The following is a 50,852-nucleotide window of genomic DNA, read 5'->3' on the forward strand; positions in this document are numbered from 1 at the left end:
CGGCTCGTCAGACGGGCATCGCCCAGATTTGCCGCGCCGAATTCGATGTCGGCCCAGTCGTCCTGGTCATCCTGATTGTCGGTCGAAGGCAATTACGTGTAGTTCCTGTGGCGGTGCCTCAAGTTAACACCGCCTCAAGCTGTTTACAAGCGCTATCCCCGCGCAGATGTGGGTAATCCTGAGCTCCAAGCCAGGGGACCCCTTATGAGCTGGCGGTGTGAGCCGCTTTCTTTGCTTATCTTTCTTTGCGGCCGCAAAGAAAGTAAGTGCCGCCCCGCAAAGGGCAACCCAATAGACCACCGCGAATTCAAGAAAAGGCCAAGAAGAATAGCCACCACAGAACAAAAAAACCCAGAAGCAAAAGACAGTAAAAGCACCGCCGCACCGCCCTGCAAGGGCACCACCAAAAACCAGAGATAGCCGGCATTAACCCTTCTGTTCGACCCATCGCGCCGAAGGCAAATCAACAACAATCACCATCACCAGCACTAACGGCAAGCAAGCAAACCTCATGGCTACCACTCCTGCAAATCAGCAAGCCGCGCCCGCTTCCCCGGGTCCCTTGAAGCGCATCATCCTGATCGCCCTTATCGCTATCGTCGCCGCCGGCGCTGCCGGCGCAGGGGTGTGGTTCTTCATGTCCAAGCGCGCCCCGGCCGCCGCTACCGCAGCCGCGCCGGCCCCGGCTCCCGCGCCGACATTCTTCCCGCTCGAATCGATGACGGTCAATCTGCAATCGGACGACGGTCAGCAGCACTTCCTGCGCATCGGCCTCACGCTCAAGCTCACCGACCCGAAGACGCCGCAGGAACTCACCGATCACATGCCGGAAATCCGCAGCCGCATCCTGCTCGCGCTGTCGAACCACCATCCGGATGAACTCGCGCCGCTCGAAGGCAAGCACGCGCTCGCCACCGAACTGCGCACGCTCATCGAGCAACCGACCGACAAGGGCGCGGCGCCGATCCATGTCCAGGACGTGTTGTTCACCGAATTCGTCGTGCAGTGACGTCGCCGTGACGCTGTCCAGCACTGCCATCATCAACCGCTACGGTATGCACGAGGAATAAGGAATGGGCCACGAAGAGTTCATGTCCCAGGAGGAGGTCGATGCCCTCCTCAAGGGCGTAACCGGCGAGTCCGACTCTGAAGCCGAGCAAAGCGAGCGTGTAGGCGTACGTCCCTACAACATCGCGACGCAGGAACGCATCGTCCGGGGCCGGATGCCCGGCCTCGAAATCATCAACGACCGCTTCGCGCGCCTGTTGCGCGTCGGCATCTTCAACTTCATGCGGCGCTCGGCGGAAATCTCCGTCGGTCCCGTGAAGGTGCAAAAGTACAGCGAGTTCACACGCAACCTGCCGATTCCGACCAACCTGAACCTGGTCCACGTGAAGCCGTTGCGCGGCACGTCGCTGTTCGTGTTCGACCCGAACCTGGTGTTCTTCGTGGTCGACAACCTGTTCGGCGGCGACGGACGTTTTCATACGCGTGTCGAAGGACGCGACTTCACGCAGACCGAGCAGCGCATCATCATGAAACTGCTCAATCTGACGTTCGAACATTACGCGGCGTCGTGGAAAAGCGTGCGGCCGCTCCAGTTCGAATACATGCGCTCGGAGATGCACACGCAGTTCGCCAACGTGGCGACGCCGAACGAAATCGTCATCGTCACGCAGTTCTCGATCGAGTTCGGCACCACGGGCGGCACGCTGCACATCTGCATGCCGTATTCGATGATCGAGCCGATCCGCGACATCCTGTCGTCGCCGATCCAGGGCGAGGCGCTGGAAGTCGACCGCCGCTGGGTTCGCGTGCTGTCGCAGCAGGTGCAGGCGGCGGAAGTCGAACTAACCGCCGATCTCGCGCAGGTGCCGATCACGTTCGAGCAGATCCTGAATATGCGCAAAGGCGATGTTCTGCCGATCAACATTCCCGAGCACATCACCGCGAAAGTCGACGGCGTGCCGGTGATGGAATGCGGCTACGGAATTTTCAACGGTCAATACGCGTTGCGCGTCCAGAAGATGATCAGCGCAGCCGACACAATGAAGGAAGGTGGATATGAGTGATCTGAACGCAAAGCCCGAGGAAGAGCTGAGCGTCGACGCGGCGAGCGCGGAAGACGAAGCGGCGCTAGCCGACTGGGCGAGCGCGCTCGCCGAGCAGAACGACAACACCAGCGAAATCAGCGCAAGCACGGCCGGCGTGTTCCAGCCGCTGTCGAAAGTCGCGCCGAGTTCCACGCGCAACGACATCGAAATGATCCTGGACATTCCTGTCCAGATGACCGTCGAACTCGGCCGCACCAAGCTCGCGATCCGCAACCTGCTGCAACTCGCGCAAGGCTCGGTGGTGGAACTGGACGGCATGGCCGGCGAGCCGATGGACGTGCTCGTCAACGGCTGCCTGATCGCACAAGGTGAAGTGGTGGTGGTGAACGACAAGTTCGGTATTCGCCTGACCGACATCATCACGCCGTCCGAACGTATCCGGAAGTTGAATCGATGAAAGCCGTAGCCCGCCGCGTCGCGTTCTCTGCGCCGCGTCATGTTTTCCGCCGCGCAGTGCGTGGAGTGCTTGCTGCGGCAGGGTCGTTCTGCACGCTGTGCGTACCGCCCGCCGCACACGCGGCCGACATGAACGCGGTCAACAACGCAGCGAAAATCGCGTCGGGTGTCGGCGCGGGCACGGCGGTTCCGGCGCTCGGCGTCGGCGCGGTGTTGCAAACGATCGTCGGCCTGCTGGTCGTGATCGGTCTGGTGTTCGGATGCGCGTGGCTCGCGCGCCGCTTCGGCTTGCAGCCGGGCAATCGCGGCGGTCTCGTGAAGACAGTCGGCGGCACGTCGCTCGGGGGCAAGGAACGCGTCGCGGTGGTCGAGATTGGCGATACGTGGCTCGTACTCGGCGCGGCGCCCGGCAATGTGCGTCTGCTTCATACGATGCCGGCCGGCTCGGTCGCCATCGAATCCGCCGGCAATGCGCAAGCGGGCACGCCAGGCAGCACTGGTACGGCGCTGCCTGGCAGCTTCGGCCAGCGCTTTCGCGACGCTTTGAAAGGCGAAGTGGGCAAGCGTTTCAACGGGCAAGGCAACGGGGTTCGGTAATGCAGTTCAGTCTTCAATCGGCGCATCGCGCGCAATCCAGCCGCACTTCGCGCGTCGCCTCGAAAGTAGCCCGCACCTTGCGCCGCGTTGCTCCGTTCGCCTCCATTGCATTGCCCGCGCTGATGCTCGCGCTGCCGACGCTGTCGTTCGCGCAAACCGCCGGCTTGCCGGCCTTCAACACGAGCCCGGGCCCGAATGGCGGCACCACTTATTCGTTGAGCGTGCAGACGATGCTGCTGCTCACGATGCTGTCGTTCCTGCCGGCCATGGTCCTGATGATGACGAGCTTCACGCGCATCATCATCGTGTTGTCGCTGCTGCGCCAGGCGCTCGGCACCACGACCACGCCGCCTAACCAGGTACTCGTCGGACTCGCGCTGTTCCTCACGCTGTTCGTGATGTCGCCAGTGCTCGACAAGGCTTACACCGACGGCTACAAACCCTTCTCCGAAGGCTCGATGCCGATGGAGCAGGCAGTCAGCCGCGGCCTCGCGCCGTTCAAGACTTTCATGCTGCGTCAGACGCGCGAAAGTGACCTCGCGCTGTTCGCGCGCATCTCGCATGCCGCGCCGATGCAAGGTCCCGAAGACGTGCCGCTGTCGCTGCTGGTGCCGTCGTTCGTCACGAGCGAACTGAAGACGGGCTTTCAGATCGGCTTCACGATCTTCATTCCGTTCCTCATCATCGACATGGTGGTGGCGAGCGTGCTGATGTCGATGGGCATGATGATGGTGTCGCCCGCAACCATTTCGCTGCCGTTCAAGCTGATGTTGTTCGTGCTCGTCGACGGCTGGCAACTGCTGCTTGGCTCGCTCGCACAGAGCTTTGTTTGACCGCCCTCGGGTCTTTCACGTTATTCAGGTTTCCGGTTGAATCGCCATGAATTCAGAATCCGTCATGACGCTCGCGCACCAGGCCATGTATGTCGGCCTGTTGCTCGCGGCGCCGCTCCTGCTGGTCGCGCTGGTGGTCGGTCTGGTGGTGAGCCTGTTCCAGGCCGCCACGCAGATCAATGAATCCACGCTGTCGTTCATTCCGAAGCTTCTCGCGATTGCCGTGACGATGGTGATCGCCGGTCCGTGGATGCTCACCACCATGCTCGACTATCTGCGCCAGACGCTCACCAATATCCCGACGCTCGTGAACTGAGCGGCCTGGTTTCTTTCCTGCTCAACTCTCGCTCGCCGTCGCGATGTTTTCCGTCACTTACGCGCAACTGAACGCCTGGCTCACCGCGTTCCTGTGGCCGTTCGTGCGGATTCTCGCACTGGTCGCGACTGCGCCTGTGCTGGGTAATCGGGCGCTGCCGTTGCGCGTGAAGATCGGCCTCGCGGCCTTCGTCACGATCATCGTCGCCCCGACGCTCGGCGCGCTGCCGCAAGTCACGGTGTTCTCCGCCGAGGGCGTGTGGATCATCGTCAACCAGTTCCTGATCGGCATCGCGCTCGGCGTGACGATGCAGATCGTGTTTCAGGCGATCAGCGCAGCCGGCGATTTCGTCGGCCTCGGCATGGGCCTCGGCTTTGCAACATTCTTCGATGCGCAAGCCAGCAGTTCAAGTCAGGTGCTGTCGAGTTACATGTACACGATCGCGATGCTGGTGTTCGTCGTGATCGACGGTCATCTTCAGATGATCAGCGCGCTGCTCGCCTCCTTCAACTCGCTACCCGTGTCGGCGAATATTCTTGGCGCGCCTGGCTGGCGCACGCTCGCCAACTTCGGCAGCACGATTTTTTCCGCGGGTCTGCTGTTGTCGTTGCCAGTGGTCGCCGCGCTGCTGATCACCAACCTCGCGCTCGGCATTCTGAACCGCGCGGCACCGCAAATCGGCGTGTTCCAGATCGGCTTTCCGCTCACCATGCTGATCGGCCTGCTGCTTTTGCAACTGATGATCCCGAACATGATTCCGTTCTTCACGCGTCTGTTCCAGATTGCCATCGACCAGATGGGACGCGTCGCGCTGGGGTTCAGATAACGAGGCTTTTTTCTCGACGGCGCAAGTGTATAAAGCAAAAAGGGCGGAACCGGCACACACCGGTATCCGCCCTTCTTCATTAGAACCTAACCCTGGCGCGCTCAGTTCAGGTACTGAAACAACGACATGTTCTGAATCTTCACAAACGCCTGTTGCGCCGCTTGCAAGGCGTTCTGAGTCATCGTGTACTTGCCGACGGTCTTGACCATGTCCGTCTCCGTCAGATCCGACAGATTGCTGGCCGTCTGCAGCGTGTTGGCCTGCGTGACCGTCTGCAACGCCTGGATCTCCTGCTCGCGGCCACCCACTGCCGCCTGCGCGGTCACGACATTGTTCATCGTGTTTTCGAGTTGCGTCATGCTGGTCGTAAGCGCGCTCTGGAAGCTCGCGGTCGAGGCGCCGCCCGAAATCGGCGATTGCAGCGTGCTGATCAACTGGCTCAGGTTCTGGAACACATCCATGCTGCCTTGCGTGGCCGGCGTCACGGAGAAGCTGTCGCCCGCGTTCGGCGCGCCGCTGATCGACACCGACTGGCCGCCGAGCGTAATTGCCGCGCCCGCGGTGAACGCCTGCGGGCCGCTCGTCGTGACGGTGCCCGTCGCCGGATCGGTTTGGCTCAGCGTGTAAGTCGTCGACGACGTGAAGCTGATCGTGTACGTGTCCGCGTTCGTCGGATCGGTCGGATTGTTCAGGCTTACGGTGCTGATGACGCCGGTACCCGTGTTGCCTGCGGTCGCGGCCGGGACAGCGCTCGTGCCAATCGGCGCAACGCTGCCGAAAATCGAAATGCCGTTGTCGCCCGTCTGCACGACGTGCGAGTTCGTGATCTGCACGGCGGGCGTGCCGGTGTCGCCGGAATAGGTGACCACGCCGGCCGAATTCGTGGTGTACGGCTGCGCGGCGCTCTGATAACCGGCGAACAGGTAGTTGCCTCGCGGGTCGGTTGCGTTGGCGAGCGTCATCAACTGGCTGCGCAAGCTTTGCAGTTCGGTCGCGATGGAGCCGCGGTCGCCGTTGTTGAGCGCCCCGTCGCCGGCATGCAGCACCAGCGTATGAATGTTTTGCAACACGTTGTTGACGCTGCCCAGCGTCGTGTCTTCCAGTTGCAGCGACGCGAGCGCCGTGCTCTGGTTGGTCGTGTACTGCGCGAGGCTCGTCGCGGTCGAACTCAGCTGCACCGCCTGCGCTGCGCCGAGCGGATTGTCCGACGGCGTGGAAAGGCTCACGCCGCTCGAAATCTGCGCGTAGAGCTGCGACAACTGAGCTTGCTGATCGCTCATCGTCGTCACGTTCATGTTGAAGTACTGCGTACTGGAGATGCGCATGTTCAACGCCTCACTGGAAGATGCCGAGCAGCGTCTGGAACAGGGTCTGCGCGGTCTGGATCACCTTGCTGTTCGCCTGATAGAGCTGCTGATACTGAAGCAGATTGGCTGCTTCTTCGTTGATGTTGACGCCCGAGACCGACTGCTGCGCGGTGGTGATCTGCGTCACCAGCGAGGCCTGCGCCGTGCTCGAAGTCTGGATCTGATTGGTCTGATTGCCGATCTCGTTGACGTAGTTCGCATAGGCGCCCGTCAGCGTGACCGTGCCGCCGTTCATCGATTTCGACGTGGACAGATTCGACAACGCCAGCGCGTTGCGGCCGTCGTTGGTTGCGCCGGTGTTCGGGCCGATGGTGAACTTGTCGCCGGCAGCGGGCACGCCGCTGATCGTCACCGACACGTTGTTCATCTGGCCGGCGGTCGTGTTGTTGATGGTCAGACTCGCGCCGGTACTCGACGAATACGGCACCACGGTCGTCGCGCTCGTGATCGGGTACGTGGTCGCGGGCGAGCCGGCCACGGTCACGGTCGAGCCGACCGGGAAGCCGGTCAGTCCCGTGCCGTTGTATGACAGCGTGGTGGTCGAGCTGGGCATCGTGTAGCCCGCCGTCACGGTGCCCTGCGAGATCGCGCCCGTGCCGGTGTCGGTGGACGCGGCCGCGCCGAGAACCGGCGCCGCGGCGGCAATCGCCGAGGCATCCGTCGTCGCGGTCGCGAAGCTGTTCAACGCGCCACGGGTCGGTTCGACCGTGAACGAATCGCCGGCGTTCATCGTGCCGGTAGTCGAAAAGTTCAGGCCGTTGATCGGCTGGCCCAGATTGGTCGCCGAACCCACCACGCTGCCCGTCGAATTCTCGGTCAGCGTGTACGTCGTGCCATTGAAGGCGAGCGTGTAGTCACCGGTCGTCGGCTGCGCGGCGTTCGCGAACGATACGCTGAGCGACGCATTGCCGGTGTTCTGCGTGTTCGCATAGACGGTCGGGCCGCCCACCGAAAACAGTGCGCCACCCTGCACGCCGGCAAGCGTAATGCCAAGCGCGTTCTGCGCGTTGACCTGCGAGGCGAAGCTCACGGCGATCGCGCCGAGTTGCGCTTCTGCCGGATCGAGCGTCTGGCTGCGGAATGCGACGAGCCCGCCGAGCGTGCCGCCCTCGATCTTGCTGTCCGGCAAGTCTTGCGGCGCAGCGGCGGGATTCGCGCCGGCCTGGCCGAGATACTGCACCGACAGTTCGCTGGAATCGCCCGTCGAAGGCGCGGTGCCCAGGTTGAAACTGTTGCCGCCCGACACGAGCGGCTGGCCGTTGCTCATGAACACGCTATAGCTGCCGTTGCTGTTGACGACCTGCACGCCGATCAATTGCGACAGATTCGACACGGCGAGATCGCGCTGATCCAGCAACTGGTTAGGCGGCTGGCCTTGCGTGCTCGCGGCGGTGATCTGGCCGTTCAACTGCGAGATCTGCTGCGTGTAGCTGTTGACCTGCGAAACGGTGTTGGTGAGCTGCGTGTTGACGCTCTGGCGCAGCGCGTCGTATTGCTGGCCGGCGGCGTTGATCTGGTTCGCGAGCGTCTGTGCGCCGCTCATCGCCGTCTGGCGTGTGGCGAGGCTCGAAGCGTTGTTCGAGACGTTCTGCAAGCCGGTGAAATAGCTCGTGACCGCGCTCGCAATGCCGGAAGTCGGGCTGCCGATCAGATTGTTCAACTGCGAGATCAGCGAGTTGTACGTGGACAGCGAGCTGCTCGACGACTGTGCGTCGTTGAGCTGCGTCGTCAGATACTGGCTGTACTGACGCGTGACAGTGACGGTCGAAACGCCCTGCGGCAAATAGCCCGAACCGGTGTACTGGCCACCCGTTTCCGCATAGACCGGCGTTTCGATCGTATAGCCGGGTGTCGACGCGTTGCTGATGTTCTGGCCGGTCGTCGTAAGTCCCCACTGGGCTGCGTTCAGTCCACTGAGGCCAAGATTGATGAGATTGGACATGCGTCATCCTGAAGGGCGACACCGCACACATGCCGCCGCGTTACTTGAACTTAGTGTTTAACGGCTCGATCGACGGAAAATTGAGGCCGTCCGCAACGCTTGCCGAAGTTTGTTTGAACGTTTGCGCGGCTTATGCACGGGGCCTTCGCGTCCGATCCGCACAACTCAGCGCACGAGCGAACGGCGCTTCATTTCGAGCTGCGTGATCAGACGCTGCAGCGTGTTTTCCGCGCTGCCCGGCAGCGTCAGAAAACGGAAGCCGAGCTGATAACGCTGCGTGCCGTTGGGCAACGCCAGCGAGCGATGCGACACGAGTTGCAGATCGAGCGACAGGCGGCCGAGTGCGCCGAGCGACAATTCGCAATCCTCCAGACGCGTGCCCATGGGCAGTTCCGCGACACGTTGGTCGGCAGTGCGCATGCCGACGCCGCCGAGCGACAAGTCGTGAACCTCGAAGCGGAACGAATCGCCTTCCGGCAGACGGCCGCTGCACAGGTACGGATCGAGAATCGGTGCGTCGACGCGGAAATATTCGCGGCGTTGCACGTAAAACAGCACTTGCGGAAAGTCGGCTTCGAACGCCGGCAAACCTTCAAAACGCGTCTCGCGCGGCGTGCCGGTGACGAACTCGACGCGCACGCCCTCGGGCGCCGCGTGAAACAGGCAGTCCGTCGCGGCGAGCAGGCCACGGTTCTGATCGGACAACGCGCCCCAATCGAAGGTGAAGGTGCGTCCGCGCACGTCGACGTCGAGCAGGCGCGTCACGAGCTGGCCGCCCCCGTATTGAACGGTGAGGAAATCGCCTCGATTGACGAGATTGCGCAATTGAACGCCGATTTCGAGCGGATTGCGGCGGCCAAAGTCGTGTGCACTGTCGTCTAGCGGAGCGCGCGGCTGCAACTGCGTGTCGGTTTGGCCGTTCGACTGATTGGTTTCCATGGGCTTGCCGGTATGCATGTTCTTGCGGGCACGTGCCAGAGCTCCTGCCGGGGCTTTAAAGCGGTCTTTCATCCAGGCCGCGGCACGTTCAACCGGACATTAACGCTTCCGGTATGGGGTCTAACGGATTAGCGGCAGTATCCAGCCAAAATTTAGGGGCTGCTCATAAATTATTTCGAATAATTCCGCGCAAACGTTAAAGCCCCGGTAACTCGCAGATAACGCCTCATCAATTCGTCCGTCGACAATCCGTCGCGCCGATACTCGCCCATGCGTTGTTGCGGGCGGACTGTCGCTTACTGTCGCCATGGCTGCCATGGCTGCCGGCCGATCGCGTTAACGCCGGCTTAGCCCATCTTTTGCATGATGGACATCAGCTTCTTCGCGTAGTGTGGATCGGTGGCATAACCGGCGCGTTGCATGCCGTTGGCAAAACCCTTCACGTCGTGCGCCGAATTGATGACTTGTGCGTAACGCGGATTGCCCTTGAGCATGCTCGCGTAATCGGTCATGGCTTCCTGATACGAATCGTATGCGCGGAACTTCTCGACCACGCGCTGCGGCTTGCCGTTCACATACTCAGTAGTGAGCGTGGAAACCGTCTTGCCGGTCCACTCCTTCGTCGCCTTGATGCCGAACACGTTGTGGCTGGTGCTGCCGTCGGCTTTCTTGATCTCGCTCTTGCCCCAGCCCGATTCGAGTGCGGCCTGGCCGATGATGAAGCGCGCCGGAATGCCGGTCGCCGCGCTGGCAGCCTGCGCCGGACCCGCGAGCTTGTCGACGAAAGCGTCGACCTTCGGCGAACTGCCGTCGCCCTTTAACGGCGGCGTGAGTGCGCTGTTGGCCGAGTAGCCCTTGCCCATCGCGAGCTGGCCGTTGGCTTGCGCATTGCCGTACGCCTTGGCGAGCGCGTTGAGCGCCGCGCTCTGGCCTTCGTCGCCGCCGCTGCCGCCGCCGAGCGCGCTGGCCATGCCGGCTAAACCACCCGCGCCACCCGCTCCGTTCGCGCCGCTCACCTGCATGCCCTGGTTGCGCATCAACTGCTTGAGCATGGCATCGGCCATGCCGATGCCCTTCTGCGACATCTGCTGCGACAACTGCTGATCCATCATGGACGTGAAGGTCGCGCTGTCGTGCGAATCGAATGGGCCGTCCTGCGGCGTCGCATCGCGCATGCTCTTTAGCATCATCTGCGTGAAGACCGCGTCGAACTGCTGGGCGGCCACCTTCATGCCGGCTTGCGGCGAGGCCTTGGCCTGCGCGCTCAGCTTCGCGAAACCCTGCACGTCGAGCGCGAAGCGCTGGCTAAGATCGTTCGCCGCTGCGGCGGAATTGGTCGTATCCGAATTCATCTGCTGTCTTCCTTAGATGATTTCCAGGTCGGCGCGCAGAGAGCCCGCCGCTTTCATCGCCTGCAGGATCGACATCAGATCCGCGGGCGTTGCACCCAATGCGTTGAGCGCCTTCACCACATCGGCGAGGTTCGCACCAGCGGTCACGAGTTTCAGCGCGCCGTTGTCCTGCTTCATCTGAATCTGCGACTGCTTGGCCACGACCGTCTGGCCGTTCGAGAACGCGCCCGGCTGGCTCACTACCGGCTGCGTGTTGATCACGACGGACAGGTTGCCGTGCGCGACCGCGCAGTTCTGCAGCGTGACCATCTGATTCATCACGATCGAGCCGGTGCGCGCGTTAAGGATCACCTTCGCGGCGGCCTGCGCCGGCTTCACATCGAGGTTCTGCAACTGCGCCATGAAGGCGACTTGCTGCTCCGGATCGCTCGGCGCGCGCAGTTGAACCGTGCGGCCGTCGAGCGCCATGGCCGTGCCGCTGCCGAATGCGTTGTTCACCGCCGCCACCACGCGCTGCGTCGTGTCGTAGTCCATCTCGTTCAGGTCGAGCTGCATCGTGCCCGCTTGCGACACCGAAGTCGGCACCGCGCGTTCGACGATAGCGCCGCCGGAGATCCGGCCCGCCGCGAGCGTATTCACCTGCACCTTGCTGCCGTTGGCGCTCGCGCCGGCGCCGCCGACCGCGAGATTGCCCTGGCCGAGCGCGTACACCTGACCGTCGGCGCCCTTGAGCGGCGTCAGCAGCAGCGTGCCGCCGCGCAGGCTCTTCGCATTGCCGAGCGACGACACAGTCACGTCGATCTGTTCGCCCGGACGTGCGAACGGCGGCAGCACTGCCGTCACCATCACTGCGGCGACGTTCTTCAACTGGACGTTCGACAGCGACGATTGCGAATTGCTCGAACCGGCCGCCTGGTTGTTGATCGAAATGCCGAGGTTCGCCAGCATGTTGGCGAGCGTCTGCGTGGTGAACGGGGTCTGCGTGGTCTGGTCGCCGGTGCCGTCGAGACCAACGACGAGGCCGTAACCGATTAGCGGATTGTCACGCACGCCCTGGATCTGCACGAGATCCTTCAAACGCTCCGCGAGAGCAGGCGTCGCCGCCGGCAGCGCCGCGCATGCAAGCGCGACGAAGGCGAGCGCCCGACCAATGCGGCCAGCTCGCGCGAGCAAGCGGAATGAGACAGTACCCATGATCACCACGGCGACACGTTAAGGAAGAAGCGTTGCAGGAAGCCCATGTTCTCAGCTTCGTCGACATAGCCCTTCGCGGAGTATTCGATTTTGGCGTCGGCCACCTGAGTGGAGTACACCGCGTTCAGGTTCGAAATCGTGTTCGGATTCACGACGCCCGAGAAGCGCACGAATTCGTTGCCCTGGTTGATCAGCATCTGCTTTTCGCCGCTGACCATCAGGTTGCCGTTCGGCAGCACGCCGGTCACCGTCACGGTGATGGTGCCGTTGAATGTGTTCGACGCGTTCGCGCCGCCCGTCGCGGTGAACTTGTTGGCGCCGCTCGCGCTCAGGTTCGCCTTGCCGAACAGGCCGCCCAGAAACCCGGCGGTCGGCACGTCGAAGCTGGTCGTGCCGTTGCGGTTCACGCCCGCGCCCGAGGACTTGGTCGCGTTGACGTTTTCCTGGATCACGATCGTCAGAATGTCGCCGACATTGCGCGGCCGCTGGTCCTCGAACAACGGCCGGCCCGCGTAACCCGGGTTGTAGATCGAGCCCGCCGCCTGCGCTTGCGGCGGCATCGGCGGCATCGCCGTCATCGGCTGCTGCGTGATCGGCGCCTTCGGCACGAGGCCGCAGCCGCCGAGCGCAGCGAGCAGCGTGAGCTGTGCGAGCGCCGCGGCAGTGCGCGGATGAACCGGATTACGAGTGAAGTGCGACATCTTGATTACCGCCTGATTTACAGCCTGTTAATTCCCAGCGACGTCAGCCTTAAACCTGCATCTGGCTGAGCGTCTGCAGCATCTGGTCGGACGTCGTCACGGCCTTGCTGTTGATTTCGTAAGCGCGTTGCGTCTGGATCATGTTCACCAGTTCCTGCACCACATTCACGTTCGATGCTTCGACGTAGCCCTGATTCAGCGTGCCGGCGCCGTTCAGGCCCGGCTGCGCGACGTTCGGCGCGCCCGACGACGCGGTTTCCGCAAACAGGTTTTCGCCCTTCGCATCGAGACCGGCCGGATTGATGAAGGTCGCGATCTGCATCGAGCCGAGCTGCTGGCTGTTGGTCGAGCCGGCGACGGTGATCGACACCACGCCGTCGCTGCCGATGGTGAGCGATGTCGCGTTGTTCGGCACCGTGATGGCCGGGATCACCTGATAGCCGCTCGACGTGACGAGCTGGCCTTGCGCGTTGGTCTGGAACGAGCCGTCGCGCGTGTAGGCGGTCGTGCCGTCGGGCATCTGCACCTGGAAAAAGCCCTGGCCGTTGATGGCGACGTCTTTCGAGTTGCCGGTTTGCTGCAGGTTGCCCTGCGTGTACAGACGCTCGGTGGCGACCTGCTGCACACCCGTGCCGAGCTGGATGCCCGACGGCAACTCGGTTTGCTGGGTCGAGTTCGCGCCCGGCTGGCGGACGGTCTGATACAGCAGATCCTCGAACACGGCGCGCGAGCCCTTGAAGCCGTTCGTGCTGACGTTCGCGAGGTTATTCGAGATCACGTCCATCTGCGCCTGCTGCGCATTCATGCCGGTAGCGGCGATGTAGAGTGAGCGATTCATAGTCCTTCTCCTGGGCGCGTGAGCGGCCCGTTAGCTAAAGCTGAGCAACTGGTTAGCCGACTGGTCGTTCTTGTCGGCGCTTTCCAGCAGCTTGGTCTGCATCTGGAACTGGCGCGCGTTGGTGATCATGGAGACCATCGCGCTGACTGGATTGACGTTGCTTCCTTCGAGCGATGCAGGCGCCACCGTGACGGTCGGATCCGCGTCGGCGGGATCGCCGCCGGCGGTGCGAAAGAGGCCGTCGTCGCCTCGCGTCAAAGTTTGCGGATCGGGGTTGACCAGCTTGAGCTGATCGACCGTCACCACGGCCGTCGGCGGATCGCCCGGCGTGAGAGCCGACACCGTGCCGTCCTTGCCGATGGTGATCTGCGCACCCGGCGGCACCGAGACCGGTCCGCCGTTGCCGAGCACCACCTGATTCGTCGCGTTCACCAACTGGCCGTTCTGATCGATGTGCAGATTGCCCGCACGCGTATAAGCCTCGCCGCCGTCCGCGGTTTGCACCGACAGCCAGCCCGGCCCTTCAATGGCGACGTCGAGCGGATTGCCCGTCTGCTGGATCGGGCCGGGCGTGTAGTCCGCACCCGGCGTGGACGACAGCACGAAGGTGCGCGTGGTGTCGTCGTTGATCGAACTGCCGTCGCCGAACGACAGCGGCACGGCGCGGAAAGTCGCCAGTTGCGCGCGAAAACCGGTGGTCGACGCGTTCGCCAGATTGTTCGCAACGATAGCCTGCTGTTCGAGCGCTTGCGTGCTGCCCGACATCGCGGTGTAGATCAGCCGATCCATGATGGGTCCGTCCTGCTCGCTTACAGGTTGATGAGCGTCTGGTCGACGGTCTGCTGCGTTTTGATCGTCTGCGCGTTCGCCTGATAGTTGCGTTGCGCGGTGATCAGGTCCACGAGCTGACTCGTCAGATCGACATTCGAGTTCTCGACCGCGCCGCCTTGCAGCACGCCGTGATTGGTCGAGCCGGGCGCGGAAATTTGCGCGGCGCCCGAAGCCGAGGTCTGCTGGAATTCGTTGTTGCCCAGGTTCACGAGACCGTTCTGGTTCGCGAAATTGGCGAGCGCGATCTGGCCGAGCGCCGCGGTCTGCTGGTTCGAATAGTTACCGGTCAGCGTGCCGTCCGCGCCGATCGTGAAACTGGTCAGCGTGCCCGCCGCATAACCGTCCGGCTGCAGCGAGTTGACGCCGTTCTTGCCGCCGTACTGCGTAGTACCGCCAATGTTCAGCGTCAGGTTCTGCGGCGTCGCGGAACCGTCGGTGGTCGGCACCGAGAAGTTGAAGACGTACGGCGTGCTGGTCGGGGCGCCGGTAGCGTCGGTCGTGCCGAGCAGCGTGCCCGACGAATTGAAGTTCGCGTGACCGATCAGCGACGCAGTGCCCGTCGACACGCCGCCGTACACGTCCCACGTGCCGGCCGCCGTCTTGGCGAAGTACATGTTGACCGTTTGCGAGCCGCCAAGCGAGTCGTACACCGTCGTGCTGGTCGAGTAGTTATATGTCGAGGAGCTGTTCTGGTTGAACGCCACCGCGGTCGGTGCAACGCTGTAGCTGTCGCCGGTCGCGGGTACGCCGTTGAACGTAATGGTCTGGCCGTTGCCGAGCGAGATCGCCGAGCCGGCCGTGTACGTGCCGGTCGTCGAGGTACCCAGCGTCGCGTCGGTCACCGTATAGCCGGTCGCGCTCGTGAACGTGACCGTGTAGTTATCGTTGTTCGTGCCCGACGCGCTGTTGGTGATCGTCGCGCCCGTCGTGGTCAGGGTGCCGGCGTTCGTCGCACCTGCCGTGACGGTCGGCGTGCCGAGCATCAGCGGGTCCTGCGCGTTGAGGTTCAGGCCCGCGGCAATGTTGGTGGTCGCCTTCGGCGCGATATTCGCGGTCGGCACGCTGAGCGGCACCGTCTGCGCGGTGTTGATGATGCCGGAGCTGTTCGCACCATAGCCCATCAGTTGCAGACCTTCAGCATTCGTGATGTAGCCGTTCTTGTCGAGCTGGAACACGCCGTTGCGCGAATACACGAGCGAGCCGTTGTTCGACAGCTGGAAGAAGCCGTTGCCGTTGATCGCGACGTCGAGCGCCTGGTTCGTGCTGGTGATCGTGCCTTGCGAGAATTGCTGCTGCACTTGCGCGAGCTTCGTGCCGATACCGACCTGGTTACCCACCGCCGTCGCCACCGAATTCGCGTACATGTCGGCGAATTGCGCCGCGCCGCTCTTGAAGCCAACCGTATTCGCGTTGGCAATGTTATTGCCGATCACGTCGAGATCGCTCGAGGATGCGGACAAACCACTCAAACCTTGTTGGTAACCCATGACGGTCTCCGTGTCTGGAAAGTCGTAACTGACTGAATCTTTATCAGAGGATGGCGGCGACGCTCGTCAGCGCGACGGTCGAGCCGTTCGACAGCACGAGGCCCGGCGTACCGTTGTTCTGCATGACGACGCTTTGCACGGTCGCGCCCGCAAGCGTGGTGGCCGTGGCCTGCTGGCCGTTGATCGTGCCGACCGCACTGACTGTGTAGGTGCCGTCGGGGAGCGTGTTGCCGGCCGAGTCGGTCGGCGTCCAGCCCACCGGGATCGTGCCGGCCGACTGCTTGCCGAGATCGATCGTGTTGACGATCTGGCCCGCGGAGTTCTTCACGACGACCTGCAGGTCGCTCACCGGGTTGGCGAGCTGCACGCCGAAAGCGCCGGCCTTGCCGCTCGCGACCGACACCGAATTTCCCGGCGCGAGCACGGTCGAGCCGATCAGCAGCGCGGCTTGCGACTGCTGGCCCGCAGACATCTGCGTCGCCAGCGAGCTGAGCGTCGTGTTCAACTGGCTGATGCCGGACACGGTGTTGATCTGGGCGAGCTGCGAGGTCATCTGCGAGCTGTCCATCGGATTGGTCGGATCCTGGTTCTTCAACTGCGCCACGAGCAGGCTGAGGAAGGTGTTCTGCAGATCGGTCGCCGACGTGCCGGACGTGCTGCTCGTCGAGCTCGTGGAACTGCTCGAACTCGATGTGCTGTTCGTGCCGTTCATCGTATCGAGCAGCGTTTGCGATACGGTCGTGCCGCTGCCGCCGATGGTGGTGCTAGTGGTCAAGGGGCTCTCCTCAGGTTCCGATCGTGAGCGTTTTCAGCATCAGGGTCTTGGCGGTGTTCAAGGTCTCGACGTTGGCCTGATATGAGCGCGACGCCGAAATCATGTTGACCATTTCCTGCACCGGGTCGACGTTGGGCAACGTGACGTAGCCGTCCGCGTTGGCCGCCGGGTTGCCCGGGTCGTAGGCCGTCTTCATCGGCGTCGGGTCGTCGACCACGCCCGTGACCTGCACGCCGCCGACCTGCTGGCCCGAGCCCGTGCGCGCGCCGCCGAGCGGCGCAACGCCGAACACGACCTGCTTGGCCTTGTACGGCTGGCCGTCCGGACCGGTCGTGCTGTCCGCGTTGGCGAGGTTCGACGCCGTCACGTTGAGCCGTTGCGACTGCGCGGACATCGCGGAGCCTGCAACACCAAATATGTTCATCAAAGAAGGCATGTTTGCTGACCTTTCTTGCCGGTCACAGCCGGCTTCAAGTTGGTTCCCGTAGCGATTGTTCTTGCGTACTGCGTGTGTCTTTTCGTGCAGACCGTGGCCGCACTGTTACCCGATTACGAGCCCGACTGGATCGCCGACAGCATCGTCTTGATCTGGCTCGACAGCACCGTCATGCCGGATTCGAAGTGCAACGTGTTATCCGCGAACTGGACGCGCTCGGTGTCGATGTCGACCGTGTTGCCGTCGAGCGCGGGCTGGGTCGGATTGCGGTATTGCAGATTGCCGTAGTCGTCGGGCGTGCCGCCCGTCGCGCTCAACGTCGACTTGCCGGACATGTGGCCCGGCGCCGTCGACGCCATCGACATCCCGCTCGTCACGCCGGCCGGCTGCGCCATCGCGAGCGTGGCGGTGTTCGACGCCGTATGGGCGGCTGCCGCGCCGGTCTTTTTCAGCGCGCCCGCGAGCGACGAAGAGAAGTCGACGTCGCGTGCCTTGTAGCCAGGCGTATCGGCATTGGCGATATTCGACGACAGGAGCTCCTGGCGATAAGCGCGCACATCGAGCGCTTCACGTCCAAAGGCGAATTCGGCATCGAGTTTGTCCAGCATAAGCATCTCCGGAGAACGGTCCCGAGGCTTCCCGTGCGCCTCGCGTGAGGACTGCATCAGGCGGGAAGGCCTTTTTGCATGAGGTGCATCTTATGGGCGCAACGCAAGCAGCAATCGGACGAATAACCGGGAAAGGGGGCTTCTATTCAACGTTTGCGCGAGGGGGGCTCTCAATAGAATGCAAGGCGTACCGAATGCATTCGATGGAGAACCGCATGGACCAGCCCACTGTCGATCCGACGCGCCGCGCGAGACGCGCGGCGGCGCATCGCGTAAGTGCGGCCGCTGTGCGCGTTGCGGCGCGGCTCCTGTTGAGTTCGTCGCTGGGCGTGCCCGCCGTCTGCGGCGCGCTCTCTGTGCCTGCCGCGGCAGTGCTGTTCGCGAATGTCGCGCACGCCGAGGATGCCGGCGGCCCCATCGTGATTGCCGGCCCGAACGAAAAGAACCTGGCCGCGCTCGCCGATCTCGCCGAGCATATGCAGGCCGCGCCTGGCAAACGCGCGGGCTCGGCGGCGACGCTCGCCGCCGCCACCGCTCAATCGCTGACGCGGGGCTCCGCCGCGCGCGATGCCGATTCCTTCACCCGCGCCGCCAATTCGAGCGGCTCGATCGTGATTCCGGGCGCGGGCGAACCGCCTGCCGCGCCGCACATGATCCGCACCAGTTTCAAGCCGGACGCGAACGGTGTCGTCACCATTCCGGCGCCGGGCCGCGCCGGTTCGGGGGCGGTCAATGGAACGAACGCAGCGAACGCGGCCGACGCTCTGGCGCGCGTGAATGCCATGCCGGCGCCACGCCAGGTGACCCCGGTCGTCGTGACACCCGCGCCGCAAACCAACGGCGCACGCCAGGCCGCGGGCGCGCAGCCGGTGGCGGCCAACGCCCCTATGGGCGTGGCGAATCCCGCAGCGGCGGCGGCATCGTCCGCGGAGGGTTTCGACAGCCTCGCCTCGCGAGGCCAGCCGCCGCAGTTGGGCGCGGACGGCAAGCCGGTCGCGGCGCGCTCCAGTGCGCCGACGAACGGCGCCGCGCCCGCACCCATTGCCCGCATGCCGGCGACGCGCCAGGTCGCGCCCGCCGTTACGCAGCAGAATCTGCGCGCAGCGGCGCCGGCGCAGCCCGCGCCGCTGCCCGGCCAGCAAGACCCGGAAGCGGTCCGGGCCGCGGCCCTCGCGTTCCTGCAACAGCAATCGGCGGGATTGCCGGGTAAGGTCGATGTCACCGTGGCGCCCGCGTTTCCGCGCGGCCTCGCGGCTTGCATGATGCTCGAGCCGTTCATGCCGAGCGGCGCGCGCCTGTGGGGCCGCGTGACCGTGGGCGTGCGCTGCGCGGGCCAGCGTCCGTGGACGCTCTATCTGCAGGCTCGCGTCTCGCTGCATGCGACCTACTACCTGGCCGGCCGCGCGATGGCGCCGGGCGAAGTCATCACCGCCGCCGACCTCGTCGCGCGCGAAGGCGATCTGACCGGCTTGCCGCAGGCCATCGTGACCGATCCGTCGCAGGCGGTCGGCTCCGTGACCCTGACGCGCGTCGCCGCGGGCATGCCGCTGCGCCGCGACATGCTGAAGAGCGTGTCGGCCGTGTCAATCGGACAAACGGTGCGCGTAGTCGCGGCCGGTGAAGGTTTTGCGATTTCGTCGGAAGGCAGCGCGATGAACAACGCGTCGCCGGGCCAGCAGGTGCGCGTGAAGACCGCCAACGGCCAGATCGTCTCGGGCACCGTCAAAGACGGCTCGACGGTGGAGATTCAACTGTGAGCCGGAGCGATGCCCGCGTCGCGGCGGTTTCGCACGCCCCGCCCGTTCCAGGGCCGGATCGTCTTGATAGACAAGGAAAAAGTCGTAGCGATTGCGCTAAAGTTTTGATCGACGCTTGCCGTTATCAGAATCAAATCGTTCAGGAAGCCAATCGTGAAAGTCGATTCCCAAACCAAGTCGAATCTGCCGACGTTGAAAGACGCCCTGTCCCGCTCGCAGCACAGCGACGCGGCGACCGCGAACACCAGCGCGCAGACCGCGAGCACCGCCTCGCAACCCACTCCCAGCAGATCGGGCGACGCCAGCGTCAGCCTCTCGGGTCTGTCGCAGCATCTGCGCAGCCTGGCCGCGTCCGGCTCGGCCGATATCGACACGGCGCACGTCGAGTCGATCAAGCAGGCCATCAAGGACGGCTCGCTGAAGATCGATTCCGGCAAGATCGCCGACGGCGTGCTCAATACGGCGCGCGAACTGTTGCAAAGCAAAACCTCGTCGACCGGCAACTAATCGACGCATCGAAGTACGGTGAATGGCCGGGCGGCATTCGACAAACCCGGCTCGCGGATCAAGCGCGAGCCGCCGTGTTCAGCGAGTTGTTGAGATGAAAGACGCCCTGCTTGCCACCCTCATCGAAGAGTATTCCGCCGTTGAGGCATTCGCCTCCGTTCTGACGCTCGAGACCAAGGCATTGACCGCCTTGTCGCCGGTCGAATTGCTGCCGCCGATCATTGAGAAGAAGACTGCGCTGATCGGCGAACTCGCACAGCTTGAAACCCGCCGCGACGAACTGCTCGCCGGCATGGGTTTTCCGGCCGGCTGGGCCGGCATGGAAGTCGCGGCCAGCGCCGACGAGCGCCTCGCCGGCCAATGGTCGCTGCTGCAAAAAGCGGCCGAGCGCGCGCGGCGCTTCAATACGAGCAACGGCGAACTGATCCGCGTGCGCATGGACTACAACCAGCGAGCGCTGACGGCATTGCAGGTGGCCTTGCCGCAAAAGGCCGGCTTCTACGGACCGGACGGGCGCATTCCGGCGCGCCCCGCTGTGTGATTGCACGCTGCGCCAGCCTCGCCGCGCATCATCACGTGACCCTCCACTGAATAACCGAAGCAGCTAAAGCATCGATCGAACAAAGGGTTCGTCGTCCTGACGAGCCCTTTTTGTTTTCCAATTCCCATCCCCGCGTCAGCGCTGCTCCCTTCTCCTTCAGCGTTAGCCATCCTGCCAGGTGGCGCGAATTCACCGCTCGCGATCAAATCCCCTCTTCCCCAACGAGGTTTCCGCTGTCCCTGCTGTGTTCTTCACACGGCCGCGGACGAGAAAAAGCGGAACGTTAACCCTAGCTGGGTTGTGTAATCGTGTGTATGATTCGGGGGGCAGTATGAACAGTGCCGAGGTCGTCAAACTGATTCACGCAGATGGTTGGCGGCTGATCCGCATATCGGGCAACCATCATCATTTCCGGCACGCATTCAAAGCCGGGCTCGTGACCATCCCCCATCCAAAAAAGGATCTTCCGCCCGGCACGCTGAACAGCATCTTGAAACAGGCAGGGCTGAAATGAAAAACTTGATCTTTCCGATCGCAATCGAGCCGGGCGACGCACAGCATGCGTTCGGCGTGATCGTGCCGGACATTCCGGGCTGTCATTCGGCGGGAGATACGCTGGAAGAGGCTTACGCGAACGCGAAAGAAGCGATCGAGGCGCATCTGGATACGCTGCTCGACGAAGGTTTGCCGATTCCCGAAAGGCTGACGCTCGACGAGCATCGGCGTAATCCTGACTACGCGGGGTTCATGTGGGGGTTCGTGACTACCCGCAACATTCCCGCGCTGAAGAAGGCGGTGCGCATCAACATCTCGTTGCCCGAGGCGCTGGTGCATGACATCGACCAATACGCGCAGGCGCGGTGCATGTCACGGTCGGCCTTTCTCGCGCTCGCGGCCGAGCATGAAATGGCGGACGCTTGACGGAAGGCGCGTGCAACGCCCTCGCTTCACAACTCCGCCGCGCGACCGACCGCTAGTTCGCGCAGGCCCTCGGTTCAGGTCGCTTCCGCATTCGCCCAGGCCATCTCGCGCAAGCGCGTGCGCAAACGCGCGACTGCCTGGCTGTGCAACTGGCACACGCGCGATTCGCTGACTTCCATCACCGCGCCGATTTCGCGAAGGTTCATACCGCGTTCGTAGTAGAGCGACATCAGCAGCTTTTCGCGTTCCGGCAAGCGGTCGATCGCCTCGACCAGCGCCGAGCGCAGGCTGTCGTCGAGCAGCGCCGAGAGCGGATCCGAGTGATCGACGCAGTAGCGGTCGAGAAACGGCTCGTCGTCCGCGGAACGGTCGAAGTCTTCGTAGTAGATCAACTGGCTGCCATGCAGGTCTTGCAGCATCGACTGATATTCGTCGAGCGGCATCTGCAGGTGTTCGGCAATCTCCGTTTCGCTCGCCGAGCGGCCCAGGTTCTGCTCCACCTTGTGCACCGCTGTTTCGACCTCTCGCGACGTGCGCCGCAAGCTGCGCGGCAACCAGTCGTTGCTGCGCAATTCGTCGAGCATCGCGCCGCGAATCCGCTGGCTGGCGTAGGTCTCGAACTGTGCGCCCTGGTCTTCCTTGTAGCGGCTCGCGGCATCCAGCAGGCCAATCATGCCGGCCTGGATCAGATCGTCGAGATCGACGCTGGCCGGCATTTTGGCAACGAGCTGCAAGCCGAGTCGACGCACGAGCGGCGCATATTTCGTTAAAACGTCGGCCTGGGAAATCTTTCCCTGAGCGTTATACATCGTGCTCCCCTTGTCCATGTGCTGCCTCTCAGGCGTGCTGCACAGACGGTTGGTCGGCGTGTTGCGCCGCTGTAACTGTCGCTGGCGCCATCCATGGCGTTTGCGACGACATCGCTGGCCGCATCGGCCAGTACTGCAATTCGGCTGCGAGGTGCCGGAAGTCGCGCGCAGCCGGTGTCGACGGAAATGCATCGACGACAGAACGCGACAACTCCTCGGCTCGCGCCATCCGCGCATCCGCGGCAACGCAACCGGCGTCTTCGAGCGCCACCGCGAGGTAGCGCCCGGCCACGCCGGCCAGGTTTGCAAAAGCGGTATGAGCGTCTTCGACGCTCTGCACGCGGTTCACCAGCACGCGAAACTGCGCGATGGCGTGCGCGTAGTGCAGACGCTTCATGCACGCATACGCGTCGGTGATCGCCTGTGCGGCCATGCGCGTGACGATCATCACGTCGTGCGCCTGCATCGCGAGCGCCGAGAGGTGCCCTTGCTGATCCAGTTGCGCGTCGATCAGCACGATGTCCGCCGGACCATGCAGCAGCACGCCGAACTGCGCGGCGGTATAGCGGTCACGATGCGCGCGCGAGGCGGCCAGCACCGAGAAGCCGAGCGGATGCCGGGGGGCGGCGTCGTCGAGCGTCATCTCGCCGCGCATCACGGCGGCAAAGTTGCCCGCGCCGCGCACGCTGCCGAGCATCGCGCTCACCGACTTGCTGCCCAGGCACTCGTCGATCACGAGCACATCCTTGCCTTGCTGCGCAAGCGCCGCGGCGAGGTTCATCACCGTGGCCGTACAGCCGGCGCCGATTGAGCCGCCCGTCACCGCAATCACGCGTGAGCCGCTGCGTGCCAGCAGGCGTCGCAGTCCTTCTGCCTGATCGGACATGAGCTTATCCAAAGCGGACCTCGTGCAATTCAGCGGTCGAACGCGCGGACAACGCGGACAGCAGCGCGGGAACCTCGTCCTCATGCGGCACGAACGGGGAGTGATCGCGCGGAATGCAGAACGCGCTCTTGATCAGGAAACGTCTGGTCGCGACGTACAGGTTTTCCGGCACTTTCTGACCGGTCGACACGTAGTGCACCGGCAGCTTGTAGCGAATCACCGTATCGAGCACGCCGCCGAGGTTGGTGGCTTCGTCGAGCTTGGTCAGAATGCAGCCAGCGAGCGGCTGTTGATCCGGCGCGCGCTGATAGGCCTGCACGACTTCATTGAGCGTGTCGCCATGGCTCGTTGCGTTGAGCAGCAGCAGGCGCTGCACCGGTTGACCGGCGCGGCACAGCATCGCGATCTGATCGGACACGAGGCGATCGCGTTGGCTCATGCCGATCGTGTCGATCAGCACGATGTGCTTGTTGCGCAATTCGGAGAGTGCGAGTTGCAGGTCGGCGCTGTCCTTCACTGCGTGCACCGACACGCCGAGTATCTTGCCGAAGATGCGCAGTTGTTCGTGGCCGCCGATCCGGTAGCTGTCGGTGGTGAGCAGCGCCACTTTGCTTGCGCCGAAACGCATCACGCAGCGCGCGGCGAGTTTCGCCGTGGTCGTCGTCTTGCCGACGCCTGTCGGGCCCATCAACGCGAACACGCCGCCGCGCTCCATCAGCGCGTCTTCGTCTTCCATGACCGGCAGATTCGAGGCGAGCACCGAGCGCACCCAGTCCATGCCGTCGTCCATGTTGTCGACTTCGTCAGGCAGGTTGTCGACCATCATCTGCACGAGCTGAGCGGAAAAACCTGCGGCGAACAGATGCTTGGTGAGCGCGGCGCGCGCGGGGCTGCGGCGTTGGCGGTCGCCCCACATCAGGCCGGCAAACTGTTCTTCCATCATGCCGCGCAGCGACGAGAGCTCGCTCATCACGGTCTCGTTGACGACCTGCTCCATGCGCGCCTTGATCGCTTCGGCAACGGCCGCAGGTGTGCGGGCGTCGTCGGTCGCGGGGGGCATCGGCGCGCTCTTCTGCGCAGCGCGGCGCGCGGCGACTTGCGCGGCTTCGCGGGCCCAGTCAGGGGTGTTATCCGCTTGCGGCGCTGCGGCGCTGACCGGTTCGACGGCGGAGCCGAAGCCCTTGGCCATTGCCGCGGCCGGCGTCATCGCGATCGGACGCGCGCTGTATTCGCCCTGCGGCTGCTGATCGGCGGCGATGCGCCGAGCGTGGTCGATCAGCCAGGGATTCGATTCGGCCATCGTGCGCGGTGCGTCGATGTCGGCGGCCGGCGCAGCGGAGCCTGACGGCACGCCGGCGGCTCTCAACAGATCGGCGCGAATGTCGTCGGTCAAACGCGAGGCCGCGGCGCGTGCGCTCGGCTGGCCCACGTGGATTTGTTGCGATTGTGGCGCCGACGCGTGTTCCGTCGAAACCGAAGCCGAAGCAGTGGCCGCCGATGCGCCCGGCAACGCGGTTTTACGCGTGTCGGTCTGAGCAGCCGCCACCTTCATAGCTGCTTTCGCAGACAGTTTCACGGCAGGCTGTGCATCGTGGCCAGCCGCGTGTGCGGAATCGGCGAAGCTGCCCGCCGTCTCGGTCCCGGCTTCCGGGCTCGCGCCGAACACCGACGAGAACACGTCCGGCACGCCGCTCGCGTACGGATTCGCCTGCATCGGCTGTGCAGCGGACATTGCGCGCGGCGTCATCAGCGCGGGCTGCGCGGGCGTGGCATTCGTCGATGCGGATAGCGCTGAATTCGCGTCGGCGCGCGGAGCCTTCGGCGTGATCGCCGCAAGGTCGCTGTCGGCCAGTGCGACGATCTCGACGGTGCCGTCGTCCATTGTCCGGTTGGACAGCACGACCGCGTCGGCGCCCAGCGCTTCGCGCACGAGACGCAGTGCGTCGCGACTAGTCGCACCGATAAATTTACGAATGTTCAAGCTGGACCCCCGATGAGGTAAACGGACTCACGGACCGGCAACACACCGCTTCCCATTGAGATCATTATTGCGAAACGCGTCGACCGATGATCGGTGGATAAAGGCCGTTAAACGCGGGTAATTCGAACGATGGACACGCGCCGCGATTCCCGTCCACGGCAGCCTTCAAACGACGCGTTGCCGCGCGAGCGCCAGGACCTCCACGAGCGAAGCATGGACGCTTGAATACGTTGGCGGTGCGAAAAGTCAGGCGCGGAAATGAAAACCAGCGCCCAGGGCGCCGGCCAATATGTCGAGACGAAACAATCGAGCGAAGAGGAGATCGAGCGGAAATTAACCGGCACCAGCCACGCTCGACGCAGCGTTTTAACCGTGGGCGCCGATCAGATTCACGACCTTGATGTTGCGCGTGTCGGGCACTTCCGCGTACGACAACACCTTGAGCTGCGGCAGGCTGCGGCGCAGGAAACGCGCGAGCATCGGCCGCAATGCGTGCTGCACGAGCAGCACCGGAGCGAGCCCGATATTCTGCTGACGCGTCATCGCCTTTTGCGTCTCGTTCATCAGCGTATGCGCGAGGCCAGGTTCGAGGCCCGGATTGGAACCCGTCGAGAGCGCCTGCGAGAGCACCCGTTCGAGATTCGAGTCGAGGCCCATCACCTGCATATCGCCGGTGCCGGGGAACCACTGCTGCGTGATAGCGCGGCCGAGCGCGAGACGCACGGCGGCGGTGAGATCGTGCGCGTCGGTGATCTTCGGCGTATGTTCGGACAGCGCTTCGAGAATCGTGCGTAGATCGCGGATCGGCACACCTTCTTCCAGCAGGTTTTGCAGCACCTTTTGCAGCGTAGTGAGTGGCAGAGTCTTCGGCACCAGATCGTCGACGAGCGACGGCGTGTCTTTCTGCATCCGCTCGAGCAGCGCCTGCACTTCGCGGCGGCCGAGCAGTTCGGAAGCATGCGTGACCACCAGGTGATTCAGATGCGTCGCGACCACCGTACTCGAATCGACCACCGTGTAGCCGTATACCTGCGCCTGTTCGCGCAGATTCGTATCAATCCAGATGGCCGGCAGACCGAACGCCGGATCCTGCGTCGGCGTGCCCGGCAGCGCAGCAGAAACCTGGCCCGGATTGATCGCGAGCCATTGACCCGGATACGCTTCGCCGACACCCACTTCCACGCCCTTGAGGGCGATCCGATAACCATTCGGACGCAATTCGAGGTTGTCGCGAATGTGGATGACAGGCGGTAAAAAGCCGATTTCCTGCGCGAACTTCTTGCGGATGCTCTTGATCCGCTTGAGCAGCTCGCCGTCCGAATTTTTGTCGACCAGCGGAATCAGCCGGTAGCCCACTTCCAGGCCGAGCGTGTCGATCATCGTCACGTCGTCCCAGCTTGCTTCGGCGTTTTCGATCGGCGTGACCGCGGCCGGCGCGACGTCCACGAGCGCCGCCGTGTTCTTGCGTTCCTCGGCGCGCTTTTTCATCGTGCGGCCAAGCTGGATCAGACCGCCGCCGAGAATCAGAAACGCGAAGTGTGGCATGCCGGGGATCAAACCCATCAGCACGAGAATGCAGCCGGTGATCGCCAGCACGCGCGGGTTCGTGAAAAGCTGCCCGGTGAGCTGCGTGCCGATGTCTTCGTTGGTTGCGACGCGCGACACGATCACGCCTGCAGCGGTCGAAATAACCAGCGACGGAATCTGCGCGACGAGGCCGTCACCGATGGTCAAGAGCGTGTAGTTCTTGCCCGCCGCAGCAAAACTCATGTCGTGCTGAACCATCCCGACGATCAGCCCGCCGACGATGTTGATCACCATGATCAGCAAGCCGGCTATTGCATCGCCGCGCACGAACTTGCTCGCACCGTCCATGGAACCGTAGAACTCGGCTTCCTGCGAGACTTCTGCGCGACGCTTGCGCGCCTGCTCTTCGTTGATGAGGCCGGCGTTCAGATCGGCGTCGATCGCCATCTGCTTGCCGGGCATCGCGTCGAGCGTGAAGCGCGCGGATACTTCCGCGATCCGCCCCGCGCCCTTGGTGATCACCATGAAGTTGATCACCATCAAAATGATAAAGACGACGATACCGACCGCGAAGTTGCCGCCCACGAGGAAGTGGCCGAACGACTCGATCACCTGGCCGGCCGCGTCAGGACCGGTGTGGCCTTCGAGCAGCACGACTCGCGTCGACGCAACGTTCAGCGACAGCCGCAGCAAGGTCGAGAACAGCAGCACGCTCGGGAAAGCGGCGAAGTCGAGCGGCTTCATCGTGTACATGCTGACGAGCAGCACCATCACGGAAAGCGCAATGTTGAAGGTGAACAGCAGATCCAGCAGGAACGGCGGCAACGGCAAGATCATCATGCCGAGGATCATGCAGATCAGCACCGGGCCGGCCAAGGCGCGCAAATTGGTGCCGCTCAGGGCATCGGGCCGTCGAGCGAGGAAACCGGCGCGAGCGTTCATGCGGAGGCTCCGTTATCGTTAGCGGGGTTAAGCGTGTCGGCGGCTTCCTGATCGGCTTCTTCATCCGATACACCGCCCTTTTCGAGTTCCGCGGGCACGTCGAGCTCAGTCGGTACGACCGGCACGTCGCCGCCGTCGGTTTTGAAGCGCCGCAACTGGTACACCCAGGCGAGCACTTCGGCGACCGCGCCATAAAGCTGGCCCGGAATCTCGCGGTTCAGTTCGACGTTGTGATACAGCGCTCGCGCAAGTGGCGGCGCTTCGAGCAACGGCACGTTGTTTTCGGCGGCAAGTTCGCGAATCCGCGCGGCCACCAGGTTCACGCCCTTCGCGACGACCTTTGGCGCGCGCATCTCGCCGTCCGTGTATTGCAGCGCGACCGCGAAGTGCGTCGGGTTGGTGACCACCACGTCGGCCTTCGGCACGTGCGTCATCATGCGGCGGCGGGCAATTGCGCGCTGCTGCTGGCGAATCCGGCCTTTCACATGCGGATCGCCTTCGCTTTCGCGGTGCTCGCGCTTCACTTCTTCCTTGCTCATGCGCAGTTTCTTGTGGAACTGCCACAGTTGGTACGGCACATCCAGTGCAGCTACGACGAACATGCCCGCCACCGTCATACCGCAGCACACGGCGATCAGATGCACGGTGTTGGCGAGCGCCAGATGCAGCGGCTGCGTGGCGAGCGCGAGAATCTCCTCGCGCCGGTTCCAGATTGCCGTGCCGCCGATAATGCCCACCACCAGCGTCTTCGCGAGCGACATGGCGAGCTGAATCGGTCCGTTGATTGAAAAGATCTTGCCGAGGCCGGCGACCGGATTCAGGCGGTCGAACTTGGGCTCAAGCCCTTTCGCCGACAGTTGCCAGCCGCCCAGCGCCATCGGCGCGAGCAAGGCCGCGGCGCCGGTGAAAGCGAGGATTGGCAGCAGCGCGTACAGCCCTTCAAGGCTCGCCGCGCCTGCGCCGATCATCATGCGGTGGGTTTCGAAAGCGGTGGCGTGATCGAAGGTGAAGGCAGCGCGCAGCATGCCCTGCAAATGTTCGCCGATGCTGCCGGACATGCCCCACACGCCGAAAAAGCCGGCCGCGAGCAACGCGAACGTCGACAACTCCCGCGAACGCACGATCTGCCCTTCCTCGCGCGCTTTCTGCAAGCGCCGGGGAGTGGCTGATTCGGTTTTTTCGAGGTCGCTGTCCTCTGCCACAAAGCTCTCCGGTCCTGCGAGGCACAATGCCTCTTTCCAGTGAGAGCGATTATTCCCGCTCGGCGCAAGCAGCGATCGGCGGATAAAGGAGGGGAAACCGGGGCTTTTCGAGGGATGGGCAAGCACGGCGCGGGCCCGCGCGTCGCCGCAAAAAGCAACGCCCGCGCTGCTTTGCGCGGGCGTCGTGTGTAGCCGTCAGGCTTAGCGTTGCGAGAGACTAGCTCGCGTAAGCCACAAACGGCGCCTGGGTGCCACCGTTCGGCCGCAGGTCGAAGCCGTGATAAACGTGGCGTCCGTAGAAGAACGGCAAACCGAGGTCGAATGCGGCGAGCCCGCCGACCTGGCCCGCCAGATCGTTGAACGCATAGTTGGTGCCGTTACCGAACAGCGTCGACGCACTCATGATGTCGATGCTGGCCGTCGCCTTCACACTGTTCAGGCCGACCAGCGTAATCGAGCGGGTCTGCGCGGAGGACGGGCAATAGAAGCCCGAGAAGTTGCTGCCGCACAGCGTGAGCGAGCTATCGCTGAAGAAATAGCCGTTCGAGCCCGAATCCAGGAATGCCGTGACCGTGCTGCCGTTGAACACGCTGCTGGTCAGATCGCCCACGGCGTTGGTGGTGAAGGCTTGTGCGGATCCCAGCACATTGTTCAACTTCGTGCCTATGCCGAATACCAGCGTGCCGGTGGCGGACGCCGCGCCGCTATTCGATATGGGCGGCATCTGGACGATTACGCCGTTGTTGTCGACGGGGAACTTCGCGACCGGATTGGCCACCTGGCTTGCGAGCGGCACCGCGGTACGCGTGCAGGAAGTCCCCCCCGGGCATGAGAAGTAATTGCTGTATTGCGCCGCGGTTGTCGCGTCCACACAGGTCGCGCCGCAATCATAGAGCGCCGTGCCGATGCCGATGATGCCGTTCGCGCCGAGATCGCTCGCTGTGTTCTCCGCGGAGCCGCTGCCGCAACCGACTGACGGCGTCGTGCTCGCGGCCTTGTCGCCGATGACTTGCACTGGAACAGCCGACGTCGTTGTTTCGCCGCCGATGGTCACGGTCGCCGCGCGCACGGTGCCCCACGTATAGCCGTCGGCGAAAGTCGCGCATTCTGCGAGCTGGTTGCCGTTCGTCAACGTGCTGGCCGTCAACGCACTCTGCATCGTCGAGTTCAGCGCCGAATTGACGATGCGCAATCCGAACGAGCCGGTATCCACCTGAATGTTGTTGATCGTCTGGCAAGTCGTGGGGCTGCTGGGCGCGCACACGGTCACACTGATCGTGGGTATGTTGATCACGCCTGTGACACCGTGGTCGACGGTGATCGCCACCGTGTTGGCGGCTGTCGCGGCAATCGGCTGCTGGGTCGGGCTGGCCGGCAAGGAGCTGCTCGAAGAACTGCCGCTTGTGGAGCCGCTAGTGGAGCTGGAGCCGCCGCTATCGCCGCCGCCACCGCCGCATGCGGCAAGCGCCGACACGACGACGACGGTTGCCGCAACCTGCATCCAGTCTTTGAGTTTCATCGCAATATGCATGGTTCGCATCGTTCGTCCTCGCCGTTACTGGATGTCGGTGCCGCTGATGCCGGCCGGCAGCGCGGGCGGCAGCCACGCGCGACCGTTGAACGCGCCCATGTGGCCGCCGGACTGCACGACGAGGCTGCTCTGATCGACCGTAACCGGCCCCCGGGCTCCGCCGCGCGCCGCGCGCGCTGCCTTCACGCCCGCAACGTACTGCGGGAAGTAGCTGCCGAGCAGTTCATTCAGATCCGGCATTTGCGGACCGCGCCAGGCGATGCCGAAGACCGTGCCGTCAGCGGCCAGATATTCGCGCACCACGGTGCCATTGCCGAGCGTGGTCTCGCGAACGGTGTACGACGCTGAGGCCGAAGCCGACGAAGCCGCACCCGATGCGGAGCGCATCACGGTGCTTGCCGCGCCGCTGGCAGGCTGGACGGTGCGGGACGAAACCGACGCGTCCGTGGGAGGCGTCATTGGGGTGCCGCCGAGCGCCGCATGAGCGGACTGCACGGCAAACAACGAACAAGGCAATACAAGCGCCGTAATAAAACCGGCGCGACATACACGACTCCACATAACGAGACTCCTCCCTGGCTGCGGCTCGGCGCGCACCTCGTGCGAACCGGCTGCATATAGGCAAATCATAGGGCACGATGGGGCCGCATTCTGGAGGAGAACTCCGTGATGCAACCCTCCGGTGAGCGTGTTCACCGGCACGCCGCGCCGCTGCTTGACCTTCTAGTATGCCTGTGGTTTGTGTCGATAGACAGCAGGCATGGGCAGGACCGCGGCTTGCTATCCATAGTGTTCGACCTTGCGCCCAGGCGGGCGCAGACCGCTCAAAAACCGAGGCTTGCGAGCAGGTCGTCGACTTGCGACTGGTCCTGCACCACGTCCGTCTTGCCTTCCGGGTTGATCTGCGGACCGTTCAGCAGATGCTCGGGGCTGCCGGTCGGCGACACTTCCGCGACCAGCGCCGCCGCGTGCGCCGCGAACTGCTCGCGCCGCTCGAGCGCGATGTTCTCGACGAGCACGCCGAGCAACTGCTGCTCGATCAGGTACACCACGTCGGTGATCTTCTTGATCACCTGGCCGGTCAGATCCTGGAAGTCCTGCGCGAGCATGATCTCCATGAGCTGCGAATTGGTCGCGGTGGTCGCCTCGGGCACGCCGCGCAGGAAGTCGCGCGTGTCGCTCATCAGCGCGCGGACTTCCGCGCGTTCGATAGGCGCCGAATACCATTGCTCCCAACGCGCGTCGAGTTCGCCGGCGTCTTTCTGCAACTGCTCCTGGATCGGCTTCGCAATGTCGATCGAGGACAGCACGCGCTCGGCGGCCTGCTCGGTCATGTTCGCGATGTACTTCAGACGGTCGCGTGCATCGGGTACGGCTTCCGCCGCACGCTCGACATGCTTGTCGAGCCCGAGCTCGCGCATCGAATCACGCAGCGTACGTGTCAGTTGTCCAATGCGGGCGAGAATGCGGTCTGACGCGAAGTCGCCGCTCTCGTTGACCGCTTCGGCGCCTAGTGCATTGGTCGGCAGATTCACATCAGCTCCCGGTCTTGGCCATCTTCTCGAGAATCTTGTTGAGCTTCTCGTCCAGCGTTGCAGCCGTGAACGGCTTCACGACATAACCGCTCGCGCCCGCCTGAGCCGCCGCAATAATGTTTTCCTTCTTCGACTCGGCCGTCACCATCAGCACCGGCAGATGCTTGAGGTTGGCGTCGGCGCGGATTTCCTTGAGCATCGCGAGACCGTCGAGGTTCGGCATGTTCCAGTCGGAGATCACGAAGTCGTAGGTGCCGCCGCGCAAGCGCGCAAGACCGGCCTGACCGTCTTCTGCTTCGTCGACGTTGCTGTAGCCCAGCTCTTTGAGGAGGTTGCGAACGATCCGGCGCATCGTCGGAAAGTCGTCAACAACCAGAAACTTCATTGCCTTATCCATTTGATTCCCTTTACTTGATTCACGGTGCGGCGAATGACCGCCTCAATTTGAACGGCGCATCATACCCGCTGAACGCGATCGCCCATCGACGCCAGTCGCGCCATCACGCGCCGGCACATGTCCGGCAGCGACGCGATTTCGTCGGCCGCGCCAAGCGCAATTGCTTCGCGCGGCATGCCGAACACGATACAGCTCGCCTCGTCCTGCGCAAGGGTGTAAGCCCCCGCCTTTTTCATATCCAGCAGACCCGCGGCGCCGTCGCGCCCCATCCCGGTCAGGATCACTCCGACCGCATTCTTGCCCGCGTGCTGCGCGGCGGAGCGGAACAACACGTCCACCGAAGGACGATGCCGGTTCACCGGCGGATCGTCCGACAGATGCGCGATGTAGTTCGCGCCGCTGCGGGCAAGCAACAGGTGAGCGTGGCCGGGGGCGATATACGCATGTCCCGGCAGAACGCGTTCACCGTGCTCTGCCTCTCTAACGGTAATCCGGCACAAACCATTGAGGCGTTGCGCAAAAGATTTTGTGAAACCGGGCGGCATATGCTGCGCGATCAGCACCGCGGGCGCATCCGGCGGCAGCGGCACGAGCACTTCGCGGATGGCTTCTGTGCCGCCCGTCGACGCGCCGACGATGATCAGCTTCTCGGTACTGAGCAACGGATTGTTGAAGAGCGGCGCGACAGCGGCCGGCGCATGCCCGGCGGCAGCGGGCGCATGATGGACGGGCGCCGCCTGGCGCACGCGAGCGCGCGCCGCGGCGCGAATCTTGTCGGCGAGCTTTTCCGAATAGTCGAGCATGCCGTCGCGAATGCCGACCTTCGGCTTCGTCACGAAATCGACCGCGCCGAGTTCCAGCGCGCGCAGCGTGATTTCATTGCCGCGTTCGGTCAGCGACGACACCATCACGACCGGCATCGGACGCAAACGCATCAGCTTCTCGAGGAAGTCGAGGCCGTCCATACGCGGCATTTCGACGTCGAGCGTCAACACGTCCGGGTTGTGCTGCTTGATGAGATCGCGCGCGACCAGCGGGTCGGGAGCGGTTGCGACGACGGTCATGTCCGGCTGGCCATTGATGATTTCAGTCATCAGGCTGCGGATCAGGGCCGAATCGTCGACACACAGTACTTTGATCTTTTGCACAGCGCTCACGCCTCCTCTGTAGTTCTGGCGTTGTTTGAGTTAATCGGACGGGCAGAGCCGAACAGTTCGACGCGCGGCCTTGCTGCGCCCGCGCCGTTCGCTGCCGTGCCCGCTGCTGTGCTGCTGGAGCCACCGCTAGCACCGCCGCCCGAGCCGAACAGCTCGATCTTAGGCCTTGCGGCGGCAGGCGCCGAAAACAGTTCGACCCGCTTTCTCGCGGCGGCAAGCCGCTCGGCGCGCGCTTCGGCGGTCTGCCGCACGAGCGCCTGTTCGCGCTCCGCCACGCCCGGGTCCTGCTGCAAACGCAGCTTCTTCACCATCACCTGGCCCGTACGCGGCATGAACGCCACTTTGCGCGGATGCGAGCCCTGCAAATCCTCGGCGACGATGCGGATCTTTTCGAGCGCCAGATAGCGGCGAACGAACTCGGAGTTGCGGTCGCCGATATTGATAGTCGTCATGCCCGCGAGCACCGCGCCACCGCCGAACACCTTGGCTTCGAAACGATCGCGCCGGCCGCCGGCCTTGATCAGTTCGTTGATCAGCACTTCCATCGCGTAGGCGCCGTAGCGCATCGAATCCGATGCGGGCTGGCCGACGTCCGCGCCGTCGTCGGGCAGCATGAAGTGATTCATGCCGCCGATGCCGGCCGTTCGGTCCTGAATGCAGGCCGCGACGCACGAGCCGAGTACGGTGACGAGCACCATGTCGTCGTGCGTGGTGTAGAACTCGTTGGGCAACAGCTTCACGCCGGGGCGTTGAAAGTGGTTGTCGTAGTAGAGATTGGTTGCAATCGGCAAGGCGCTGCTCATACCGTCACCCCGCTCGCCGACGCGCTGCCCGCAGTCTCCGCCGTGCGTGCCGGCGTGCGAGCGGCAGCGGCATCGCGCGTCAGTTCATACACGGTCTGGCCGCGCAGCTTGAACGCCTGCGTGACGTATGTGAAGTTTTCCGAGTGGCCCGCAAACAGCAGGCCGCCCGACTTCATCAGCGGCTCGAAGCGCCCGAGCACTTGTGCTTGCGTCGGCTTGTCAAAATAGATCATCACGTTGCGGCAGAAGATCGCGTCGAACTGCGTGCGCAACTGGTAATCGCGGTCGGTCAGATTTAATTGCTCGAAGCGCACCATCGCGCGCACTTGCGGGCGCACCTTGACCATTCCCGCATGGGCACCGGTGCCCTTCAGGAAGAAGCGCTTGAGCCGTTCGGGCGACAGATGCTTCACCTGGTCGAACTGATACATGCCGGCTTCGGCTTTCGCAAGCACCTGCGTGTCGATGTCGGTCGCAAGCACCGTGGCCTGACGCGCGCCGGTCTCGCCGAGCGCTTCGATCAGCGTCATCGCGATCGAATACGGTTCTTCACCCGTCGATGCCGCCGAACACCACACCGAAACGGGCTGCGCGCGGCGCGGCACGAAATCGGCGAGGATTGGAAAGTGGTGTGCCTCACGAAAGAACGCGGTCAGGTTCGTAGTCAGCGCATTGGTGAATGCCTCCCACTCGGCCGGGTCGTTCTCCGTTTCGAGCTGATCGAGGTACTGCTTGAACGAGTCGAGGCCGCAGGCGCGCAGCCGGCGCGCGAGACGGCTGTACGCCATGTCGCGCTTGTGATCGGAGAGCGAGATGCCGGCGCTGCGGTGAATCAGTTCGCGAATGCGTGTGAAGTCCGCAGACGTGAATTCGAAGTCACGTCCCTGTTCACCGGATTTGACCGGTTCTGCCCGGTCGGTGCGTTGCTGTGCGCGCGTTGCCATCATGAAAGTTCCTGCCTGTGATACGAGCCATCACGCTTGCCCGACGGAAGTGCCGGCGAGCAAGGGATTGTTTTCGCGGGGTCGCGCCCGCCCGCAAATTTCACCACCATGCAATCGGCCCGCGACACGCTGTAGAAACGTGCTTCGATGATTCGCGCGGCATGGCGCGAGATACCGAATGACTACATGTATTTCCGTCATTTCCTAAAACGTTTCCCAGTCCGCATCCGAGCCAGCCGGGACCGGGCTTGCCGCGGCCTGACGTGCGCTGGATTCGGTTGCCGCGCGAGGCGTCCTGGGTCTCAGCGCCGGTTCGACGCGCGCGACACCTGCCTCGTGCTTGCTTGAAGCCGGTGCGGTGCTGCTTGCCGTTGCTGCATTTGCCGTTGCTGAATTCGCCGTCGCTGCACCTGCCGTTGCCGCGCTTGCTGCCGGCTGCGCCGGTCGCGGCGCGGTCTTCGCTACAGGCTTGCTCTTGCCCACGGCTGCACGCGCCTTGACTTGCGGCACGACTGCCACGTTCATACTGCGAGCCGGGCTCCCGGCGACCTTCCAGCCGCTCAACACCGCTTGCAACTGACGCGTCTGATCTTCAAGCGACGCTGCTGCCGCCGCTGCCTCTTCGACGAGCGCGGCATTCTGCTGCGTGACTTCGTCCATCTGCACGACCGCGCGATTCACCTGCTCGATGCCGCCCGATTGCTCTTCTGACGCCGCGCTGATCTCACCCATGATGTCGGTCACGCGGCGCACGGCCTGCACGATCTCGTCCATCGTCGTGCCCGCGCGTCCGACGAGCGTCGAACCGCTTTGCACCTTGTCGGTCGAGTCGCCGATCAGTTCCTTGATTTCCTTCGCGGCGCTCGCGCTGCGTTGGGCGAGGCTGCGCACTTCGCCGGCCACGACCGCGAAGCCCCGGCCCTGTTCGCCGGCACGCGCCGCTTCGACCGCCGCATTCAGCGCCAGAATGTTGGTCTGGAACGCAATGCCTTCAATTACACCGATGATGTCGACAACCTTGCCCGAACTGCTCGCGATGTCCTGCATCGTCGTGACGACCTGGCTCACCACGTCGCCGCCGCGTGTCGCAATGTCCGACGCGTTGACCGCCAACTGACTCGCCTGGCGCGCGTTCTCGGCGTTCTGCCGCACGGTGCCCGTCAGTTGCTCCATGCTCGATGCGGTTTCCTGCAACGAGGCGGCCTGCTGTTCCGTGCGTTGCGACAGATCGGTGTTCCCCATTGCGATTTCGCGCGCGCCGGTGTCGATCGATTCGGTGCTGCTGCGAACGGCCGTCACCATCGACGCCATGCTTTCCTGCATCTGCTTGATGCCGGCAAACAGACGGCCGATTTCGTTGCGGCTTCTCACCTCGATCGTTTCCGACAGATCGCCCGCGGCGATCCGCTCGAAGCATTCGGTTGCGTCCTGAAGCGGCTGCACGATCAGGCCGCGCAGCGCGAAGCGCAGGCCGATCACGAGCAGCAGCGCGACGGCCGCGAAGGCGATGATCAGCGTCGTCATCAGCGAAATGTTCGACTGCGCGCCCGCCTGCTGCTCCACCGCCTGTTGCTGCAGGCTCTTGATCACCGCGGATGCCGCGTTGTCGTACGAGACGAACATCGGGCTGATCTTCGTATCGGCGATCGCGTGGTACGCGGCCAGATCGCTCGCGCGCAACGCGGCGAATTCCGGCTCCATGCCGTCGCGCACGAGCGCCGTACGTCGCGCCAGCAGTTCATCCATCTGCGCCTGGTCGACGCCGCTCTTCGGCGCGTCGATGTAGGTCTGCCAGTTCTTGTTGCTGAAGCCGTAGAGTTCAACGGCACGGTCCAGAACCTTCTTCGCCGTTTCCGTGTCGCCGGCGGCAGTCAGCGCGGTGAAGCGGTCCAACGACACACGCGAGCGCAGCAGATATGCCGAAGCGTCGTCGAGCGCGTGAATCGCAACCAGATCGCCGCGCGCGATACGGTCGAGCGACTGGCTGGCACTGCTCAGCGCAGTCAGCCCCAGTACGCCGACCACCATGGTCAGCGCGACGAGAATGATCCCCACTAGCGTGAGCGATGTGCGAATCGACCACCTGCTTAGCATCTCAGTGCTCCCTGTCCCAAACCTGTTTGAACGCCGCAGCCGTTAGACGCCGAGCGTTTCGATGAGCGCCATTTCGCGGCTCGTCATCAGCTTTTCGATGTCCATCAGAATCAGCATTCGGCCGTCGACCGTGCCGAGTCCCGTCAGATACTCGGTCGTCAGCGTCGCGCCGAATTCCGGCGCCGGCATGATCTGGTCGATGGCGAGCGTCAACACGTCGGACACGCCGTCCACCACCATGCCCACCACGCGATGCGCGACGTTCAGGATGATCACGACGGTCTGGTGGTCGTACTCGACGCGGCCCAGATGGAACTTGATGCGCATGTCGACGATCGGCACGATGATGCCGCGCAGATTGATGACGCCCTTGATGAACTCGGGTGCATTGGCAATGCGCGTCACGTTGTCGTAGCCGCGGATTTCCTGAACCTTGAGAATGTCGATGCCGTACTCTTCGGCGCCGAGCGTGAAGACGAGGAATTCCTGACCGCCGGCGTCGGCCTGCTGCGCGTCGCGGCGACCATTCGTCGCGTTTGCGACGCTCGAATTGATGGATTGGACTTCTGCCACGTTAGCCCCCAAACGGTTGGGATAAGTTGAGTTGAATAAGTGTTGCGACGAGTTTGCCGGACATCATGCGAGGCTCATTGCTGCGCCATGCGCGTTGCGCGACTCGCGGTTCAGCGCCGCCACGTCCACGATCAGCGCGACGCGGCCGTCGCCGAGAATGGTCGCGGCGGAAATGCCGCGCACCTTTCGGTAGTTCGTTTCGAGGTTCTTCACGACCACCTGCTGCTGCCCCACCAGCTCGTCGATCAGCATCGCAAAGCGGCGCCCTTCGGTCTGCATGATGGTGACGATGCCCTGGGTCGGCTCCTGCTTCGCGTCGTCGACGTTGAACACTTCGTGCAACGCGACGAGCGGCAGATATTCACCGCGCACCCGCACCACGCGCTCGCCGTTGGCGACTGTGTAAATGTCTTCGGCTTGCGGTTGCAGCGACTCCATCACGAAGTTCAGCGGCAGAATGAAGATCTCGTTGCCGACCTTGACGGACATGCCGTCGAGAATCGCCAGCGTGAGCGGCAAGACGATGCGCGTGGTGCTGCCTTTGCCGGCGTGCGACGTGATTTCCACGTGACCGCCCATCGACTGGATGTTGCGCTTCACCACGTCCATGCCGACGCCTCGGCCCGACACGTCCGTGACCTGCTCCGCCGTCGAGAAGCCCGGCAGGAAGATCAGGTTCCAGACTTCCTCGTCGGTCATCGTTTCGCTGACCTGCATGCCCTGCTTCGCGGCCTTCGCGAGAATCTTGTCGCGGCGCAGGCCGGCGCCGTCGTCGCTCACCTCGATCACGATGTTGCCGCCGTGATGTGCCGCCGACAGCACGAGCTGGCCCGTCGAATCCTTGCCCGCCGCGCGCCGCGCTTCCACGGTTTCGATGCCGTGGTCGAGACTGTTGCGCACGAGGTGAGTCAACGGGTCGATGATCCGTTCGATCAGGCTCTTGTCGAGTTCGGTCGCCTGACCGAAGGTGACGAGCTCCACTTCCTTGCCGAGTTTCGCCGCGAGATCGCGCACGAGACGCGGGAAGCGGCTGAACACGTAATCCATCGGCATCATGCGGATCGACATGACGGCTTCCTGCAGATCGCGCGCGTTGCGCTCGAGCTGCGCCATGCCGTTGAACAGGCGATCGTGCAGCGCCGGATCGAACGTGCTGGTGGTTTCCGCAAGCATGGCTTGCGTGATCACCAGTTCGCCGACCAGGTTGATCAGCTGATCGACCTTTTCGACGCCCACCCGGATCGAACTGCCTTCCGCGCCGCCTGCCGCCGCTGCCGGACGCGCGGCCTTGCGGTCCTGCTCTCCGGCTGCGGCCGCGGCGGGCGCCTGAGCGGCTGCCGGTGCGCTGGCAGCCTCCGGTTGAGGCGCCGCCGATGCTGCCGATGCCGCGTTGGCCGGCGCGGCGGTGCTGCTCGCCGGAGCCGGCGATGCCGCCTGCTGCGCAGGGGCTGCGGTATGGGTGGCGGCCGAGGCCGCCGGTGCTGCTTGCGCCGCAGACGAAGGCTCAGCGTCGGGCGTTCCAGGTTCGCCTTGCTGAGCACCGTCCGCCGGCGCGGTTCCGCGGCCGATCGCAATCTGACTTTCGTCGATCACGAAACAGCACACGGCGATGATGTCGTCGGACGTGACATCGGTCTGAAGCCACAGCGTCAGATCGCCGCCGCTCTTGACCCGCCCGACGATATTGCCCAGGTTGCCCAGCTCTTCGGCGAGCAGTGCCTGGTCCTTCTCATCAACGCCCCGTAGCGTAATTTTCAGATGCGGACCGGCTTCCTGATCTGTGTCGCCGGTTCCTTCGGCTTGCCCGGTCTGTGCCGGTTCGCCGTCAATCCATTCGCTCGCCGCCTGCACCGCCTGTTCGACGACATGCTCCGGCGGGCTGCCTTCTTCTACTGTTGCGAGCTCCTCGACGGGCGCCGCAACTACGACTTCCACCGGCGCTGCCGCAGCCGGCGCAGCGGCACCCCGGCTTTCCGCATGCAGCTGTTCGAGCTTCGCGCAGATCGCCTTCGCGACCGCCGTGTCCGGCTCCGCGCTCGCGCGGTAGTCTGCGAGCTGGCCCGACAACACGTCCTTGGTTTCGAGGAACGTGTCGATCATGTCCTTGCGCAGCACGAGTTCGTTATTGCGCGCACGGTCGAGCAGCGATTCGAGGATGTGAGTCGTCTCCGTCAGCGCGGTAAAGCCGAACGTCGCCGCGCCGCCCTTGATCGAATGGGCCGCGCGGAAAATGGCCGCGAGGTCTTCCGGGTCCGGATGCGCGATGTCCAGATTAAGCAGCAACTGCTCCATCTGCGCGAGCAGTTCGTCCGCTTCGTCGAAGAACGTCTGATAGAACTGAGTGATGTCGAGTGTCATGCCTGGGTCACCGCGAGAGTTCCTGTCTAGCTTGGGCTACTGTGCCGCAGCGTCGAGAGCTTCTATAACTTGTCTAAGGTTGATGCTTACGTTTGGTCGGGCTCGGCCAATGCCGCCACCAGCTCGGTCAGCATGTCGGGGTCGAGCGGCTTTTCGATCCAGCCGGTCGCGCCCGCCTCCCGCGCCGCGGCTTTGAACGGCTCGCCCGATTCCGTCGTCAGGACCAGGATGGGCGTCGCCGTGTAAGCCGGATTGCTGCGCAGTTCGGCGATCAGATCGAGGCCGGTCTTGCCCGGCATGTGCTGATCGGTCAGCACCAGATCGAACCGCACGGCGAGCGCGTTTTCGAGCCCTTCCGCGCCGTCCGCCGCGAGCGTCACCTCATAGCCGGCCGCCGTCAGCGTCGCGGAAAGAATCTGCCGCATCGATGCCGAATCGTCGATTGCCAGGATATGCCTGATCATGAAAAACCTCGCTGCACTTGCGCTATGTGCCGCCTGGCCGTCCGCGCCAGTGAGGCGCATGGAGCAGCCGGGCGACCGCCTTTCCGTTACTGAGCCGCCGGCGCTATCGCCAGCACCTTGGGCGCAACCGTCACGGGCTGCGCCAGTTTTTGCAGCAGCGGCCTGGAGCCCGCTGCGTCGTCCGATAAGGTCGTCGTGGTGGAGTCGTCATGGTTGAGCGCCTCCTCCGACTTCCTGTTCAGAACGATGATGCTGATGCGACGGTTTTCCGGGTCCATCGCGTCCGTCTTGTTCAGGTTCTGCGTCGACGCGAGGCCAAGCACGCGCATCACCTTTGCTTCGTCCATGCCCCCGGCGACCAGCTCGCGGCGCGACGCATTCGCGCGGTCCGCGGACAGTTCCCAGTTGCTGTAGCCCTTCTCGCCGCCCGCGTACTGCGCGGCGTCGGTGTGTCCTTGCACGATGATGCGGTTCGGCACGTCGTTCAGCGTGTGACCGATCTCGCGCAAAATGTCGCGCATATACGGCTCGACCTGATCTCTCGCGGTCGCGAACATCGGCCGCTTCTGCGAATCGACGATTTCGATACGCAAGCCCGTCAACGTCGAATCAATCCGGATCTGCTGCTTGAACTGGCGCAGCACCGGATTTGCTTCGATCGCGGCCATCAGCTTCACCTGCAGATCGTGCAGACGCATCTGCTCACGACGCTCCAGCTCGCCCTGCAACTGCTTCATCGAGTCTTCGCTGCTATGCGAGACCGTGCGCTCGGCGCGGTTGTTCGAACCGTCGGTGGACCGCGTCACGCCCTGCGAATTGGTCGAAATATCGCGGCCGCCACCCTTCAGAATGCTCGAATCCTCCGCGCTGCGATCGCCGCCCCACAGCGTGATCTTCAACGGCTGGTTGAAGTACTCCGCGATGCCCTTCAACTGCACCGTGGATGCCGAACTCAGCAGCCACATCAGCAGGAAGAACGCCATCATCGCGGTCATGAAGTCGGCATATGCGAGCTTCCAGGCACCACCGTGGTGGCCGGCCTTCTTCGGCGCCGAGCGCTTGACGACAATGGCGCGGTCTTTGTCCTTGCTCATCGGTTCGTTCCCGGCGCCCTTACTTGGCCTTCACGCGGCGCACGTGCTCTTCGAGCTCGGCGAACGACGGACGCTCGGTCGAGAAGAGCACCTTGCGGCCGAACTCGACGGCGATCGCCGGCGCATAGCCATTCAGGCTGGCGAGAATCGTCACCTTGATGCACTGGAACATCTTGGTCGATTCGGTCACGCGCTGTTCGGCGACGCTCGCGAGCGGCCCGATCAGCCCGTACGAAAGCAGAATGCCGAGGAAGGTGCCGACCAGCGCCTGCGCGATCATTTCGCCGAGCACAGCCGGCGGCTTGTCGGCGGACGCCATGGTGTGCACCACGCCCATCACCGCGGCCACGATACCGAACGCCGGCATTGCGTCGCCGACCTTGTTCAACGCATGCGCGGGCGCTTCGCCTTCCTGGTGATGCGTCTCGATCTCCTCGTCCATCAGGCTTTCGATTTCGAACGCGTTCATGTTGCCGCCCACCATCAGACGCAGGTAGTCGGTCAGAAACTCGATGATGTGATGGTCGGCGAGAATCTTCGGGTACTGCGTGAAGATCGGGCTCTTCGACGGATCGTCGATGTCGGCTTCCAGCGTCAGCGTGCCTTCCTTGCGCGCTTTGGCGAGCAGGACGTAGAGGAGCGCCATCAGCTCCATATAAACGTCCTTGTTGTACTTCGCGCCCTTGAACAGGGTCGGAATGACGCGCAGCGTCGCCTTGATCGTCTTCATCCCGTTACCGAGGATGAACGCGCCAACGCCGGCGCCGACGATCATCAGCACTTCAACGGGCTGCAACAGCGCGCCGAGATGGCCGCCTTCCAGCGCGTAACCGCCGAAAACGGACAAAAGCGTCACGAGTGTTCCCACGAAAATCAGCACTGCGGAGCCCTCACAAAGAAGCGACGGTGACCGTCGTTAAACTGGTTTACGGCAACGCACCAGAAAACTTTGACGGAAAAGCGGCTTGCCGCGCCGGTGTATACCAGAGGCGGGCGCAGCCGGCGGAACGAGGACTGCGCGCGGCCTGGCGTTGTGTGAGCGGGCGCGAACGCCCACCGGACGGGAGATGGATGAAGCGCCGCGCGGCGGCGGCCTGCCCGGGCTCTAAGCCTCGAGCGCGGCGAGGCTCTCGCGGGCGCGGGCGTCGGCGACTTTCTTTGTCTTACCGGCGCGCGAAGGCGGCTGGCACAGCCCGCAGACGAACCCATGCTTCGGGTCGTGCGCGTGTGCGACGAAATGCCCGCCGCAGCGGCAGCAGGGGGTGATCTGCAGCATCCCGGAGTCGAAGAAGCGCACCAGCGTCCATGCACGCGTGAGGCTGAGCACGGGTTCGTCGTCGTGCAACTGCACGTGTTCGAGATAGAGCCGGTAGCTCTTCACGATCGACTGGATCGTGACGCAGCCGCCATGGTCGGCCATGAACCGGTAGATGTTGTAGAACAGCGAGGAGTGAAAGTTCGGCTGCCACGTCATGAACCAGTCAGTCGAAAACGGCAGCATGCCCTTGGGCGGCGAAACCCCTTTCAGTTCCTTGTACAGCTTGATGAGCCGGTCGCGCGACAGGCTGGTTTCCGCTTCCAGCAGTTGCAGACGCGCGCCAAGTTCGATCAGTTCGATGGCCAGGGTGATTTCCTTGACTTCGAGCACGACGCTTTTATAGGCCATCCGCTTACGTTCCCGCCCCGATTGTCCGGCTTGAACGGCGAACTGCCATCAGCCGAGTTGCTCGACCGGCTGGCTCGCCATCAGGATCGCGGAATGCGCCTGAGCAACGGCGCTTGATTTGCCCTTGTCCGCAAGCGCGGACAGCACGGCGTGATCGTCGAAACGGAAACGGCACAACACCTGATTGGACGCCGCCAGCTTCACGGTCTGCGCCAACGACAGATTGGCGAGCACATCGGCTAACTGGTCCGAAATCCCCATGCGAAACATGCCCATCGGCTTGTCTTCGCGCAGCAGGCGCTGCGCGAGCAGGAGATAAGACAGGTTGACTTCTCTGATCTCATTGAGCATTTCGCTGGTCGCGCTCATGATTCCCCCGGGGTGTATCTGGCTGGTCAGGCCGTTACGGAAACGTTTGCTCGAACGCGCGCACTCAAACGCACGAATCGGCTCGTTTCTGGTCTTGCGAGCATTGTCGCGAAAGGGTGGGCGAAACAAAATCGGACAGACACCCAGCTTGTTTGACGGATTAATCCGTCATTCATGTAGGAGTTTTTCCTACACGGCTGCGTTCGGGGATAGGTTCAGCAATTAAGGCGGGGCCGCATAGCTGCTGGCGTGCGCGGTGAGACAATGGACGGCGCGGGATGAACCAACCGGTGAGTTTTAGAACTGCCGGGTTCGCACGATGCAAAGTGAGCCGAATTATAAGACGTTTTCATGCCTGCTAATTCTGGGAAGGCGATTTCGGGCGATTTTGGGCGCGATCTGGGGCGATTTGGAACGGGCCAGTTTGAGAGCGGTGCCGGGTCCGGCGCTTGCTACAAGGAAGCGCGGCGTTTTCCGGCGCGATGCCCGATGCGGCCAGAAGCGCTCATCAGCACCGCGACCGGAGGTCAATTCTCGTGTAACGCGCGGTGTTTCGCGCTGTAACAACATTAAGCGTTTGAAAAATAGCTCGAATTAGCGCGGCCGATCCCGATAATGAAGCTAAGGGATTACCCGATGCAATTTCGGAGCAACCCCCGGGCGGCGGCTTACCGCGCCCAACCGTCCGTCAGGCATTCGCTCCTCGCTCTATTCGAGCGCCGCAGTGCGAAGCCGTTTGAATAGGAGAAACGCATGCGAATCGCACAAATTGCGCCGTTGTATGAAGCAGTCCCGCCGAAATTGTACGGTGGCACCGAACGTGTCGTGTCGTACCTCACCGAAGCACTGGTCGACGAAGGTCACGACGTCACGTTGTTCGCGAGCGGCGACTCGGTGACGTCCGCCAAGCTCGACGCGTGCTGGCCTCGTGCGCTGCGCCTTGATCCGACGATTCGCGACGCGCTGGCTCCGCATATCCTGATGATGGAAAAGGTGCGCCGGGTCGCGCATCAGTTCGACGTGCTGCATTTCCACCTCGACTACATGCCGTTCCCGCTTTTCTCGACGATGGACACGCCGTTCGTGACCACGCTGCATGGCCGCCTCGACTTGCCTGAACTGCAGCCGGTGTTCGACACGTTCTCGGGCGCGCCGGTCGTCTCCATTTCCGATTCACAGCGCCTGCCGCTGCAGCAGGCGAACTGGCTGAACACGATCTACCACGGCCTGCCCGAGCAGTTGCTCACGCCGCAAGCGCACAAGGAGCCGGAATACCTGGCGTTCCTCGGTCGGATCTGTCCGGAGAAGCGCGTCGATACGGCCATCCGGATCGCCGCGCAAAGCGGTTTGCCGCTGAAGATCGCCGCCAAAGTGGACAAGGCAGACCAGGACTACTTCAAGAGCGAGATCGAACCCCTGCTGTCGCAGGCGCATGTGGAATTCGTCGGCGAGATCAACGAGGCGCAGAAGCCCGAGTTCCTGTCGGGCGCCAAGGCGCTGCTGTTTCCGATCGACTGGTCCGAGCCGTTCGGACTTGTCATGATCGAGTCGATGGCGTGCGGCACGCCGGTTATCGCGTTCAACCGCGGCTCGGTGCCAGAAGTGATCGATCATGGCGTGACCGGCTATATCGTCGAGGATGTGCAAGGCGCGGTGGCCGCGCTGCAACGTCTCGATGAATTGTCGCGCACGGAAATCCGCGCGCAGTTCGAGCGCCGCTTCAGTTCAAAGACGATGGCGCGCAACTACGTGGATGCGTATTCCGCGCTGATCGAAGCAACGCGCCGACCGGTGCTGCGCCAGGTCGCGGTGGGTTGAGACAGACCGGAGAGTGCGGCGGGCGAGCGGCATGGCTGAATTGCGGGTGCGGCGATCGAAACCGATTAGCGCCCCGCTGCCGTCCGGGCGCATTTGCCGCACGCGCTTTACGATTGACGGTCTAGACGCAGACGTTTTTTTCATGTGAATCGTTTGCGCGGATGGTAAATCAGACTTATCCCGCTTCCTTTACAGAAAAGCCGCCTCTCAGAGGCGGCTTTTTTTAATGACGGGATGGATGCGCTTCCATGTCCGATTTAGCACATTGGACTTAACGCCGACTCGCGATCAACCTTCATTTTGCTTTCGAGTTCACCAGCAAACGACTCAGCTCGCACCAATCAAAAAGCGTTCGCGGTTCTTGCCGACGATCCACTTGGGCGGTTTGCCGCGTCCGCTCCACGTATTACCCGTTTTCGGGTCCTGATATTTTGCCGGCAGCGGCGCCTTCTTGGGCGGGCGTCCGCGCTTCGCGGCCACGGCAAAGCCGAGGTCTTGCGCAGTCAGGCCGTATTCGGCGATTTTCTGGCGGATATCGGCGATCACATTGTCGATTTCAGTGCGGCGGGCTTCTTCTGCTTGTGCCTGCAATTTGGCGATCTGCGCCTTGAGGTCTGCGTATTGAGACATTCTGGTTCTCCCATTTTTTAGAACTCATTCGCTTCGCAGACTAACTGCAATTATAAAAATTCGCAATGGATAACAATACCGATTTAGGAGGCTATCTTCTGATAATTATTAAAGGTCGACGAATTGTAAAACGGCTTTATCCCGGAATAATTGGTAAAGCCGACGGGCATTGACAATTCTTGACACTCGGTTGGGCACTCTTTCCCTAGAATTGGGCGCTCACGGGCACGCGCCTGCGCTGAGCATACGCTCGGCCCTCGTGCTTCCAGCAGCATCAACTATTTTAGGATTACCAATCATGCAGTTGTCAAAGCGCCTTGCTGCCGAGTTGTTCGGCACCTTCTGGCTCGTGCTGGGGGGCTGCGGCAGCGCCGTCCTCGCCGCCAACTTCGCCGGCCCGGTACATGGTCTCGGCATTGGCTTCGTCGGCGTGTCGCTGGCTTTCGGTCTGACCGTCCTCACCATGGCCTATGCGATCGGCCACATTTCCGGCTGCCATCTGAATCCGGCGGTCAGCGTCGGCCTGACTGTGGCCGGTCGTTTCCCGGCTCGCGACCTGCTTCCGTACATCGTCGCCCAAGTCGTCGGCGCAGTGCTGGGCGCGGCAGTGCTGGCGTTGATCGCCTCGGGCAAGCCCGGCTTCGAACTGGTCGCGAGCGGCTTCGCGAGCACCGGCTATGGCGAGCGTTCGCCGGGCCACTATTCGCTCGCCGCGGCATTCATCTGCGAGGCGGTGATGACGGGCTTCTTCCTGTTCGTGATCCTCGGCGCAACGGACAAGCGTGCACCGGCCGGTTTTGCGCCTGTCGCCATCGGGCTGTGTCTCACGCTGATTCACCTGGTGTCCATTCCGGTCACGAACACGTCCGTCAACCCGGCGCGTTCAACCGGGCCGGCGCTGTTCGTCGGCGGCGCTGCGGTCGATCAATTGTGGCTCTTCTGGGTCGCGCCGATCATCGGCGCCGTGGTTGCCGGGATGCTGTATCCGCTCATCGCGGAAAGCCGCAGCGGCACTGCTCAGAAGCTGGCACTCGACTAGTCGCAACGAATTGGCTGGGAATTGATGCGGGCGCCACGGCGCCCGCTTTGTTTGGTGCGAAGGCCGCGCTGTTTACTGTCCTTGCCCTACGCCGCCGGATGCACCGACGACTGTGTCAGCGGGTTCCGCAAACTGATTTGATTAATCCCGTTATACAGATGTAAGCCGCGATTACGGCTGGCGCTTGTCAAAGTCGTCACTGCATGCCGTCAATGCGGTTCATGCACCGCCTGCGCGGTCACAACGCTCGCCACCACAGGCTTTCCCCGAATCACGTCGAACAAGACAACGCGCTGAATGTAGCCGCGCGCGTTTTCCAACGCTGCGACGATGCTTGCAGTCCGTAACATCTGGTCGCAGTACCCGCCAGTCGGAATGCGTAGATTGAACCTGTGCGACACCCATACGTCGCTTCAACGGAGAACAACATGAAACGCATCGTCACTCAATTGCTGGTTGCCGCAGGTCTCGCAGCAGGCGCATGCGGTGTCGCGCAAGCGCATACGGATCTGAACATCGGCCTGTCGCTTGGCGCGCCGATTTACACCCAGCCGGCGCCGGTCTATGCAGCACCGCGACCGGTGTACTACGGCAATGGCGGCTGGGATCATCGCTACGATCGCGGTGATTACTACCGCGGCGACCGCCGTTACGACCGCGGCTGGAATCACAACGACCGTCATTGGGGGCACGACGACCGTGGCGGCCGCGGCGACCGCCGCGGCGGATGGCGCGACTAGGTCCACCGGGTGAAAACGGTCTAGCCGAAGATAGCCTGACTGTCCGAACCGGCCCGCATCTGCGAACCTGGATGCGGGCCGCTTCCGTTCAGGGATTCAAGGCCTCAGGCCATCAACTCGTCGTCGAGTGAAAACAGCTTGCGCAAGTGATGCGCGACGCCCGCTTCGAAGTTGTTGCCGATGCGCGGCACGTTTGGCAGGCGCGTCATCAGATCGGGATTGGCGTTGTTCATCATGAACGGATGGCCGGCCGTTTCCAGCAGATCGATATCGTTCATGTTGTCGCCAAAGGCCACGCAGTGCGCGGCGTCGACGCCCACGCGCTCCAGCACGATCTGCAAAGCGCGCCCCTTCGATACGTTCGACGTCATCACTTCCAGGCAGTCCGGCAGCGAATACGTCACATACAGCGCGTCGCCGAATTCACGCTCGAGGTTTGCGGCCACTTGCGCGAGGTCGGCCGGTTCGCCGATATACAAAACCTTGGCGATGTCGACGCCGTCGTGCGCCAGCAGTTCCGCCACCTCATAGGTAAAGCCGGAATCCTGGTGGAACTTCAGCAACTCCGGTGCGTCACGGTCGATCAGCCACGCCTGATCGGCGAACAGGTTGACGATTATGCGACCATGCACGCCGACAATCTCTGGCTGCACAATGCGTTGCACGACGGCTGGCTGAAGGTCGTCGGCATGAATCACCGTGTTGTCCGGCGCGTGGATGCGCGCGCCGTTCGACGTAATCAGATACGGCTTGATACCGAGAATGTCGCGAATACCCGCGACATCGCAAAAATGGCGGCCCGTTGCGATCACGAATTGCACGCCGTTACTTTCCAGTTTGCGCACGGTGGCGACCGTGAAGGGGTCGACCTGATGGTCGGCATTGAGTAGCGTGCCGTCGAGATCCGTGGCGATGACTTTGTACATAGTGAGCAGGCGGGCAGCGTCAGAGCGCGTATTTTACCGTCGATGGCAAGATTGGCCGCGTCGCGTTATTCACACGCTGCACTATGCGCCGGCATTGAACCCGCGGTGTTCGTGCAGGCGCCGCATGCTCAACACGCGCTCGCTCACGACTCACCCGCAAGCCGCGCGGCTTCGCGCCGCGCCAATTGCAAGCCGCCATGCGCCGAGTCGGCCAGCGGTTCGCGCAGACGCGCCTGATAACCCTGCGGCACATACTCGCGCAACGGCGCGCCCAAGCCGCCGCACAATGCCACAGGCAATGTCTGCGAAGGATCGAGTGCGGCGATCATCTTGCCGATTTCAATGCCCGCCTCGCCGAGCAGTCGTGCGGCAAACGGGTGCGTGCGGTGCGCGATGACGACCCGTGCGAGGCTCGCGTATGCGGTCTGATTGGCTTCGCAAAGCCACACGACGAGCCCGTCGCGATCGTGCGCGCCGACGTGCCCGAGAAGCGCCTGCGCGAGTTCGTCGTTGGGACCGCGCCCGTCGAGCGCGTGCTGTGCATGCACGATGGCTCGCACGCCGAGCCAGGCGCCGCTCGCCTCATCACCTGACGGAAAACCGTAGCCGCTGACGATCCGGCATTCGCCATCGTCACGGTCGAGCGCCGCGGCGACGCTGCCCGTACCCAGCGCGACGATCACGCCGTGCGCGCCGCCGTGCGCGCCGAGCAGCGTCGTGTAGGCGTCGCTTGCCACGGCGAGTCCGGCCAACGCGGGCGCCTGCGCGAGAAACGCGGCGAGCCAGTCGCGATTGTTCACGCCCGCAAGACCGCAACCGAGCACGCAGCGCGACCAGTCAAGCGTTGCCCCGGCGCGTGAAAATGCGTCCGCGCAACCCGCTGCAATGGCCTGCCACGCGCGTTCGACGCCAAGTCCCAGACCCGACGGCCCGCTCGCCGCCTGCGCCAGCTCGTGCCCGCGTGCGTCGCCGAGCACGACGCGCGTGCCGGTACCACCGCCGTCGACGCCGATCAGAAATAAACCTTTGTTCATCGAATGGAATGCGTTTCGTGGGAAATATGCATAGCGTGGCAGGTCCGTTTCCATCCTGCAATTGGCCGAACGGCCAGCTTGCGGCGCTCACGGGTTCCGCTATGCTGGCGGGCGACATGACAATGGGGAGCGCTAAATTGACACAGCGATGCAACTGGGTATCGAGCGAAGCGCTCGCACATTACCACGACACCGAATGGGGCGTGCCGTCTCGCGACGACCAGCATCTGTTCGAAATGCTCGTGCTTGAAGGTGCGCAAGCCGGCCTGTCGTGGTCGACGATTTTGAACAAGCGAGCCGGCTACCGGCGTGCATTTGCCGACTTCGATATCGACAAGGTCGCGCGCTTCACGCCGAAGCACGTCGATGCGCTCGTCGCGGACGAAAGTATCGTGCGCCATCGCGGCAAGATCGAGGCCGCCATCACCAATGCGCGCGCCGTGCAGCAGATCCAGGCAGAGCACGGATCGCTTGCCAGCTTCATCTGGTCTTTCGTCGGAAACACGCCGATTCAGAACGAATGGGCGTCGTATAAACAGGCGCCGGCATCGACGGAAATTTCTGACGCATTGAGCAAGGCGCTGAAGCGCTACGGCTGCAAGTTCGTGGGCTCGACCATCTGTTATGCGTTCATGCAGGCGGTCGGCATGGTGAATGACCACGAGGCGACTTGCATGTGCCGCGCGCAATGCGCTGCGCTCGGGAAGAAAGGGCGAAATCGCAAAGCCGGCTGAGGCTGGGCTGAGGCGGTTGCCGCGTCTGCATCCATTTGCAGTATCGTCGCACGCCGGCCGAAAGCGACTATCCCGCAAAGCCCTGCTGCGCTAATCGCGCATGCGGGTCGTTATACGTTATGAGCGCCGCGGGTTTACTGCCGTAAAGCAGACGCTGAGGAACGCCGCTTAAAGCCACCGGGGCGGCTCTGGTGGTAGACGCCGCCGCCCGACTGTGGCCGGCTGGCCCGCTTCATACGGCCAATCGGTCAGAACTCATTGTCTGGCCTCGGCTGGCTCGGCTTCTCCCGGTTTCGCTGGCCTGCGGATGGTCTCTCTCCC

General features: G+C 63.3%; 51 protein-coding genes. 16 read left to right on the forward strand and 35 right to left on the reverse strand.

Annotated features, from left to right (window positions below; genetic code table 11):
• Window positions 1-511 precede the first annotated feature (511 nt).
• The 7 genes from fliL (at window position 512) to fliR (ending at window position 5,082) form a co-directional block, all read left to right on the forward strand.
• Window positions 512-1,009, forward strand: a complete 498-nt coding sequence (fliL, locus tag C0Z16_RS31815) for a flagellar basal body-associated protein FliL (protein WP_102636009.1) — start codon at window positions 512-514, stop codon at window positions 1,007-1,009.
• A 64-nt stretch (window positions 1,010-1,073) separates the two neighbouring features.
• Window positions 1,074-2,072: a flagellar motor switch protein FliM gene (fliM, locus tag C0Z16_RS31820; protein ID WP_020070762.1), complete on the forward strand. Its 999-nt coding sequence runs from the start codon at window positions 1,074-1,076 to the stop codon at window positions 2,070-2,072.
• Entirely contained in the window at window positions 2,065-2,511 is a 447-nt protein-coding gene (gene fliN / locus C0Z16_RS31825) for a flagellar motor switch protein FliN (protein ID WP_102636010.1), read from the forward strand. Before fliM ends, fliN begins: the two co-directional genes overlap by 8 nt.
• Complete coding sequence (gene fliO, locus C0Z16_RS31830; protein WP_102636011.1) at window positions 2,508-3,107, forward strand: flagellar biosynthetic protein FliO; 600 nt, start codon at window positions 2,508-2,510, stop codon at window positions 3,105-3,107. Before fliN ends, fliO begins: the two co-directional genes overlap by 4 nt.
• Complete coding sequence (fliP, locus tag C0Z16_RS31835; protein WP_102636012.1) at window positions 3,107-3,940, forward strand: flagellar type III secretion system pore protein FliP; 834 nt, start codon at window positions 3,107-3,109, stop codon at window positions 3,938-3,940. Before fliO ends, fliP begins: the two co-directional genes overlap by 1 nt.
• A 46-nt stretch (window positions 3,941-3,986) precedes the next feature.
• Window positions 3,987-4,256: a flagellar biosynthesis protein FliQ gene (gene fliQ, locus C0Z16_RS31840; RefSeq protein ID WP_013340831.1), complete on the forward strand. Its 270-nt coding sequence runs from the start codon at window positions 3,987-3,989 to the stop codon at window positions 4,254-4,256.
• A gap of 43 nt (window positions 4,257-4,299) precedes the next feature.
• A complete protein-coding gene (gene fliR / locus C0Z16_RS31845) occupies window positions 4,300-5,082 on the forward strand; it encodes a flagellar biosynthetic protein FliR (RefSeq protein ID WP_102636013.1) in 783 nt (260 codons plus the stop codon).
• A gap of 101 nt (window positions 5,083-5,183) precedes the next feature.
• On the opposite strand, the gene flgL is transcribed toward fliR, so the two are convergent.
• The 12 genes from flgL to flgB form a co-directional block, all read right to left on the reverse strand.
• Window positions 5,184-6,407, reverse strand: a complete 1,224-nt coding sequence (gene flgL / locus C0Z16_RS31850) for a flagellar hook-associated protein FlgL (protein ID WP_102636014.1) — start codon at window positions 6,405-6,407, stop codon at window positions 5,184-5,186.
• Window positions 6,408-6,417: 10 nt separating this feature from the next.
• Window positions 6,418-8,391 carry a flagellar hook-associated protein FlgK gene (gene flgK / locus C0Z16_RS31855; protein WP_102636015.1) on the reverse strand — a complete coding sequence of 658 codons (1,974 nt, stop codon included), beginning with the start codon at window positions 8,389-8,391 and terminating at the stop codon, window positions 6,418-6,420.
• Window positions 8,392-8,556: 165 nt separating this feature from the next.
• Window positions 8,557-9,330 carry a flagellar brake protein gene (locus C0Z16_RS31860; protein ID WP_175130704.1) on the reverse strand — a complete coding sequence of 258 codons (774 nt, stop codon included), beginning with the start codon at window positions 9,328-9,330 and terminating at the stop codon, window positions 8,557-8,559.
• A gap of 347 nt (window positions 9,331-9,677) precedes the next feature.
• The gene (flgJ, locus tag C0Z16_RS31865) at window positions 9,678-10,682 is read right to left on the reverse strand and encodes a flagellar assembly peptidoglycan hydrolase FlgJ (RefSeq protein WP_102636017.1); all 1,005 of its coding nucleotides are present in this window, start codon (window positions 10,680-10,682) and stop codon (window positions 9,678-9,680) included.
• A 12-nt stretch (window positions 10,683-10,694) separates the two neighbouring features.
• A complete protein-coding gene (locus C0Z16_RS31870) occupies window positions 10,695-11,876 on the reverse strand; it encodes a flagellar basal body P-ring protein FlgI (protein ID WP_102636018.1) in 1,182 nt (393 codons plus the stop codon).
• 2 nt (window positions 11,877-11,878) lie between these two features.
• Window positions 11,879-12,577 carry a flagellar basal body L-ring protein FlgH gene (gene flgH / locus C0Z16_RS31875; protein ID WP_102636019.1) on the reverse strand — a complete coding sequence of 233 codons (699 nt, stop codon included), beginning with the start codon at window positions 12,575-12,577 and terminating at the stop codon, window positions 11,879-11,881.
• A gap of 49 nt (window positions 12,578-12,626) precedes the next feature.
• Window positions 12,627-13,415 (reverse strand): flagellar basal-body rod protein FlgG, encoded by a 789-nt coding sequence (gene flgG, locus C0Z16_RS31880; protein ID WP_102636020.1) that lies wholly within the window; start codon window positions 13,413-13,415, stop codon window positions 12,627-12,629.
• A gap of 30 nt (window positions 13,416-13,445) precedes the next feature.
• Window positions 13,446-14,204, reverse strand: a complete 759-nt coding sequence (gene flgF / locus C0Z16_RS31885) for a flagellar basal-body rod protein FlgF (protein WP_102636021.1) — start codon at window positions 14,202-14,204, stop codon at window positions 13,446-13,448.
• Window positions 14,205-14,224: 20 nt separating this feature from the next.
• Window positions 14,225-15,733 (reverse strand): flagellar hook protein FlgE, encoded by a 1,509-nt coding sequence (locus C0Z16_RS31890; protein WP_102636022.1) that lies wholly within the window; start codon window positions 15,731-15,733, stop codon window positions 14,225-14,227.
• A 43-nt stretch (window positions 15,734-15,776) separates the two neighbouring features.
• A complete protein-coding gene (flgD, locus tag C0Z16_RS31895; RefSeq protein WP_102636023.1) occupies window positions 15,777-16,508 on the reverse strand; it encodes a flagellar hook assembly protein FlgD in 732 nt (243 codons plus the stop codon).
• 10 nt (window positions 16,509-16,518) lie between these two features.
• Entirely contained in the window at window positions 16,519-16,944 is a 426-nt protein-coding gene (flgC, locus tag C0Z16_RS31900; RefSeq protein ID WP_027776973.1) for a flagellar basal body rod protein FlgC, read from the reverse strand.
• Window positions 16,945-17,057: 113 nt separating this feature from the next.
• Complete coding sequence (gene flgB / locus C0Z16_RS31905) at window positions 17,058-17,552, reverse strand: flagellar basal body rod protein FlgB (RefSeq protein WP_102636024.1); 495 nt, start codon at window positions 17,550-17,552, stop codon at window positions 17,058-17,060.
• 215 nt (window positions 17,553-17,767) lie between these two features.
• Here flgB and flgA point away from each other — a divergent pair, with 215 nt between their 5' ends.
• The 5 genes from flgA (at window position 17,768) to C0Z16_RS31930 (ending at window position 21,278) form a co-directional block, all read left to right on the forward strand.
• Entirely contained in the window at window positions 17,768-19,309 is a 1,542-nt protein-coding gene (flgA, locus tag C0Z16_RS31910) for a flagellar basal body P-ring formation chaperone FlgA (RefSeq protein WP_102636050.1), read from the forward strand.
• A 153-nt stretch (window positions 19,310-19,462) separates the two neighbouring features.
• The gene (gene flgM, locus C0Z16_RS31915; RefSeq protein ID WP_102636025.1) at window positions 19,463-19,816 is read left to right on the forward strand and encodes a flagellar biosynthesis anti-sigma factor FlgM; all 354 of its coding nucleotides are present in this window, start codon (window positions 19,463-19,465) and stop codon (window positions 19,814-19,816) included.
• Between the two features lie 94 nt (window positions 19,817-19,910).
• The gene (locus C0Z16_RS31920) at window positions 19,911-20,357 is read left to right on the forward strand and encodes a flagella synthesis protein FlgN (protein ID WP_102636026.1); all 447 of its coding nucleotides are present in this window, start codon (window positions 19,911-19,913) and stop codon (window positions 20,355-20,357) included.
• Between the two features lie 331 nt (window positions 20,358-20,688).
• Window positions 20,689-20,871 (forward strand): type II toxin-antitoxin system HicA family toxin, encoded by a 183-nt coding sequence (locus C0Z16_RS31925; RefSeq protein ID WP_102636027.1) that lies wholly within the window; start codon window positions 20,689-20,691, stop codon window positions 20,869-20,871.
• Window positions 20,868-21,278: a type II toxin-antitoxin system HicB family antitoxin gene (locus C0Z16_RS31930; RefSeq protein WP_102636028.1), complete on the forward strand. Its 411-nt coding sequence runs from the start codon at window positions 20,868-20,870 to the stop codon at window positions 21,276-21,278. The genes C0Z16_RS31925 and C0Z16_RS31930 overlap by 4 nt, the downstream gene beginning before the upstream one ends.
• A gap of 74 nt (window positions 21,279-21,352) precedes the next feature.
• Here the strand turns inward: C0Z16_RS31930 and C0Z16_RS31935 are convergent, their stop codons facing one another.
• The 20 genes from C0Z16_RS31935 to flhD all read right to left on the reverse strand — a co-directional run bounded on the left by C0Z16_RS31935 (window position 21,353) and on the right by flhD (window position 43,610).
• On the reverse strand, window positions 21,353-22,087 hold the full coding sequence (locus tag C0Z16_RS31935) for an RNA polymerase sigma factor FliA (protein WP_007179960.1): 735 nt from the start codon (window positions 22,085-22,087) through the stop codon (window positions 21,353-21,355).
• A gap of 28 nt (window positions 22,088-22,115) precedes the next feature.
• Complete coding sequence (locus C0Z16_RS31940) at window positions 22,116-22,985, reverse strand: nucleotide-binding protein (protein WP_102636029.1); 870 nt, start codon at window positions 22,983-22,985, stop codon at window positions 22,116-22,118.
• Window positions 22,978-24,954 carry a flagellar biosynthesis protein FlhF gene (gene flhF, locus C0Z16_RS31945; protein ID WP_102636030.1) on the reverse strand — a complete coding sequence of 659 codons (1,977 nt, stop codon included), beginning with the start codon at window positions 24,952-24,954 and terminating at the stop codon, window positions 22,978-22,980. The genes C0Z16_RS31940 and flhF overlap by 8 nt, the downstream gene beginning before the upstream one ends.
• 366 nt (window positions 24,955-25,320) lie before the next feature.
• Window positions 25,321-27,423: a flagellar biosynthesis protein FlhA gene (flhA, locus tag C0Z16_RS31950; protein ID WP_102636031.1), complete on the reverse strand. Its 2,103-nt coding sequence runs from the start codon at window positions 27,421-27,423 to the stop codon at window positions 25,321-25,323.
• On the reverse strand, window positions 27,420-28,625 hold the full coding sequence (gene flhB / locus C0Z16_RS31955; RefSeq protein ID WP_102636032.1) for a flagellar biosynthesis protein FlhB: 1,206 nt from the start codon (window positions 28,623-28,625) through the stop codon (window positions 27,420-27,422). The genes flhA and flhB overlap by 4 nt, the downstream gene beginning before the upstream one ends.
• A gap of 217 nt (window positions 28,626-28,842) precedes the next feature.
• Window positions 28,843-30,165, reverse strand: coding sequence for a DUF3443 domain-containing protein (locus C0Z16_RS31960; RefSeq protein WP_102636033.1), 1,323 nt, complete (start codon window positions 30,163-30,165; stop codon window positions 28,843-28,845).
• A 15-nt stretch (window positions 30,166-30,180) separates the two neighbouring features.
• Window positions 30,181-30,717 carry a DUF2844 domain-containing protein gene (locus tag C0Z16_RS31965; protein ID WP_102636034.1) on the reverse strand — a complete coding sequence of 179 codons (537 nt, stop codon included), beginning with the start codon at window positions 30,715-30,717 and terminating at the stop codon, window positions 30,181-30,183.
• 263 nt (window positions 30,718-30,980) lie between these two features.
• Window positions 30,981-31,691 carry a protein phosphatase CheZ gene (gene cheZ / locus C0Z16_RS31970; protein ID WP_102636035.1) on the reverse strand — a complete coding sequence of 237 codons (711 nt, stop codon included), beginning with the start codon at window positions 31,689-31,691 and terminating at the stop codon, window positions 30,981-30,983.
• Window position 31,692: 1 nt separating this feature from the next.
• A complete protein-coding gene (cheY, locus tag C0Z16_RS31975) occupies window positions 31,693-32,088 on the reverse strand; it encodes a chemotaxis response regulator CheY (RefSeq protein WP_102636036.1) in 396 nt (131 codons plus the stop codon).
• Between the two features lie 59 nt (window positions 32,089-32,147).
• Window positions 32,148-33,236 carry a protein-glutamate methylesterase/protein-glutamine glutaminase gene (locus C0Z16_RS31980; RefSeq protein ID WP_167403575.1) on the reverse strand — a complete coding sequence of 363 codons (1,089 nt, stop codon included), beginning with the start codon at window positions 33,234-33,236 and terminating at the stop codon, window positions 32,148-32,150.
• A gap of 5 nt (window positions 33,237-33,241) precedes the next feature.
• A complete protein-coding gene (gene cheD / locus C0Z16_RS31985) occupies window positions 33,242-34,048 on the reverse strand; it encodes a chemoreceptor glutamine deamidase CheD (RefSeq protein ID WP_102636038.1) in 807 nt (268 codons plus the stop codon).
• Window positions 34,045-34,995 carry a CheR family methyltransferase gene (locus tag C0Z16_RS31990; RefSeq protein WP_102636039.1) on the reverse strand — a complete coding sequence of 317 codons (951 nt, stop codon included), beginning with the start codon at window positions 34,993-34,995 and terminating at the stop codon, window positions 34,045-34,047. The genes cheD and C0Z16_RS31990 overlap by 4 nt, the downstream gene beginning before the upstream one ends.
• 201 nt (window positions 34,996-35,196) lie before the next feature.
• Window positions 35,197-37,086, reverse strand: coding sequence for a methyl-accepting chemotaxis protein (locus C0Z16_RS31995; protein WP_102636040.1), 1,890 nt, complete (start codon window positions 37,084-37,086; stop codon window positions 35,197-35,199).
• 42 nt (window positions 37,087-37,128) lie between these two features.
• A complete protein-coding gene (locus C0Z16_RS32000) occupies window positions 37,129-37,659 on the reverse strand; it encodes a chemotaxis protein CheW (RefSeq protein ID WP_020070727.1) in 531 nt (176 codons plus the stop codon).
• A gap of 63 nt (window positions 37,660-37,722) precedes the next feature.
• Window positions 37,723-40,017: a chemotaxis protein CheA gene (gene cheA, locus C0Z16_RS32005; protein ID WP_102636041.1), complete on the reverse strand. Its 2,295-nt coding sequence runs from the start codon at window positions 40,015-40,017 to the stop codon at window positions 37,723-37,725.
• 86 nt (window positions 40,018-40,103) lie between these two features.
• Window positions 40,104-40,481 (reverse strand): response regulator, encoded by a 378-nt coding sequence (locus C0Z16_RS32010; RefSeq protein WP_102636051.1) that lies wholly within the window; start codon window positions 40,479-40,481, stop codon window positions 40,104-40,106.
• An 86-nt stretch (window positions 40,482-40,567) separates the two neighbouring features.
• Window positions 40,568-41,575, reverse strand: coding sequence for a flagellar motor protein MotB (motB, locus tag C0Z16_RS32015; RefSeq protein ID WP_102636042.1), 1,008 nt, complete (start codon window positions 41,573-41,575; stop codon window positions 40,568-40,570).
• 19 nt (window positions 41,576-41,594) lie between these two features.
• On the reverse strand, window positions 41,595-42,455 hold the full coding sequence (gene motA, locus C0Z16_RS32020; RefSeq protein WP_006050895.1) for a flagellar motor stator protein MotA: 861 nt from the start codon (window positions 42,453-42,455) through the stop codon (window positions 41,595-41,597).
• Window positions 42,456-42,680: 225 nt separating this feature from the next.
• Window positions 42,681-43,241 carry a flagellar transcriptional regulator FlhC gene (gene flhC / locus C0Z16_RS32025; RefSeq protein WP_102636043.1) on the reverse strand — a complete coding sequence of 187 codons (561 nt, stop codon included), beginning with the start codon at window positions 43,239-43,241 and terminating at the stop codon, window positions 42,681-42,683.
• 48 nt (window positions 43,242-43,289) lie between these two features.
• Window positions 43,290-43,610 carry a flagellar transcriptional regulator FlhD gene (gene flhD, locus C0Z16_RS32030; RefSeq protein WP_006050893.1) on the reverse strand — a complete coding sequence of 107 codons (321 nt, stop codon included), beginning with the start codon at window positions 43,608-43,610 and terminating at the stop codon, window positions 43,290-43,292.
• A gap of 753 nt (window positions 43,611-44,363) precedes the next feature.
• On the opposite strand from flhD, the gene C0Z16_RS32035 reads away from it, so the two are divergent.
• Window positions 44,364-45,428 carry a glycosyltransferase family 4 protein gene (locus C0Z16_RS32035; RefSeq protein WP_102636045.1) on the forward strand — a complete coding sequence of 355 codons (1,065 nt, stop codon included), beginning with the start codon at window positions 44,364-44,366 and terminating at the stop codon, window positions 45,426-45,428.
• A 327-nt stretch (window positions 45,429-45,755) separates the two neighbouring features.
• Here the strand turns inward: C0Z16_RS32035 and C0Z16_RS32040 are convergent, their stop codons facing one another.
• The gene (locus C0Z16_RS32040; RefSeq protein WP_006050891.1) at window positions 45,756-46,058 is read right to left on the reverse strand and encodes an H-NS histone family protein; all 303 of its coding nucleotides are present in this window, start codon (window positions 46,056-46,058) and stop codon (window positions 45,756-45,758) included.
• A 298-nt stretch (window positions 46,059-46,356) separates the two neighbouring features.
• Between C0Z16_RS32040 and aqpZ the strand changes: the two genes are divergently transcribed.
• On the forward strand, window positions 46,357-47,097 hold the full coding sequence (gene aqpZ, locus C0Z16_RS32045; protein WP_102636046.1) for an aquaporin Z: 741 nt from the start codon (window positions 46,357-46,359) through the stop codon (window positions 47,095-47,097).
• A gap of 428 nt (window positions 47,098-47,525) precedes the next feature.
• Window positions 47,526-47,837: a PXPV repeat protein gene (locus C0Z16_RS32050; RefSeq protein ID WP_102636047.1), complete on the forward strand. Its 312-nt coding sequence runs from the start codon at window positions 47,526-47,528 to the stop codon at window positions 47,835-47,837.
• Between the two features lie 104 nt (window positions 47,838-47,941).
• On the opposite strand, the gene C0Z16_RS32055 is transcribed toward C0Z16_RS32050, so the two are convergent.
• Both C0Z16_RS32055 and C0Z16_RS32060 read right to left on the reverse strand, forming a co-directional pair.
• On the reverse strand, window positions 47,942-48,763 hold the full coding sequence (locus C0Z16_RS32055; RefSeq protein WP_102636048.1) for a Cof-type HAD-IIB family hydrolase: 822 nt from the start codon (window positions 48,761-48,763) through the stop codon (window positions 47,942-47,944).
• Between the two features lie 143 nt (window positions 48,764-48,906).
• On the reverse strand, window positions 48,907-49,797 hold the full coding sequence (locus C0Z16_RS32060; RefSeq protein ID WP_102636049.1) for a BadF/BadG/BcrA/BcrD ATPase family protein: 891 nt from the start codon (window positions 49,795-49,797) through the stop codon (window positions 48,907-48,909).
• Between the two features lie 101 nt (window positions 49,798-49,898).
• Here C0Z16_RS32060 and C0Z16_RS32065 point away from each other — a divergent pair, with 101 nt between their 5' ends.
• Window positions 49,899-50,531, forward strand: coding sequence for a DNA-3-methyladenine glycosylase I (locus C0Z16_RS32065; RefSeq protein ID WP_167403577.1), 633 nt, complete (start codon window positions 49,899-49,901; stop codon window positions 50,529-50,531).
• Window positions 50,532-50,852: the final 321 nt, after the last annotated feature.

Origin of the sequence: Paraburkholderia rhynchosiae (assembly GCF_002879865.1) — a bacterium.
Classification (GTDB): Bacteria; Pseudomonadota; Gammaproteobacteria; order Burkholderiales; family Burkholderiaceae; genus Paraburkholderia; species Paraburkholderia rhynchosiae.

Coding starts and splice junctions, on each gene's coding strand:
- fliL (WP_102636009.1), top strand. CDS start 512: ATGGCTACCACTCCTGCAAATCAGCAAGCCGCGCCCGCTTCCCCGGGT.
- fliM (WP_020070762.1), top strand. CDS start 1,074: ATGGGCCACGAAGAGTTCATGTCCCAGGAGGAGGTCGATGCCCTCCTC.
- fliN (WP_102636010.1), top strand. CDS start 2,065: ATGAGTGATCTGAACGCAAAGCCCGAGGAAGAGCTGAGCGTCGACGCG.
- fliO (WP_102636011.1), top strand. CDS start 2,508: ATGAAAGCCGTAGCCCGCCGCGTCGCGTTCTCTGCGCCGCGTCATGTT.
- fliP (WP_102636012.1), top strand. CDS start 3,107: ATGCAGTTCAGTCTTCAATCGGCGCATCGCGCGCAATCCAGCCGCACT.
- fliQ (WP_013340831.1), top strand. CDS start 3,987: ATGAATTCAGAATCCGTCATGACGCTCGCGCACCAGGCCATGTATGTC.
- fliR (WP_102636013.1), top strand. CDS start 4,300: ATGTTTTCCGTCACTTACGCGCAACTGAACGCCTGGCTCACCGCGTTC.
- flgL (WP_102636014.1), bottom strand. CDS start 6,407: ATGCGCATCTCCAGTACGCAGTACTTCAACATGAACGTGACGACGATG.
- flgK (WP_102636015.1), bottom strand. CDS start 8,391: ATGTCCAATCTCATCAATCTTGGCCTCAGTGGACTGAACGCAGCCCAG.
- C0Z16_RS31860 (WP_175130704.1), bottom strand. CDS start 9,330: ATGGAAACCAATCAGTCGAACGGCCAAACCGACACGCAGTTGCAGCCG.
- flgJ (WP_102636017.1), bottom strand. CDS start 10,682: ATGAATTCGGATACGACCAATTCCGCCGCAGCGGCGAACGATCTTAGC.
- C0Z16_RS31870 (WP_102636018.1), bottom strand. CDS start 11,876: ATGGGTACTGTCTCATTCCGCTTGCTCGCGCGAGCTGGCCGCATTGGT.
- flgH (WP_102636019.1), bottom strand. CDS start 12,577: ATGTCGCACTTCACTCGTAATCCGGTTCATCCGCGCACTGCCGCGGCG.
- flgG (WP_102636020.1), bottom strand. CDS start 13,415: ATGAATCGCTCACTCTACATCGCCGCTACCGGCATGAATGCGCAGCAG.
- flgF (WP_102636021.1), bottom strand. CDS start 14,204: ATGGATCGGCTGATCTACACCGCGATGTCGGGCAGCACGCAAGCGCTC.
- C0Z16_RS31890 (WP_102636022.1), bottom strand. CDS start 15,733: ATGGGTTACCAACAAGGTTTGAGTGGTTTGTCCGCATCCTCGAGCGAT.
- flgC (WP_027776973.1), bottom strand. CDS start 16,944: ATGCCTTCTTTGATGAACATATTTGGTGTTGCAGGCTCCGCGATGTCC.
- flgB (WP_102636024.1), bottom strand. CDS start 17,552: ATGCTGGACAAACTCGATGCCGAATTCGCCTTTGGACGTGAAGCGCTC.
- flgA (WP_102636050.1), top strand. CDS start 17,768: ATGGACCAGCCCACTGTCGATCCGACGCGCCGCGCGAGACGCGCGGCG.
- C0Z16_RS31920 (WP_102636026.1), top strand. CDS start 19,911: ATGAAAGACGCCCTGCTTGCCACCCTCATCGAAGAGTATTCCGCCGTT.
- C0Z16_RS31925 (WP_102636027.1), top strand. CDS start 20,689: ATGAACAGTGCCGAGGTCGTCAAACTGATTCACGCAGATGGTTGGCGG.
- C0Z16_RS31930 (WP_102636028.1), top strand. CDS start 20,868: ATGAAAAACTTGATCTTTCCGATCGCAATCGAGCCGGGCGACGCACAG.
- C0Z16_RS31935 (WP_007179960.1), bottom strand. CDS start 22,087: ATGTATAACGCTCAGGGAAAGATTTCCCAGGCCGACGTTTTAACGAAA.
- flhA (WP_102636031.1), bottom strand. CDS start 27,423: ATGAACGCTCGCGCCGGTTTCCTCGCTCGACGGCCCGATGCCCTGAGC.
- C0Z16_RS31960 (WP_102636033.1), bottom strand. CDS start 30,165: ATGCGAACCATGCATATTGCGATGAAACTCAAAGACTGGATGCAGGTT.
- C0Z16_RS31965 (WP_102636034.1), bottom strand. CDS start 30,717: ATGTGGAGTCGTGTATGTCGCGCCGGTTTTATTACGGCGCTTGTATTG.
- cheY (WP_102636036.1), bottom strand. CDS start 32,088: ATGGATAAGGCAATGAAGTTTCTGGTTGTTGACGACTTTCCGACGATG.
- cheD (WP_102636038.1), bottom strand. CDS start 34,048: ATGAGCAGCGCCTTGCCGATTGCAACCAATCTCTACTACGACAACCAC.
- C0Z16_RS31990 (WP_102636039.1), bottom strand. CDS start 34,995: ATGATGGCAACGCGCGCACAGCAACGCACCGACCGGGCAGAACCGGTC.
- C0Z16_RS31995 (WP_102636040.1), bottom strand. CDS start 37,086: ATGCTAAGCAGGTGGTCGATTCGCACATCGCTCACGCTAGTGGGGATC.
- cheA (WP_102636041.1), bottom strand. CDS start 40,017: ATGACACTCGACATCACTCAGTTCTATCAGACGTTCTTCGACGAAGCG.
- C0Z16_RS32010 (WP_102636051.1), bottom strand. CDS start 40,481: ATGATCAGGCATATCCTGGCAATCGACGATTCGGCATCGATGCGGCAG.
- motB (WP_102636042.1), bottom strand. CDS start 41,575: ATGAGCAAGGACAAAGACCGCGCCATTGTCGTCAAGCGCTCGGCGCCG.
- flhC (WP_102636043.1), bottom strand. CDS start 43,241: ATGGCCTATAAAAGCGTCGTGCTCGAAGTCAAGGAAATCACCCTGGCC.
- flhD (WP_006050893.1), bottom strand. CDS start 43,610: ATGAGCGCGACCAGCGAAATGCTCAATGAGATCAGAGAAGTCAACCTG.
- C0Z16_RS32035 (WP_102636045.1), top strand. CDS start 44,364: ATGCGAATCGCACAAATTGCGCCGTTGTATGAAGCAGTCCCGCCGAAA.
- C0Z16_RS32040 (WP_006050891.1), bottom strand. CDS start 46,058: ATGTCTCAATACGCAGACCTCAAGGCGCAGATCGCCAAATTGCAGGCA.
- aqpZ (WP_102636046.1), top strand. CDS start 46,357: ATGCAGTTGTCAAAGCGCCTTGCTGCCGAGTTGTTCGGCACCTTCTGG.
- C0Z16_RS32050 (WP_102636047.1), top strand. CDS start 47,526: ATGAAACGCATCGTCACTCAATTGCTGGTTGCCGCAGGTCTCGCAGCA.
- C0Z16_RS32055 (WP_102636048.1), bottom strand. CDS start 48,763: ATGTACAAAGTCATCGCCACGGATCTCGACGGCACGCTACTCAATGCC.
- C0Z16_RS32060 (WP_102636049.1), bottom strand. CDS start 49,797: ATGAACAAAGGTTTATTTCTGATCGGCGTCGACGGCGGTGGTACCGGC.
- C0Z16_RS32065 (WP_167403577.1), top strand. CDS start 49,899: ATGCTGGCGGGCGACATGACAATGGGGAGCGCTAAATTGACACAGCGA.